The sequence below is a fragment of the Pseudomonas sp. GL-B-19 genome (assembly GCF_019956415.1).
In the GTDB taxonomy this organism is placed as follows: Bacteria; Pseudomonadota; Gammaproteobacteria; order Pseudomonadales; family Pseudomonadaceae; genus Aquipseudomonas.
Window position 1 is genome coordinate 1 of the sequence record NZ_JAHBDK010000030.1, and the last position, 57,671, is coordinate 57,671.

General features: G+C 57.7%; 48 protein-coding genes, 4 tRNA genes and 1 riboswitch (1 of these 53 running past the window's edge). Of the genes, 37 read left to right on the forward strand and 15 right to left on the reverse strand.

The annotated features are described in order from the left end of the window. Positions 1-278: 278 nt before the first annotated feature. Complete coding sequence (locus tag KGB06_RS12520) at positions 279-1,529, reverse strand: ribonucleotide-diphosphate reductase subunit beta (RefSeq protein ID WP_007943877.1); 1,251 nt, start codon at positions 1,527-1,529, stop codon at positions 279-281. 533 nt (positions 1,530-2,062) lie between these two features. Next, entirely contained in the window at positions 2,063-2,326 is a 264-nt protein-coding gene (locus KGB06_RS12525) for a DUF2790 domain-containing protein (RefSeq protein ID WP_223516130.1), read from the reverse strand. Between the two features lie 473 nt (positions 2,327-2,799). Between KGB06_RS12525 and acs the strand changes: the two genes are divergently transcribed. From acs to argR, 7 genes are all read left to right on the forward strand, one after another. Further along, on the forward strand, positions 2,800-4,755 hold the full coding sequence (acs, locus tag KGB06_RS12530) for an acetate--CoA ligase (RefSeq protein ID WP_223516132.1): 1,956 nt from the start codon (positions 2,800-2,802) through the stop codon (positions 4,753-4,755). Positions 4,756-5,453: 698 nt separating this feature from the next. Continuing rightward, positions 5,454-6,230, forward strand: coding sequence for an ABC transporter substrate-binding protein (locus KGB06_RS12535; protein WP_223516134.1), 777 nt, complete (start codon positions 5,454-5,456; stop codon positions 6,228-6,230). A gap of 92 nt (positions 6,231-6,322) precedes the next feature. Continuing rightward, positions 6,323-7,012, forward strand: coding sequence for an ABC transporter permease (locus tag KGB06_RS12540; RefSeq protein ID WP_007943881.1), 690 nt, complete (start codon positions 6,323-6,325; stop codon positions 7,010-7,012). After that, entirely contained in the window at positions 7,009-7,707 is a 699-nt protein-coding gene (locus KGB06_RS12545; protein ID WP_223516136.1) for an ABC transporter permease, read from the forward strand. Before KGB06_RS12540 ends, KGB06_RS12545 begins: the two co-directional genes overlap by 4 nt. A 1-nt stretch (position 7,708) precedes the next feature. Next, positions 7,709-8,821 carry a M14 family metallopeptidase gene (locus tag KGB06_RS12550; RefSeq protein ID WP_223516138.1) on the forward strand — a complete coding sequence of 371 codons (1,113 nt, stop codon included), beginning with the start codon at positions 7,709-7,711 and terminating at the stop codon, positions 8,819-8,821. A 27-nt stretch (positions 8,822-8,848) separates the two neighbouring features. After that, a complete protein-coding gene (locus KGB06_RS12555) occupies positions 8,849-9,613 on the forward strand; it encodes an ABC transporter ATP-binding protein (RefSeq protein ID WP_007943885.1) in 765 nt (254 codons plus the stop codon). Positions 9,614-9,726: 113 nt separating this feature from the next. Further along, entirely contained in the window at positions 9,727-10,707 is a 981-nt protein-coding gene (gene argR / locus KGB06_RS12560) for a transcriptional regulator ArgR (protein ID WP_223516140.1), read from the forward strand. 1 nt (position 10,708) lies between these two features. On the opposite strand, the gene KGB06_RS12565 is transcribed toward argR, so the two are convergent. Next, the gene (locus KGB06_RS12565; RefSeq protein WP_223516142.1) at positions 10,709-15,553 is read right to left on the reverse strand and encodes a dermonecrotic toxin domain-containing protein; all 4,845 of its coding nucleotides are present in this window, start codon (positions 15,551-15,553) and stop codon (positions 10,709-10,711) included. 287 nt (positions 15,554-15,840) lie between these two features. Between KGB06_RS12565 and KGB06_RS12570 the strand changes: the two genes are divergently transcribed. From KGB06_RS12570 to astE, 7 genes are all read left to right on the forward strand, one after another. Beyond that, entirely contained in the window at positions 15,841-17,061 is a 1,221-nt protein-coding gene (locus tag KGB06_RS12570; protein ID WP_223516143.1) for an aspartate aminotransferase family protein, read from the forward strand. A 240-nt stretch (positions 17,062-17,301) separates the two neighbouring features. Then, positions 17,302-18,321: an arginine/ornithine succinyltransferase subunit alpha gene (gene aruF, locus KGB06_RS12575; protein ID WP_150779065.1), complete on the forward strand. Its 1,020-nt coding sequence runs from the start codon at positions 17,302-17,304 to the stop codon at positions 18,319-18,321. Between the two features lie 84 nt (positions 18,322-18,405). Next, a complete protein-coding gene (gene astA / locus KGB06_RS12580) occupies positions 18,406-19,431 on the forward strand; it encodes an arginine N-succinyltransferase (RefSeq protein WP_223516145.1) in 1,026 nt (341 codons plus the stop codon). Next, positions 19,428-20,897: a succinylglutamate-semialdehyde dehydrogenase gene (gene astD / locus KGB06_RS12585; protein ID WP_223516259.1), complete on the forward strand. Its 1,470-nt coding sequence runs from the start codon at positions 19,428-19,430 to the stop codon at positions 20,895-20,897. Before astA ends, astD begins: the two co-directional genes overlap by 4 nt. A 162-nt stretch (positions 20,898-21,059) precedes the next feature. Continuing rightward, positions 21,060-22,406 carry an N-succinylarginine dihydrolase gene (gene astB / locus KGB06_RS12590; protein WP_223516147.1) on the forward strand — a complete coding sequence of 449 codons (1,347 nt, stop codon included), beginning with the start codon at positions 21,060-21,062 and terminating at the stop codon, positions 22,404-22,406. A 26-nt stretch (positions 22,407-22,432) separates the two neighbouring features. Beyond that, positions 22,433-22,720 (forward strand): topoisomerase II, encoded by a 288-nt coding sequence (locus tag KGB06_RS12595; RefSeq protein ID WP_223516149.1) that lies wholly within the window; start codon positions 22,433-22,435, stop codon positions 22,718-22,720. A 12-nt stretch (positions 22,721-22,732) separates the two neighbouring features. Beyond that, entirely contained in the window at positions 22,733-23,743 is a 1,011-nt protein-coding gene (gene astE / locus KGB06_RS12600; RefSeq protein ID WP_223516151.1) for a succinylglutamate desuccinylase, read from the forward strand. 109 nt (positions 23,744-23,852) lie between these two features. Here astE and KGB06_RS12605 read toward each other — a convergent pair whose 3' ends face one another. Beyond that, positions 23,853-24,362, reverse strand: a complete 510-nt coding sequence (locus KGB06_RS12605; protein WP_007943897.1) for a 6,7-dimethyl-8-ribityllumazine synthase — start codon at positions 24,360-24,362, stop codon at positions 23,853-23,855. Between the two features lie 102 nt (positions 24,363-24,464). Further along, positions 24,465-24,637, reverse strand: a riboswitch (FMN riboswitch). A gap of 195 nt (positions 24,638-24,832) precedes the next feature. Between KGB06_RS12605 and ltaE the strand changes: the two genes are divergently transcribed. From ltaE to KGB06_RS12640, 7 genes are all read left to right on the forward strand, one after another. Continuing rightward, positions 24,833-25,837 carry a low-specificity L-threonine aldolase gene (gene ltaE / locus KGB06_RS12610; protein ID WP_223516153.1) on the forward strand — a complete coding sequence of 335 codons (1,005 nt, stop codon included), beginning with the start codon at positions 24,833-24,835 and terminating at the stop codon, positions 25,835-25,837. A gap of 146 nt (positions 25,838-25,983) precedes the next feature. Then, entirely contained in the window at positions 25,984-28,608 is a 2,625-nt protein-coding gene (gene alaS / locus KGB06_RS12615) for an alanine--tRNA ligase (protein WP_223516155.1), read from the forward strand. An 89-nt stretch (positions 28,609-28,697) separates the two neighbouring features. After that, positions 28,698-29,939 carry an aspartate kinase gene (locus KGB06_RS12620; protein WP_007943901.1) on the forward strand — a complete coding sequence of 414 codons (1,242 nt, stop codon included), beginning with the start codon at positions 28,698-28,700 and terminating at the stop codon, positions 29,937-29,939. A 187-nt stretch (positions 29,940-30,126) separates the two neighbouring features. After that, a complete protein-coding gene (csrA, locus tag KGB06_RS12625; RefSeq protein ID WP_002554426.1) occupies positions 30,127-30,315 on the forward strand; it encodes a carbon storage regulator CsrA in 189 nt (62 codons plus the stop codon). A gap of 62 nt (positions 30,316-30,377) precedes the next feature. Continuing rightward, positions 30,378-30,468 (forward strand) — tRNA-Ser (locus KGB06_RS12630). Between the two features lie 107 nt (positions 30,469-30,575). Beyond that, positions 30,576-30,652 (forward strand) — tRNA-Arg (locus tag KGB06_RS12635). Between the two features lie 72 nt (positions 30,653-30,724). Then, a tRNA-Arg gene (locus KGB06_RS12640) sits at positions 30,725-30,801 on the forward strand. A gap of 19 nt (positions 30,802-30,820) precedes the next feature. Here KGB06_RS12640 and KGB06_RS12645 read toward each other — a convergent pair. Beyond that, the gene (locus tag KGB06_RS12645) at positions 30,821-31,339 is read right to left on the reverse strand and encodes a cell envelope protein SmpA (protein ID WP_223516157.1); all 519 of its coding nucleotides are present in this window, start codon (positions 31,337-31,339) and stop codon (positions 30,821-30,823) included. Positions 31,340-31,658: 319 nt separating this feature from the next. Here KGB06_RS12645 and mgtE point away from each other — a divergent pair, with 319 nt between their 5' ends. Further along, positions 31,659-33,101, forward strand: a complete 1,443-nt coding sequence (gene mgtE / locus KGB06_RS12650) for a magnesium transporter (protein ID WP_223516159.1) — start codon at positions 31,659-31,661, stop codon at positions 33,099-33,101. 100 nt (positions 33,102-33,201) lie between these two features. On the opposite strand, the gene KGB06_RS12655 is transcribed toward mgtE, so the two are convergent. Next, a complete protein-coding gene (locus KGB06_RS12655) occupies positions 33,202-33,528 on the reverse strand; it encodes an Arc family DNA-binding protein (protein ID WP_007943904.1) in 327 nt (108 codons plus the stop codon). A 385-nt stretch (positions 33,529-33,913) separates the two neighbouring features. Between KGB06_RS12655 and phnN the strand changes: the two genes are divergently transcribed. Continuing rightward, positions 33,914-34,486, forward strand: coding sequence for a phosphonate metabolism protein/1,5-bisphosphokinase (PRPP-forming) PhnN (gene phnN, locus KGB06_RS12660; RefSeq protein WP_223516161.1), 573 nt, complete (start codon positions 33,914-33,916; stop codon positions 34,484-34,486). Here the strand turns inward: phnN and KGB06_RS12665 are convergent. Both KGB06_RS12665 and KGB06_RS12670 read right to left on the reverse strand, forming a co-directional pair. Then, complete coding sequence (locus KGB06_RS12665) at positions 34,461-34,640, reverse strand: PA3371 family protein (protein WP_223516163.1); 180 nt, start codon at positions 34,638-34,640, stop codon at positions 34,461-34,463. The two genes, phnN and KGB06_RS12665, sit on opposite strands and share 26 nt — an antisense overlap. A gap of 24 nt (positions 34,641-34,664) precedes the next feature. After that, on the reverse strand, positions 34,665-34,895 hold the full coding sequence (locus tag KGB06_RS12670; RefSeq protein WP_223516165.1) for a hypothetical protein: 231 nt from the start codon (positions 34,893-34,895) through the stop codon (positions 34,665-34,667). A gap of 284 nt (positions 34,896-35,179) precedes the next feature. On the opposite strand from KGB06_RS12670, the gene KGB06_RS12675 reads away from it, so the two are divergent. The 6 genes from KGB06_RS12675 (at position 35,180) to KGB06_RS12700 (ending at position 42,062) form a co-directional block, all read left to right on the forward strand. Next, positions 35,180-35,256 (forward strand) — tRNA-Arg (locus KGB06_RS12675). A 145-nt stretch (positions 35,257-35,401) separates the two neighbouring features. Next, complete coding sequence (chrA, locus tag KGB06_RS12680) at positions 35,402-36,739, forward strand: chromate efflux transporter (protein ID WP_223516167.1); 1,338 nt, start codon at positions 35,402-35,404, stop codon at positions 36,737-36,739. A gap of 151 nt (positions 36,740-36,890) precedes the next feature. Continuing rightward, entirely contained in the window at positions 36,891-38,495 is a 1,605-nt protein-coding gene (locus tag KGB06_RS12685) for a tetratricopeptide repeat-containing response regulator (RefSeq protein WP_223516169.1), read from the forward strand. Beyond that, complete coding sequence (locus KGB06_RS12690) at positions 38,492-39,184, forward strand: sensor histidine kinase (protein ID WP_223516171.1); 693 nt, start codon at positions 38,492-38,494, stop codon at positions 39,182-39,184. The genes KGB06_RS12685 and KGB06_RS12690 overlap by 4 nt, the downstream gene beginning before the upstream one ends. 199 nt (positions 39,185-39,383) lie before the next feature. Next, positions 39,384-40,625 carry a glutamine synthetase family protein gene (locus KGB06_RS12695; protein WP_223516261.1) on the forward strand — a complete coding sequence of 414 codons (1,242 nt, stop codon included), beginning with the start codon at positions 39,384-39,386 and terminating at the stop codon, positions 40,623-40,625. Positions 40,626-40,694: 69 nt separating this feature from the next. Continuing rightward, on the forward strand, positions 40,695-42,062 hold the full coding sequence (locus KGB06_RS12700; RefSeq protein ID WP_223516173.1) for an MFS transporter: 1,368 nt from the start codon (positions 40,695-40,697) through the stop codon (positions 42,060-42,062). Positions 42,063-42,127: 65 nt separating this feature from the next. Here KGB06_RS12700 and KGB06_RS12705 read toward each other — a convergent pair whose 3' ends face one another. The 4 genes from KGB06_RS12705 to flgA form a co-directional block, all read right to left on the reverse strand. After that, entirely contained in the window at positions 42,128-42,874 is a 747-nt protein-coding gene (locus tag KGB06_RS12705; protein ID WP_223516174.1) for a flagellar brake protein, read from the reverse strand. A gap of 92 nt (positions 42,875-42,966) precedes the next feature. Next, positions 42,967-43,434, reverse strand: a complete 468-nt coding sequence (locus tag KGB06_RS12710; protein WP_223516176.1) for a flagella synthesis protein FlgN — start codon at positions 43,432-43,434, stop codon at positions 42,967-42,969. 48 nt (positions 43,435-43,482) lie between these two features. Next, positions 43,483-43,809 carry a flagellar biosynthesis anti-sigma factor FlgM gene (flgM, locus tag KGB06_RS12715; protein WP_027923951.1) on the reverse strand — a complete coding sequence of 109 codons (327 nt, stop codon included), beginning with the start codon at positions 43,807-43,809 and terminating at the stop codon, positions 43,483-43,485. 166 nt (positions 43,810-43,975) lie between these two features. Next, the gene (gene flgA / locus KGB06_RS12720; protein ID WP_223516178.1) at positions 43,976-44,737 is read right to left on the reverse strand and encodes a flagellar basal body P-ring formation chaperone FlgA; all 762 of its coding nucleotides are present in this window, start codon (positions 44,735-44,737) and stop codon (positions 43,976-43,978) included. An 81-nt stretch (positions 44,738-44,818) separates the two neighbouring features. Between flgA and KGB06_RS12725 the strand changes: the two genes are divergently transcribed. After that, positions 44,819-45,751, forward strand: coding sequence for a chemotaxis protein CheV (locus KGB06_RS12725; RefSeq protein WP_223516180.1), 933 nt, complete (start codon positions 44,819-44,821; stop codon positions 45,749-45,751). 46 nt (positions 45,752-45,797) lie between these two features. Further along, on the forward strand, positions 45,798-46,625 hold the full coding sequence (gene cheR, locus KGB06_RS12730) for a protein-glutamate O-methyltransferase CheR (protein WP_223516182.1): 828 nt from the start codon (positions 45,798-45,800) through the stop codon (positions 46,623-46,625). A 228-nt stretch (positions 46,626-46,853) separates the two neighbouring features. Here cheR and KGB06_RS12735 read toward each other — a convergent pair whose 3' ends face one another. Both KGB06_RS12735 and KGB06_RS12740 read right to left on the reverse strand, forming a co-directional pair. Continuing rightward, entirely contained in the window at positions 46,854-47,126 is a 273-nt protein-coding gene (locus tag KGB06_RS12735; RefSeq protein ID WP_223516184.1) for a hypothetical protein, read from the reverse strand. Further along, a complete protein-coding gene (locus KGB06_RS12740) occupies positions 47,123-48,835 on the reverse strand; it encodes an S-type pyocin domain-containing protein (RefSeq protein WP_223516186.1) in 1,713 nt (570 codons plus the stop codon). Before KGB06_RS12740 ends, KGB06_RS12735 begins: the two co-directional genes overlap by 4 nt. Before the next feature lie 508 nt (positions 48,836-49,343). Here KGB06_RS12740 and flgB point away from each other — a divergent pair. The 4 genes from flgB to flgE are packed head-to-tail and all read left to right on the forward strand — an operon-like array spanning position 49,344 to position 52,299. Further along, entirely contained in the window at positions 49,344-49,751 is a 408-nt protein-coding gene (gene flgB, locus KGB06_RS12745; protein ID WP_223516188.1) for a flagellar basal body rod protein FlgB, read from the forward strand. A gap of 3 nt (positions 49,752-49,754) precedes the next feature. Beyond that, positions 49,755-50,198 (forward strand): flagellar basal body rod protein FlgC, encoded by a 444-nt coding sequence (gene flgC / locus KGB06_RS12750; RefSeq protein ID WP_123432836.1) that lies wholly within the window; start codon positions 49,755-49,757, stop codon positions 50,196-50,198. Positions 50,199-50,213: 15 nt separating this feature from the next. Continuing rightward, the gene (flgD, locus tag KGB06_RS12755; RefSeq protein WP_223516190.1) at positions 50,214-50,939 is read left to right on the forward strand and encodes a flagellar hook assembly protein FlgD; all 726 of its coding nucleotides are present in this window, start codon (positions 50,214-50,216) and stop codon (positions 50,937-50,939) included. A 31-nt stretch (positions 50,940-50,970) separates the two neighbouring features. After that, on the forward strand, positions 50,971-52,299 hold the full coding sequence (gene flgE / locus KGB06_RS12760; protein WP_223516192.1) for a flagellar hook protein FlgE: 1,329 nt from the start codon (positions 50,971-50,973) through the stop codon (positions 52,297-52,299). Positions 52,300-52,557: 258 nt separating this feature from the next. Here the strand turns inward: flgE and KGB06_RS12765 are convergent, their stop codons facing one another. Beyond that, positions 52,558-53,463, reverse strand: a complete 906-nt coding sequence (locus KGB06_RS12765) for a DMT family transporter (protein ID WP_223516194.1) — start codon at positions 53,461-53,463, stop codon at positions 52,558-52,560. 158 nt (positions 53,464-53,621) lie between these two features. Between KGB06_RS12765 and aceK the strand changes: the two genes are divergently transcribed. Further along, complete coding sequence (aceK, locus tag KGB06_RS12770) at positions 53,622-55,340, forward strand: bifunctional isocitrate dehydrogenase kinase/phosphatase (protein ID WP_223516196.1); 1,719 nt, start codon at positions 53,622-53,624, stop codon at positions 55,338-55,340. A 190-nt stretch (positions 55,341-55,530) separates the two neighbouring features. Beyond that, on the forward strand, positions 55,531-57,671 hold the 5' portion of the coding sequence (gene hrpA, locus KGB06_RS12775) for an ATP-dependent RNA helicase HrpA (protein ID WP_223516199.1). The gene runs 1,771 nt beyond the window's last position; 2,141 of the gene's 3,912 nt are visible here — the first part of the coding sequence; it begins with the start codon at positions 55,531-55,533; its stop codon lies beyond the right edge, outside the window.

The following is a 57,671-nucleotide window of genomic DNA, read 5'->3' on the forward strand; positions in this document are numbered from 1 at the left end:
ACCGATATGTGGCGCGCTACAACAATGTAAGGCGCCACAGCTACAACGGTTACCACTCGCCGGTAGCGGCAGAAAAGATGGCGGCGTGAGAACCGAAAACAATGTCCAAAATTACTGGACCAGATCACTGTAAGTGCTGTAGGAGATTTAGCGTTGTCGCGTAGGGATGGAAAAGGACTACTCATCGTCCAACAAAAAAGCCCCGATCAGATCGGGGCTTTTGCTTTTTCGACTCAACGACTCAGACTGCAATCGTCAAATTGCGGCGAGCTCGGAAATCAATCCCAGCTCAATGCCCCACCAGTCTGATACTCAATAACTCTCGTCTCAAAGAAATTCTTCTCTTTCTTCAAGTCCATAATCTCGCTCATCCAAGGGAACGGGTTCGTAGTCCCCGGATACTCTTCCTTCAACCCAATCTGCGACAAACGACGGTTAGCGATGAACTTCAGATAGTCCTCCATCATCGCCGCATTCATGCCCAACACGCCGCGAGGCATGGTGTCCCGAGCGTATTCAATCTCAAGTTGAGTCCCCTGCAGAATCATCTGCGAAGCCTCTTCCTTCATCTCAGCATCCCACAAGTGCGGGTTTTCGATTTTGATCTGGTTGATCACGTCGATGCCGAAGTTCAGGTGCATGGATTCGTCGCGCAGGATGTACTGGAACTGCTCGGCGACGCCGGTCATTTTGTTGCGGCGGCCCATGGAGAGGATTTGGGTGAAACCGCAGTAGAAGAAGATGCCTTCCAGAACGCAGTAGTAGGCGATCAGGTTGCGCAGCAACTCTTTGTCGGTTTCGACGGTGCCGGTTTCGAACTTCGGATCGGAGATCGAACGGGTGTATTTGAGGCCCCAGGTGGCTTTTTTCGCGACCGATGGGATCTCGTGGTACATGTTGAAGATCTCGCCTTCATCCATGGCCAGCGATTCGATGCAGTACTGGTAGGCGTGGGTGTGGATCGCCTCTTCGAAGGCCTGGCGCAGGATGTACTGGCGGCATTCCGGGTTGGTGATCAGGCGGTACACGGCCAGGACCAGGTTGTTGGCAACCAGGGAGTCGGCGGTGGAGAAGAAGCCGAGGTTGCGCATGACGATGCGGCGCTCGTCGTCGGTCAGGCCTTCCGGGTCTTTCCAGAGGGCGATGTCGGCGGTCATGTTGACTTCTTGCGGCATCCAGTGGTTTGCGCAACCGTCCAGATACTTCTGCCAGGCCCAGTCGTACTTGAACGGCACGAGTTGGTTGAGGTCGGCGCGGCAGTTGATCATGCGCTTTTCGTCGACAGCGACACGGGCGGAGGCGCCTTCGAGTTCGGCGAGGCCTTCGGCGACGTCGAGGGTGTCCAGGGCAGCTTTGGCACGGGCGATTGCGGCAGAGTCGTTCGCGGTAACGGCGCGAGCTTCTTGAGCGGCGACACCACCAGCGGTGTCGAGTCGGTCCATGTTGGCTTCGGTCGCGTGGCCGGCGTTAGCGCCTTTTACCACGGCTTCGCCGCTGTCTTCTTTGTCGAATTCGTCCCAGCTCAGCATGACGTGTCGTCTCCTGCGTGAGGGCCAGATGCCCGTGTGATGGTTGTTCACACGGTCGCTCTGACCGCGTTGGATCTAAAGGAATCGTTTTTTGCAGCCGAGGCAGGCAATAAAACAGAATTTTGTACGGGGTTCCGAGAGCCACTGATGGGCGCAACCAGCGTTAAACGCTACTGCGGGGCTTCAGACTGGCGTTCCATCCCTGTAAGGGAATATTGCAGGCCCGTTAAGGCGGCATTATAGGGAAATTTTCACCGGCGTGGTGCGGCGAATCGGCTCATGGAATGGCCGGAAGGGCGGGTTTTTCGGGCAAACCGAGGGAATACAGGGCTTTGGCCGGTGTAGATTTTTTTTCGTAAATTTTGACGCTGGATTGTTTCTGCTCAAAAAATAGCCAAAAAGGCTGTTTTTCACTACATGTTGTGTTTCGTAGCGGTTTTCGCCGTCTGCAAACACAACTGAGCCCGACCGGAGCCGGGCTGGAATAGACCTTCAACGATCAGCTGAAATGATCCGATTCGGTACAGTCGAGATCAGCCGTTAGAGCAGCCGTTACCCATCACGCTGTAGTTAAGAATATGGCGTTGGCCCTTGGAGTCTTCGTATTCCATTTTCATCGGGACAACTTCACACACGTTCGGTACTTCGCTCATGGAAACAACTTTGGCGATGTCCAGGTGAGTGGCGTAAGTGTATTGCTCAACGGCCGGTTGTTGCTGTGCGACATCAGTCGGGGCCTCGTCTGCCATGGCGGTTGCGCACAAGCTGCTGAGGGCCAGAACTAATAAAGCTTTCATTTCAGATTTACCTTTTAGAGGTCGAATGGGGTCACGCAACCTTTGTGGGGTTGCGTGTGGAGCTTGGGTGTCGGGGTATTTGATTAACTGCCTTCGTGGGGGCTGCAACTCGGTTAATCAGGTTGCCTTGTTGGCGGGGCAGATTTTAGGCGTGGAGTTTTCATTCATATAGGCGTGGTTTTGATAAACACCTTTGACGGAATTCGTAACAATCTTCGATTAACGTTGTAAGAGGCGGTTGGCTGGCGATCTTGGTGATGGAGTTACTTCAGGTGGACCGCGTTATCGTTCTTCGCGGGCAAGCCTCGCTCCTACAGGGGGGCGGTGTGTTTGGGACGTGTGTTCCAAGCTTGTTTTGGGCTTTTCAGGGCATTTTGTAGGGGCTTGTTACTACCATCGTCGAATGGTTCTATAGGGCCGGCCCGGCTAAAACGGTGTCATACAAAAACAACTATTCCACCGAGGTAAGAAAGATGAGTGCGGCTTCTCTGTATCCCGTTCGTCCCGAGGTCCTGGCTAACACGCTGACTGACGAGGCGACCTACAAGGCCATGTACCAGCAGTCGGTCGTCAACCCGGACGGCTTCTGGCGCGAGCAAGCCAAGCGCCTCGACTGGATCAAGCCTTTCACCACGGTGAAACAGACGTCTTTCGACGATCACCATGTCGACATCAAATGGTTCGCCGACGGCACGCTGAACGTTTCCTACAACTGCCTCGACCGTCATCTGGCCGAGCGCGGCGATCAAATCGCGATCATTTGGGAAGGGGATGATCCTTCCGAAAGCCGCAACATCACCTACCGTGAGCTGCACGAGCAAGTCTGCAAGTTCGCCAACGCCTTGCGCGGCCAGGATGTGCACCGCGGCGACGTGGTGACTATCTATATGCCGATGATCCCCGAAGCCGTGGTCGCCATGCTGGCGTGCACCCGGATCGGCGCGATTCACTCGGTGGTGTTCGGTGGTTTCTCGCCGGAAGCCCTGGCCGGTCGCATCATCGACTGCAAATCCAAAGTGGTGATCACCGCGGACGAAGGTATTCGTGCCGGCAAGAAGATTCCGCTCAAGGCCAACGTCGACGACGCGCTGACCAACCCGGAAACCAGCAGCATTCAGAAAGTCATCGTGTGCCAACGCACCGGTGGCGAGATCAAGTGGAACCAGCATCGCGACATCTGGTACGAAGACCTGATGAAAGTGGCCGGCACTGTCTGCGCGCCGAAAGAGATGGGCGCCGAAGAAGCGCTGTTCATCCTTTACACCTCCGGTTCGACCGGCAAGCCGAAGGGCGTGCAGCACACCACCGGCGGTTACCTGCTGTATGCGGCCATGACCCATGAGCGCGTGTTCGACTACCGCCCGGGCGAAATCTACTGGTGCACCGCCGACGTCGGTTGGGTCACCGGCCACACTTATATCGTCTACGGCCCGTTGGCCAATGGCGCGACCACGCTGCTGTTCGAAGGCGTACCGAACTATCCGGACATCACCCGGGTGGCGAAGATCGTCGACAAGCACAAGGTCAACATCCTCTACACCGCTCCGACCGCGATCCGCGCGATGATGGCATCGGGCACCGCTGCCGTTGAGGGCGCGGATGGCAGCAGCCTGCGTCTGTTGGGTTCGGTTGGTGAGCCGATCAACCCGGAAGCGTGGGATTGGTACTACAAGAACGTCGGCCAATCCCGTTGCCCGATTGTCGATACCTGGTGGCAGACTGAAACCGGCGCAACCTTGATGAGCCCGTTGCCGGGGGCTCATGGCCTCAAGCCGGGTTCGGCGGCGCGTCCGTTCTTCGGCGTGGTGCCGGCCTTGGTCGACAACCTGGGCAACATCATCGAAGGCGTTGCCGAGGGCAACCTGGTGATTCTCGATTCGTGGCCAGGTCAGGCGCGCACGCTGTACGGTGACCATGACCGCTTCGTCGATACCTATTTCAAGACGTTCCGCGGCATGTATTTCACCGGTGACGGTGCGCGTCGTGATGCGGATGGCTACTACTGGATCACCGGTCGCGTGGATGACGTGCTCAACGTGTCCGGCCACCGCATGGGCACCGCCGAAATTGAAAGCGCGATGGTCGCTCACCCGAAAGTCGCCGAAGCGGCCGTGGTTGGTGTACCGCACGACATCAAGGGGCAGGGCATTTATGTCTACGTCACCCTGAGCGGCGGCGAAGAGCCGAGCGAGCAACTGCGCCTGGAACTGAAAAACTGGGTGCGTAAGGAGATTGGTCCGATTGCGTCGCCGGATGTGATCCAGTGGGCGCCGGGGCTGCCGAAAACCCGTTCGGGCAAGATCATGCGGCGGATTCTGCGCAAGATTGCGACGGCTGAGTACGATGGGTTGGGGGATATCTCCACCCTGGCCGATCCGGGTGTGGTGCAGCATTTGATTGATACGCACAAGACCATGAACGTTGCTTAAGTAGCGGTTCTTGAGTCATCGAAACCCTGCCAGGTGTTGAGCCTGGTGGGGTTTTTTTGTGCTCTGGGTTTTTGTGTGGGCAGTTCGGGCCTCTTCGCGGGCAAGCCTTGCTCCTACAGGATTTGGGTAGATCGCCACATTTGCGGATGACCTCGATCCGTAGGAGCAAGGCTTGCCCGCGATGACAATCTGTCAGACACCTCATAAACAACGGCCAATAAATATCGACTCTGTTCGTAGTCCGCTTCCCACTGTTACCCATCACCCTTCAAGTAACTAAATGTGTAACCGCCCGCGCCGATCCGGGGCATTGGGAAACGCCAAACCCCATTACCGGGCCTACTCAGTCCCCCTGAAAAATAAGACATAACGCCAAGCTTGCCGGATTAGAAGGGTTTGCCAATAATAGGCCCGCAATTTGCAATATAGATCGGTTCACTGTCTTTTGCTCCTGCATGAATTTGCAGGGCTGTCAACGCGCTCAGGCGGCTTTCTCGGTGCTTCTGTAATTAGTTGTCGCATTGAAGAAATATCGGCTTCGGGCCTGTCGTTAGAATGCCGATCACTCGCTCGTTGTGGCTCGCGTTGAAAAAAGCGCGCGATTCCTACAGCGCAGCATCGCTTTGTGGTTCTACTCACTCGCATATTGGGCTGTCGCTCACTCTGCCGTTTTTGCCCTTTACCGATGGAGTCCCAAGATGAAGAAACTCGTGCTGCTTGGCGCCCTGGCACTGTCCGTGCTGTCCTTGCCAACCTTCGCCGATGAAAAGCCTCTGAAAATTGGCATCGAAGCGGCTTACCCTCCGTTCGCTTCGAAAGCGCCGGACGGCAGCATCGTGGGTTTCGACTATGACATCGGCAACGCCCTGTGCGAGCAGATGCAGGTCAAGTGCGTGTGGGTCGAGCAAGAGTTCGACGGTCTGATCCCGGCACTGAAAGTGCGCAAGATCGACGCGATCCTGTCGTCGATGTCGATCACTGAAGATCGCAAGAAGTCGGTCGACTTCACCAACAAGTACTACAACACTCCGGCGCGCCTGGTCATGAAGGCTGGCACTCAAGTCAGCGAAGGCCTGACTGAATTGAAGGGCAAGAACATCGGCGTGCAACGTGGTTCGATCCACGAGCGTTTCGCCCGCGAAGTCCTGGCCCCGCTGGGTGCCGAGGTCAAGCCTTACGGTTCGCAGAACGAAATTTACCTCGATGTGGCCGCTGGCCGCCTCGATGGCACCGTGGCAGACGCTACGCTGTTGAATGACGGCTTCTTGAAAACCGACGCAGGTAAAGGCTTCGCGTTCGTGGGCCCGGCCTTCACCGACATCAAATACTTCGGTGACGGCGTAGGTATTGCTGTTCGCAAAGGTGACAAGGCTGATCTGGACAAGCTCAACGCCGCCATCGCCGCCATTCGTGAGAACGGCAAGTACAAGCAAATCCAGGACAAGTACTTCGACTTCGACATTTACGGCAAGTAAATACGTCGCAACGAAAAGTCCGAAATGGCGCAAGCAACAGGATCACTGAGGTTTGCGCCATTTTTTCATCCCAACTTTCGAGGACCTGAATCATGTTGAAAGGCTACGGGGCTGTCATCCTCGATGGCGCATGGCTGACGCTTCAGCTCGCCTTGTCGTCCATGGTCCTGGCCATCGTTCTGGGGCTGATCGGCGTGGCGCTGCGTCTGTCGCCGATTCGCTGGCTGGCCTGGCTGGGCGATCTGTATTCCACGGTGATCCGCGGTATTCCCGATCTGGTGCTGATCCTGCTGATTTTCTACGGCGGCCAGGACCTGCTCAACCGCGTCGCACCGCTGCTCGGTTTTGACGACTACATCGACCTGAACCCGTTGGCCGCCGGTATCGGCACCCTGGGTTTTATCTTCGGTGCGTACCTGTCGGAAACTTTCCGTGGCGCCTTTATGGCGATTCCGAAAGGGCAGGCAGAGGCCGGCATGGCGTACGGCATGAGCAGCTTTCAGGTGTTCTTCCGGGTATTGGTGCCTCAGATGATTCGCTTGGCGATTCCGGGCTTTACCAACAACTGGCTGGTGTTGACCAAAGCTACTGCGCTGATTTCGGTAGTGGGGCTGCAAGACATGATGTTCAAGGCCAAGCAGGCGGCAGATGCCACCCGCGAGCCTTTCACCTTCTTCCTCGCGGTGGCGGCAATGTACCTGGTGATCACCAGTGTCTCGTTGCTGGCATTGCGTCACCTTGAGAAGCGCTACTCGGTAGGCGTAAGGGCGGCTGATCTATGATCTTCGACTACAACGTCATTTGGGAGGCCTTGCCGCTGTACCTCGGCGGCTTGGTGACTACCCTCAAATTGCTCGCGCTGTCGCTGTTTTTCGGCCTGCTGTGCGCGTTGCCACTGGGCCTGATGCGTGTCTCGAAGAACGCGGCCGTAAACATGTCCGCCTGGCTCTACACCTACGTGATCCGCGGCACGCCGATGCTGGTGCAGCTGTTTTTGATCTACTACGGGTTGGCGCAATTCGAAGCGGTGCGTGAAAGCTTCCTCTGGCCGTGGCTGTCCAGCGCAACGTTCTGTGCATGCCTGGCCTTTGCGATCAACACCAGCGCCTACACCGCCGAGATCATCGCCGGCAGCCTGCGTGCCACGCCGAACGGCGAGATCGAAGCCGCCAAGGCGATGGGCATGTCGCGCTACAAATTGTACAAGCGCATCCTGCTGCCATCGGCCCTGCGCCGGGCGCTGCCGCAGTACAGCAACGAAGTGATCATGATGCTGCAAACCACCAGTCTGGCGTCCATCGTGACCCTGATCGACATCACCGGTGCCGCGCGCACGGTCAACGCCCAGTTCTACCTGCCGTTCGAGGCCTACATCACCGCCGGCGTGTTCTATCTGTGCCTGACCTTCATTCTGGTGAAGCTGTTCAAAATGGCCGAGCGTCGCTGGCTGGGCTATCTGGCCCCGCGGAAGCACTGAAATGGAACGCATCGATCATGCATTGCCGTGGAGCCACCTGGGCAGCGAACGCCAGATTTCGGTGTTCCGCTTCGGTAGTGGCGAGCGCAAGGCCTACATTCAGGCCAGCCTGCACGCCGATGAGCTGCCGGGGATGCGCACGGCTTGGGAGCTGAAAAAGCGCCTGGCCGAGCTCGAAGCCCAAGGCTTGCTCAACGGTGTGATCGAGTTGGTGCCGGTGGCCAACCCGATGGGCCTCGGTCAACTGCTTCAAGGCAATCATCAAGGGCGTTTCGAGGCGGGCAGCGGCAAGAATTTCAATCGCGATTTCGTCGAGCTGAGCGCGCCGGTTGCGGCTGCGTTGGCAGAAAGCCTGGGTGACGATCCGCACGCCAATATTCGCCTGATCCGTCAGGCAATGGCTGATCATCTGGCCGCATTGCCAGAGGCGAGTAGCCAGTTGCAAGGCATGCAGCGCATCTTGCTCAGCCACGCCTGCACCGCCGATGTTGTGCTGGATTTGCACTGCGATGCTGAAGCGGCGCTGCACATGTACGCCTTGCCGCAACACTGGCCGCAGTGGCGTTCATTGGCGGCGCACTTGAATGTGCGGGTCGGCCTGCTGGCGGAAGATTCCGGCGGCAGTTCTTTTGACGAAGCCTGCTCGCTGCCATGGCTGCGTCTGTCGCGCCTGTTCCCTGATGCACAGATTCCGCTGGCCTGTCTGGCGACTACCATTGAATTAGGTGGTCAGGCCGATACCGGTCGTCTTGAGTCTGAGGCTCACGCCGAAGGCATTCTGGCGTTCCTCGCCGAGCAAGGCTTGATCAGCGGCGAATGGCCCAAACCTGCGCAAGAAGCGTGCGAAGGCCTGCCGTTCGACGGCACCGAATTGCTGTTTGCACCGCACCCTGGTGTGGTGAGTTTTCTGCGTAAACCCGGTGAGTGGATCGAAGCCGGTGACGAGATTTTTGAAGTGATCGATCCGTTGTCGGATCGGGTCAGCACGGTGTGTGCTGGTACGTCCGGGGTGCTGTTTGCCATTGAACGGCTGCGTTATGCCCAACCCGGTTTCTGGCTGGCCAAGGTGGCGGGGCGCGAAGCGCTGCGTCACGGGCGCTTGCTCAACGACTGACTGACTGTTTTTGTGAGAACCGACCGCATGTACAAACTTGAAGTCCAAGACCTGCATAAACGCTATGGCAGTCACGAAGTGCTCAAGGGCGTGTCCCTGAAAGCGGCGGCTGGCGATGTGATCAGCATCATCGGCTCCAGTGGCTCCGGCAAAAGTACCTTCCTGCGTTGCATCAACCTGCTGGAGCAGCCGCACGCGGGCAAGATTCTGCTCAACAACGAAGAGCTGAAACTGGTCGCCAACAAGGACGGCGCGCTGAAGGCGGCCGACCCGAAACAGCTGCAACGCATGCGTTCGCGCCTGTCGATGGTGTTCCAGCATTTCAACCTGTGGTCGCACATGACCGCGCTGGAAAACATCATGGAAGCACCGGTTCACGTACTGGGCATGTCCAAGGCCGAAGCCCGCGAAAAAGCCGAGCACTACCTGAATAAAGTAGGCGTGGGCCACCGTAAAGACGCCTACCCTGGCCACATGTCCGGCGGCGAGCAGCAGCGTGTGGCCATTGCCCGTGCGCTGGCGATGGAACCCGAGGTAATGCTGTTTGACGAACCGACGTCGGCACTCGACCCGGAACTGGTCGGCGACGTGCTGAAAGTCATGCAGGCCCTGGCCCAGGAAGGCCGGACCATGGTGGTGGTGACGCACGAAATGGGCTTTGCTCGTGAAGTGTCGAACCAGTTGGTATTCCTGCACAAAGGTGTCGTTGAAGAAAGTGGCAACCCGCGTGAAGTGCTGGTTAATCCGCAGTCTGAACGTTTGCAACAATTCCTCTCGGGCAGCCTCAAGTAATAGCTCCCGTTACGCACCAAATTAGGTCATGCTGCGCACCGCGCGCCAGATGGTCTAATTTGGTTGCAGCCGCTTTCGGCTTCTAACACTGTTCTCGTTTCGGATTGCCCGCCATGACTGCCCATCGAATTGGTTTCCTGATTTGGCCCAGCACTAAAGCCCTGACGCTTGCGCTGGCTGAGGAGGCCTTGCGTGTTGCCCAGCGTGTGCATCCGGATGTGGTTTACGAACTGTCGTTTTTGCAGGCCGAACCGCCGACCGAAGGCGCCTGGCAATTGCCGGGTGAACCGTGGGTCGGCAAGCTCGAAAACTTCCAGAAACTGTTTCTGCTCGCCGATGAGCCGCCGACCGCACTCGCGCCGGCGCTCAGCAGTGCGTTGAAACAATTGGTCCGGGCCGGTTGTGTGATTGGCGGTTTGTCGGCCGGTGTGTACCCGCTGGCGCAATTGGGTTTGCTCGACGGGTATCGCGCTGCCGTGCATTGGCGCTGGCAGGACGATTTCGCCGAACGCTTCCCGAAAGTCATCGCCACTAGTCACCTGTTCGATTGGGATCGCGATCGACTGACCGCGTGTGGCGGCCTGTCGGTACTCGATTTGCTGTTGGCAGTATTGGCCCGTGATCACGGCGCAGAACTGGCCGGTGCCGTGTCCGAAGAACTGGTGGTCGAACGTATCCGCGAGGGCGGCGAGCGTCAACGTATCCCGCTGCAAAACCGTCTCGGTTCCAGCCATCCGAAGCTCACCCAAGCGGTGTTGCTGATGGAAGCCAACATCGAAGAGCCGCTGACCACCGACGAAATCGCCCAGCATGTGTGCGTGTCCCGTCGGCAGTTGGAGCGGATCTTCAAGCAATACCTCAATCGTGTGCCGAGCCAGTACTACCTGGAATTACGCCTGAACAAGGCCCGGCAAATGTTGATGCAAACCAGCAAGTCGATCATCCAGATCGGCTTGTCGTGTGGCTTCTCTTCGGGGCCGCATTTCTCCAGCGCCTACCGCAATTTCTTCGGTGCCACACCGCGGGAAGATCGCAACCAGCGGCGCAGCAGCAGTCCGTTCGAGTTGTCGTCGGTGCCGTCCGAGCGCGGCTGAGTTACTCGTCGACCTCGGAGCCTTCAGAGGTGGACATTTGCACTTCACCTCGATCGATGACTTCGTCCACGCCGAAATCTGCTCCCGTGCGTTCGTAGTAACTGATCAGCCGTAACAGGCTTTCCTCCGACAACGGGTTGCCTCGCAACGTAATGTTCTCTGCCGTTTCCACTGGCAGTTCCATCAAGTCGCTGGGCAGTTCGGTGATCGCATTGGCGCTCAGGTCTACCCAGTCCAGATCGGTCAGATGAAGCAGGCCGTTTGGTATTTCGGTGATGCCAGTGTTGTCGAGCAGGAGGGTCGACAGGTCCGGCATCTGGCTGAGATCAACGGTTTGTCCCAGTGGGTTGGAGCCTAGGTCTAGGTAATCGAGCTGTTCCATTCCGGCCAATGCGTTCGCTGACTCTACTGACAGTCTGACGCGGCAAGCGGGAAGTGAAAGGGATCGCAATTGGCCCATGTTGAACACGGCTTCTGGAATGTTGCCCAGCGTGCAGTCGCGCAGCCGCAGGCTTTTGAGGCTGGGGAAGGACTCCAGGAAGCGACCGATATATGTCACGCCACTGGCACTCTGAATCTCCAGCGCTGAAACATGGCTGAAGTCTGCATTCAGTGTAGGTAATTGTCCGTTGATGACCGAGCGGACAGTAAGTTCGTAGGTGGGCGTTATACCGTCGTTGAAATCATCCAGTTCGGATTCATGCTGCCAGCATTGCTCCAGCGCCTGCTTGAGCTCGTCACGGTTGGCTTGTTCGACAAAGAGTTCGGCGGCGGTGAAAGGCTGACCCGTCAGCGGGTGTCGAGCGGGAAGGTCGGCGGTCCAGGTAGACAGATCAGTTCTCAAACGAGTCAGCTCCGCTTCCAGGCGCGTCAGTTCTGCCCGACCATCCTCCAGCGTGCCCGGCAACTCGTAGACAAACTCGCTCGCTTGCTCGACCTCCATGCCTGGGTACAGCGTTTTAACGCGATCAATGTCCGCCTCGGGTGCATAGACGCCCATGTCGTAGTCACTGTCGAAGTGATGTTGTTTGACGAGTTCCCGTGAACGGTTGGAAATCGGGTTGTGCGTAAGGTGCACACCGCGCTTGTCGTACAGTGAGCTCTCGAATAACTCGACAGGTAATTCACTGATCTTGTTGTTCATCAGCAGGAGTGTGTCGAGCTTTGGATGTTGCAGGGCTCCGGTCGGAATATCGGTCAGATTGGTGTCGCTTAGATCAAGGTGAACCAGCTCATTCATCGAGTCGATGCGAGGTACGATTTCGAACGGGTTTTTGTACAGGTCCAGCATGACCAGTTTGTCTAATGCAGTCACTTTCGACCACGTGGCTGTGTTCATCCTGATACCGCAATTACTTAACACCAGCGCATCGAGGTTCGGCATTCGGGTGATGGCCTCGGGGAGGGTGGTCAAGGCGAAACGGCGCAGCTCCAGGCGACGAAGCCCACTAAATCTGTCCAGGAACTCCGATACACCCTGCGCAGCATGATTGCCTTCCAGAGAAAGCAGCGACACATGACTGAAGCCAGCGGTCAGCGACGGCAAGTCGCCCAGGATCGGTTCTGCAAACCTCAGTACATACTGCTCGCTGCCATCGGGCGCATCGAAATCGCGCTCGGATTGGCGGCGCCAGCTGCGCTGGATTTCCTGGGCAAGCTGGGTGCGATTGCGACGCGCGATCTCGCGGTCCAGGTCGCTCAATGCAAGTCGGGTTTGCGGGTGGACGGTCGGGGCGTCGTTTATCCAGCGCCCCAGATCCTGGTGCAGACGGGCCAACTCGTTTGCCAGCCGTGAAAGTTCTACACGGGCGCCACTGGGATGACGCTGCAGCATGAGGACCATGGACTGGATTTCGTCCTCGGAGAGGCTTGGGTAAACCTCGCGCACCCTTTCGTTGAGCGTTGGAGTTGCGGGACCAATGTGCGGGTAACCTTCCGTACCTCCGGGCAGGCGCATGGTCGTTGGGTCATAAAAGGGTTTTCGATGGGGGTTTTTCGCAAAGAGTGCACGTAGCTTTGGGTGGTCCAGAGCCTGCTCGGCAATGCGTTGTTTGAGCATTTGTCCTTCCCCGATGGAAAAGCCCAATGTGGTGCGCTCGGTATCCGGCAGTGCTTGAAGGATGGCCTGATAAAAAACGCCCGAGAACTGCTGAGTTTGCTTGTCATCAAGTACTTGATAAGCGCCGTCTTCACTGCGCACCAGCGTTTTTCGGATCGATGCGTCGACTGGGCCAATGCTGTTGCGCACGGTCCCGTCATGGGCAAAGTCCCTCACCTCGATGCGCACGTTGGCAGGCCATCCGGGTAGCAAATCCAGGCTGTGCAAGGCGAGCGTGTGGGTGTCTGCGGTCACCAGGGCGTCAGAAAAGAGGCCTTCATAAGCTCGGGATGCGCGCACAGCCTCCAGGGCTTTCCTTGCGACGTCTTTCAGGCGTTGAGGTGTGGCCCCGTTGTGCAATTGCCTCAGTTCGTTGCCCGACGCATTGCTCACTAGCTCTTGAGCGATATCGGTGGGTAATCCCTCAAAGTCGGCAAGCAGCTGTTGGGTAGCTGGATCGGCAGTCATTTCCTGTTCGCGATAGCGAAGCTCGAACAGCGACTTGCGGTTGTTTCGGGCGATATCCGCGGTCTGCTTTCGCAAGGCTTGTGTCTGGGCTCTCGGCTCCGGCAAGGCGGTATCGACAGGCCATGAGTCGAATCGGGTCAGCAACTGATGCTGCATGAGCGGATCAGCCTTGCTGTATTGCTCAGGCTGGTCGCTGCCAATCTGTTCGATAAACGTCTGAATATCCCGGTCGATCCTGAAACGCTTGATCGTGTCGGTCAGCAGCGATGGCGGGCGATGGTTTTCGACATGGGTTTCTCGCAGCACGTTGTCGTGAAAACCACTGATTCGCAGAATCTGTTCACGCTCGGCGCTGGAAAACGATTCGACACTGTGCCCTAGACGCCGCATGACGGTTTCCCGGTCCCAATGCAGGGGTTGCTCCAGTTCTGTTTGCCAGGCGCCATGACCGTTGTGCTGCAATGACGGCTTATAGCTGTCGACGCGGCTTGGGTGTTCAATCTGAAACTGACCGGTATCGCGAGTTGGCCGTACGGCATACAGCTTTCCTTCAAGGGGCAGAAGCGTTTTGCCCTCGTGGCGGTACAGGCCCAGGAGATCGGGGTTTTTCTCTGCCGGCAGTTCGATGGTTTGTTCGTACGGCGCCAGATCCGGCTTCCAGTATTTGGTTTTGCCCTCTGGTGTGGGTACGGGTTTTAGCGGCGCGATCAGTGCCGCCGTTTCGCGGGATAGGAGGCGACTGAAGGTGCCGGCGGCGATGGCGCCGCCCACCGCGAAGGTTCCCACTTGCACCGCCGTTTCGACGATGCCGATCAAGTGCTCGAACGCTTGTTTTTTCAGCCCTTGCGCCCAGTCAATGATCCCTTCAAAGGTCTCGTCGAGGAGCTGGTAGGCCATATAGGCCAGCATCAACTCGCCCAGAAACGGCACAAAGGGCAGGGCAACAAACGTCGCTACTTCAAGGATCGTGGAGGCAATTTTGCTGAACGCGTCCCACAGCGCCCATCGCGCAGTTTGATCGGCACGAGCGGTGGAGACGGCGAGTGTGCTCGCGTCATTGATGATTTTGTTTAGTTGTCGCTGGTACAGGTGATTCCACAGGCCCGCTCTGAACGGCGTCATCGAAAATTGCAGGTTAGGCTTGTCGATGGGCGTTTCGCGCCAGCTTGGCAGTGGATCGCCGTGAGTGTGTTGATGCCATGTCACTGTTCGCAAGCGACTGTTGAGGTCGGCAAAAAAATGCCCTCGTTCCGCGTGATCGACGAAGCGGCTGAAGAAGGTTTGATAAGCGGCCGAACGCAGCTTGCGGGTCAGTTCGGTCATGAACGCCACGGTGTCGGCGTACAGCTTGAGCGGATGCTGCGGGTCATCCGGAATGTAGGCAATGATGCGGGTAGCCTTGGTTGCCCGGCTCGATTTTGCACCAAAAATCACAATGCCGGTCAGCGATGAGGACATCATCGTCAGGTCGTGACAATGCAGGGGGTGGCCATCCCAAAGCATCGCCGAGCGTCCTTCCAGTACGCGGTAGATCGCGTTAAAGGCGTCGCTATCAATGTCCTGGCGCGTGTGGGCCAGGTGCAACGCCGAGCGCAGTGCCGCTTTGTTCGCGCTCATGACATTCGGTTTCAAGACGGCCCCGGCCACCGGGTTGGTCAACCCCAGGTTTTCTTTAAGGTAGGCGTTGTACTGGCCGCCGATGTCCAGCTCCCGGCACAACCGGATAAAACCCTGAATCGTGATTTTCCGGGTGACCTGCGGCAGGGTATCGAACTGCCCTGTAGGCGACGGTTCGGTGATCAAGGTCGACGCCGGCTCGTAGGCATCCGCTTCAGTCTCTGACGCCTGGAAGTTGTGTAGCGCGGCATCAAGCAGCGATACCGTCCATGTGCGGGCGGCGCCGGTCTTGATCGCGAAAAAGGGCGTGGCCTGAGGGATGTACAGACGCAGGAAGGTGGTTTTTACGTCTATGTCCAGGTCGAAACGGGCTTTCAGGGCCGGACCCAGTATCGATTCGGCAAAATCCCGGGCGTTTTGCAGTTTTGCCAGCATCGAGCCCAGTCGGTTTCGCTGGGCCAAGTGAGTCTGGCCTGAGGCTTTCAGCACCTGATGTTGCAGTCGAGTCGCGGTGCGGTGCCAGTGTGGCACCTCAAGGTTGGCGTTCTTCAGGGCGCTGCGGGTTTCGACTGAAGACTCCAATACCCACGAGGGCAGGTTTCGGTAAGCGTGATGAAAGTGGGTGTCCGGTTGTGTGCCGAACTCAAAATCGTCTTGGTTCATGCGCTATTCCCTTAGCGTTTGGTTTGAGCCCAAGCAAAACAGACGACGATGCACAGCGTGCGGTACATATTTACCGCACCGTTCATCAAGCCTGCCTATAACCTGTGCCGGCGGTTTAAACTGCGCCTTTGCGACGCTATATGTCGCATTGCCGTAAACCCGGCTGAAACCGGGGTTTGCGCTATAAGAAGTTGTCGCTTGGCGGCAAGGCCGGGCTGAAAACTGTCCTTACAATCCCCCCATCGCTCGCCAGTTTCAGGCGAGTGTTTTCTCTTCAGGAGACTCCGATGTCCGTTGAGCACGCTGCGGTACAACGCGCCGATTTCGATCAGGTAATGGTTCCCAACTACGCGCCTGCCGCATTCATCCCTGTGCGCGGTGCCGGTTCCCGCGTTTGGGACCAGTCTGGCCGCGAGCTGATCGACTTCGCCGGCGGGATTGCCGTTAACGTATTGGGCCACGCACACCCTGCGCTGGTCGGTGCCTTGACCGAGCAGGCGAACAAGCTGTGGCACGTGTCCAACGTGTTCACCAATGAGCCGGCCTTGCGCCTGGCGCATAAGCTGATCGACGCCACCTTTGCCGACCGCGCCTTCTTCTGTAACTCTGGCGCCGAAGCCAACGAGGCCGCCTTCAAGTTGGCCCGTCGTGTCGGTTTCGACCGTTTCGGCAGCGAGAAGTACGAAATCATCGCCGCGCTCAACAGCTTCCACGGCCGTACCCTGTTCACCGTCAACGTCGGTGGCCAGTCGAAGTACTCCGACGGCTTCGGTCCGAAAATCACCGGTATCACCCACGTGCCGTACAACGATCTGGCCGCGCTGAAAGCCGCCATTTCCGACAAGACTTGCGCAGTGGTGCTGGAGCCGATTCAGGGCGAAAGCGGTGTGATCCCGGCCGAACTCGAATACCTGCAAGGCGCCCGCGAACTTTGCACCGCGCACAACGCGCTGCTGATCTTCGACGAAGTGCAAACCGGCATGGGCCGTACCGGCCATCTGTTTGCCTACCAGCATTACGGCGTGATCCCGGACATCCTGACCAGCGCCAAGAGCCTGGGCGGCGGTTTCCCGATCGCGGCGATGCTGACCACCGAAGATCTGGCCAAACACCTGGTCGTCGGTACCCACGGCACCACCTACGGCGGCAACCCGCTGGCGTGTGCGGTCGCGGAAGCGGTGATCGACGTGGTCAACACTCCTGAAGTGCTGGCTGGCGTCAACGCCAAGCACGACAAGTTCAAGGCGCGCCTTGAGCAGATCGGCGAGAAGTACGGCCTGTTCACCAAGGTCCGTGGCATGGGCCTGTTGATCGGCTGCGTGCTGAGCGATGCCTGGAAAGGCAAGGCCAAGGACATTTTCAACGCCGCCGAACGTGAAGGCCTGATGATTCTGCAAGCCGGCCCGGACGTGGTGCGTTTTGCGCCTAGCCTGGTGGTTGAAGATGCGGACATCGATGCCGGCCTGGACCGCTTCGAACGTGCTGCTGCAAAACTGACGCAAGCCTGATAGGCCCTTCGGCGCCTGAGTTTCAGGCGTCGAACCCAATTTTTATGCTGGGCCTGCCTGAAGCGTTTACCCATTGTAGGAGCTGGCTTGCCAGCGAAGAGGCCCGAAAGCCTTGCGGCGATCAACCGGCCGTCTTCGCTGGCAAGCCAGCTCCTACAGGGACACGATGCCTTGCAATCCCGGTATTTTTTTCCTGTCGATCATTCGGGTCGACCTGTTTCTTGATTAAGGAGTGACACCATGCTGGTGATGCGCCCCGCGCAAATGGCTGATCTGGGCGAGGTACAGCGTCTGGCTGCGGATAGCCCGATTGGTGTCACTTCCTTGCCGGATGACGTTGAACGCCTGAGCGACAAGATCGCCGCAAGCGAAGCCTCGTTTGCTGCCGAAGTCAGCTTCAATGGTGAAGAGAGCTATTTCTTCGTCCTCGAAGACACGACCACCGGCAAACTGGCCGGTTGCTCGGCCATCGTGGCCTCGGCGGGTTATTCCGAGCCGTTCTACAGCTTCCGTAATGAAACCTTCGTGCACGCTTCTCGCGAGCTGAAGATTCATAACAAGATCCACGTGCTCTCCCAGTGCCACGACCTGACCGGCAACAGTTTGCTGACCAGTTTCTACGTACAGCGCGAGTTGGTGGGGTCGCCTTGGGCCGAGCTCAATTCCCGTGGTCGCTTGCTGTTCGTGGCCAGCCATCCGGAGCGCTTTGCCGATTCCGTGGTGACCGAGATCGTGGGCTACAGCGATGAAAACGGTGACTCGCCATTCTGGGATGCCATCGGCCGCAACTTTTTCGACCTCAACTACGCTGAAGCCGAACGTCTGTGCGGTCTGAAGAGCCGCACGTTCCTGGCCGAACTGATGCCGCATTACCCGATTTATGTGCCGCTGCTGCCGGACTCTGCTCAAGAGGCGATGGGCCAGGTGCACCCACGGGCGCAGATCACTTTCGACATCCTGATGCGCGAAGGTTTTGAAACCGATCACTACATCGACATTTTCGATGGCGGCCCGACCTTGCACGCACGTGTGACGGGGATCCGTTCGATCGCCCAGAGCCGCGTTGTGCCGGTGAAAATCGGTGAGCCGGTCAAAGGTGCCGGTCGTCAGTACCTGGTGGCCAATGCCCAGTTGCAGGATTACCGCGCCGTGTTGCTTGAGCTCGATTATGCGCCAGGCAAACCAGTGACCCTGGATCTGGAAGCGGCCGAAGCCTTGGGCGTCGGTGAAGGTGCCAGCGTGCGCCTGGTGGCGGTTTAACGCCGGCTTCGATTTCCAGAAAGAAATGCCTGGAAAGCAGCGAAATTTCACGGGTGGCGCAAGCGACCCGTTTGAGGAGATAGCATGATCGTTCGTCCCGTACGCAGCAGCGATTTACCCGCTCTGATCGACCTGGCCCGCAGCACTGGCACCGGCCTGACCACATTGCCGGCCAACGAAGAACGTCTGGCCCATCGGGTCGGCTGGGCCGAGAAGACCTTTCGCGGCGAAGCCGGGCGCGCTGATGCGGACTACCTGTTCGTACTCGAAGACGACACGGGTCGTGTGGTGGGCATTTCCGCCATCGCCGGTGCGGTCGGCCTGCGCGAGCCCTGGTACAACTTCCGGGTCGGCCTGACGGTCAGCGCTTCGCAAGAGCTGAACATCTACCGCGAGATCCCGACGCTGTTCCTGGCCAATGACCTGACCGGTAACTCGGAATTGTGCTCGTTGTTCCTGCACGCCGATTACCGCACCGGCCTTAATGGACGCATGCTGGCCAAGGCGCGGATGCTGTTCATTGCCGAGTTCCCGCAACTATTCGGCAACAAGATCATCGCCGAGATGCGCGGTGTGTCCGACGAAGCCGGGCGCTCGCCGTTCTGGGAAAGCCTGGGCCGTCACTTCTTCAAGATGGAATTCAGCCAGGCCGATTACCTGACCGGCGTGGGCAACAAGGCGTTCATCGCCGAACTGATGCCGAAGTTTCCGCTGTACACCTGCTTCCTGTCGCCAGACGCGCGCAACGTCATCGGCCAGGTGCACCCGGACACCGAGCCGGCGCTGGCCATGCTCAAGAGCGAAGGTTTCAGCTACCAGGGTTACGTCGACATCTTCGACGCCGGCCCGGCCGTCGAGTGCGAAACCAGCAAGATCCGCGCGGTACGTGACAGCGAGGCGCTGGTGTTGGCCATCGGCACGCCAGGTGACGACGCGACGCCTTTCCTGATTCACAACCGCAAGCGCGAAGACTGCCGGATGACTGCCGCGCCAGCACGCCTCGCCGCCGGCACGCTTGTGGTTGATCCGCTGACCGCTAAACGCCTTCAACTCAACGCTGGTGATCAAGTGCGCGCCGTTCCGTTGTCCGCTGCTCGGGAGTCGAAATAATGAATTCGCTATACATCGCAGGTGAATGGCTGGCCGGCCAGGGTGAATCCTTCCAGTCGCTGAACCCGGTGACCCAGCAAGTGCTATGGTCCGGCGAAGGCGCTACGGCTGCTCAGGTTGAATCCGCCGTGCAAGCCGCGCGTCAGGCATTCCCCGGCTGGGCCCGTCGTACGCTGGACGAGCGCATTGCCGTGCTTGAGGCCTTTGCTGCGGCACTGAAAAGCAAGGCTGACGAGCTGGCGCACTGCATCGGTGAGGAAACCGGCAAACCACTGTGGGAGTCGGCGACTGAAGTGACCAGCATGGTCAACAAGATCGCGATTTCGGTGCAGAGCTACCGCGAACGTACCGGCGAGAAGAGCGGCCCTCTGGGCGACGCCACTGCGGTACTGCGTCACAAGCCTCATGGCGTAGTGGCGGTGTTTGGTCCTTACAATTTCCCTGGCCACTTGCCAAACGGTCACATCGTGCCAGCGCTGCTGGCCGGTAATAGTGTGTTGTTCAAGCCGAGCGAACTGACTCCGAAAGTCGCCGAGCTGACGGTTAAATGCTGGATCGAAGCCGGTCTGCCAGCAGGTGTATTGAACCTGCTGCAAGGCGCTCGCGAAACCGGTATCGCCCTGGCGGCGAACCCGGGCATCGACGGCCTGTTTTTCACCGGTTCCAGCCGCACGGGCAACCATTTGCATCAGCAATTCGCTGGTCGTCCAGACAAGATCCTTGCGCTGGAAATGGGCGGCAACAACCCGCTGGTGGTCGACGAAGTGGCGGACCTCGATGCCGCCGTTTACACCATCATTCAGTCGGCTTTCATTTCTGCCGGTCAGCGTTGCACCTGTGCTCGCCGTCTGCTGGTGCCGCAGGGTGCCTGGGGCGACACGCTGCTGGCGCGTCTGGTGGCGGTCTGCGCGACGATCGAAGTCGGTGCATTTGATCAACAACCGGCACCGTTCATGGGTTCGGTCATCTCCCTCGGTGCTGCGAAAGCGCTGATGGATGGGCAAGAACACTTGCTGGCCAATGGCGCAGTGGCCTTGCTGGAAATGACCCAGCCGCAGGCGCAAGCCGCGTTGCTGACCCCAGGTATTCTGGACGTGACAGCCGTGGCTGATCGTCCTGACGAAGAGTTGTTCGGCCCGTTGCTGCAAGTGATCCGCTACGCTGATTTTGAAGCCGCGATCGCCGAAGCCAACGACACCGACTATGGCCTGGCGGCAGGTCTGCTGTCGGATTCCGAAGCGCGTTATCAGCAGTTCTGGCTGGAAAGCCGTGCCGGTATCGTCAACTGGAACAAGCAACTGACCGGTGCGGCAAGCAGCGCGCCATTCGGCGGTGTCGGCGCCTCGGGCAACCATCGCGCAAGCGCCTACTACGCAGCAGATTACTGCGCGTATCCGGTGGCGTCGCTGGAAACCCCGAGCCTGGTGTTGCCTGCGGCCCTGACACCAGGCGTGAAGATGGCGTGATGCCCATCGCCAGCAGGCTGGCTCCCACAGGTTCGGTGGTGTTCACACACTTTGTGTACGGCTCAATCACTGTGGGAGCCAGCCTGCTGGCGATGGCCGCGCCTCGGTCTAAAAGAACAGTTACTTGAAGCCTATAACAACAGATTCTCGTGGAGCCTCGCTATGAAATCCTATGAAGTCAATTTTGACGGTCTAGTGGGGCCGACCCATAACTACGGCGGTTTGTCCTACGGTAACGTCGCGTCCCAGAGCAACAGCCAGCAGTCCTCGAACCCGAAGGAAGCCGCGCTGCAAGGCCTGGCGAAGATGAAAGCGTTGATGGAAATGGGCTTTCAGCAGGGCGTGCTGGCGCCGCAAGAGCGCCCGGACGTAGCCGCACTGCGCCGTTTGGGTTTCAGCGGTACCGATGCTCAAGTGATCGAGCAAGCAGCTAAAGACGCTATGCCGTTGCTGGTCGCCAGTTGCTCGGCGTCGAGCATGTGGGTGGCTAACGCCGCCACAGTCAGCCCAAGTGCCGACACGGCGGATGGCCGCGTGCATTTCACCGCTGCCAACCTCAACTGCAAATACCACCGCAGCATCGAACACCCGACCACCAGTCGCGTGCTGGGCGCCATGTTCGCCGATCAGAAGCACTTTGCTCACCACGCCGCGCTGCCGGCCGTGGCGCAGTTCGGTGACGAAGGCGCCGCCAACCACACCCGTTTCTGCCGTGAATACGGTGAAGCGGGCGTCGAGTTCTTCGTTTTCGGTCGCAGCGCCTTCGACACCCGTTACCCCGCACCGCAGAAATACCCGGCGCGCCAGACACTGGAAGCGTCCCAGGCCGTTGTCCGCCTGCACGGTTTGAGCGAAGACGGCGTGGTCTACGCGCAGCAAAATCCGTCGGTGATCGATCAGGGCGTATTCCACAACGACGTGATCGCAGTGGGTAACGGTGAGGTGTTGTTCTATCACGAGGACGCCTTCCTCGACACCGAACAGATGCTCGCCGAACTGCAAAGCAAACTTGCCAAAGTCGGCGGGAAATTTCAGTCGGTCTGCGTACCGCGTTCCGCAGTAACCGTGGAAGACGCCGTTCGTTCCTACTTGTTCAATAGCCAACTACTGTCGCGTCCTGACGGCTCGATGCTGTTGATCGTGCCGGAAGAGTGCCGTGGCAATGAGCGTGTCTGGCAATACCTGCAAGGTTTGACCAGCTCCGGCGGCCTGATCCGCGAAGTGAAAGTGTTCGATCTGAAACAAAGTATGCAGAACGGTGGTGGCCCGGCTTGCCTGCGGCTGCGCGTCGCACTGAATGAAACCGAACTGGCAGCCGTCAATCCAGGGGTTATCATGACGGCACCGTTGTACGGCACGTTGACCGAATGGGTCGACAAGCACTACCGCGACCGCATGACTGAAAACGATCTTGCGGACCCGCAATTGCTGCTTGAGTGCCGGACGGCACTGGATGAACTGACGCAAATCCTTAAACTGGGCGCGGTTTATCCATTCCAGATCAATTGAAAGTCTCAAACGAGAGCGTAAAAAACATGAGCGATACCCTGCAGCTGATCCTTGAAGACACCGACGGCACGCAACTGGAAACTTCCTGCACCCGCGTCGCGGTCATGTGGCAAGGCAAAGAGCTGTGGATCCAGCACGATGGCCGCGGCCAACTGCTAATCGGTGTGGACGTTGAAGAAGGCGATGCTGAATACGCTAACCTGCTGCTGCGCCCATTGGCGACTAATCTGGTAAGTCTGCAACTGGAAATGGAACCGGCTGAAGTCGGTGACGAAGACCACGAGCACGGCCCGGATTGCGCACACGACCACTAAGGAAACCGCTCTATGCTCGCCCTCGGCAAACTGCTTGAACTGACCCTCGCCGGCCGCGAACCGGCGGAGAAGACTCAACTGACTGTCGAAGGCGTGCGGATGCGCTGGTTGAGCGAAGGTGCGCTGGAAGTCCGGCCACCTGAAGCTCGCGACAATGGCCTGGACCTGCTGCTGTCGGCCGGTATCCACGGCAACGAAACAGCGCCGATCGAGTTGCTTGATCGCCTGTTGCATGACATCGCTCGTGGCGACTTGAAGCCACGCGCACGAATTCTGTTTCTGTTCGGTAACCCCGACGCGATCCGTAAAGGCGAGCGCTTCATCGAACAGGACGTCAATCGGCTGTTCAATGGCCGGCACGAACAGAGCAGCGGCTCAGAAGCCTTGCGCGCTTGTGAGCTGGAGCGGCTGGCGGCGGTTTTCTTCAGCCTGCCGGATCGCCAGCGTCTGCACTACGACCTGCACACCGCGATTCGCGGCTCGAAAATCGAGCAGTTCGCCTTGTACCCCTGGAAGGAAGGTCGCCAGCATTCGCGTCAGGAACTGGCGCGCCTGCGTGCTGCCGGCATGGAGGCGGTGCTGTTGCAGAACAAGCCATCCATCGTCTTCAGTTCCTACACCTACGACAAGCTGGGCGCCGAGTCCTTCACCCTCGAACTGGGCAAGGCGCGGCCGTTCGGGCAAAACGCCGGGGTCAATGTTTCCCTGCTGGAAACCCGCCTGAAACAGATCATCGAAGGCACCGAACCGGAACTGACCGAATCGGCGCTGGACGGTTTGCAGCTGTACAGCGTGGCGCGGGAAATCATCAAGCACAGCGATAGCTTCCGCTTGAACCTTCCGGCGGACATCGAGAACTTTTCTGAGTTGGACGTGGGTTACCTGCTGGCGGAAGACATCGCCAATACCCGATGGATCATCGAAGAAGAGGGCGCCCGGATCATCTTCCCGAACCCCAAGGTGAAGAATGGCTTGCGCGCCGGCATCCTGGTCGTGCCAGCCACCGACGAAAACCTGGCCTGACAAACAATCTCTGTAGGAGCCGGCTTGCCGGCGAAGGCGGAGTGTCAGTCACATCAATGCTGGATGTTCCGCCGTCTTCGCTGGCAAGCCAGCTCCTACAGGGTTTGCGTTAAACGGCCACTGCGCGCGGCTCACTACGACGCAACGCCCGCATCTTGTGCAGCGTATCCGCGCACGTTTTCGCCGCTTCCTGACCTTTATGCACAAAATGCTCGAAGAAGAATTTCTGATGTTCTTCGCCGGCATGGAAGTGGTGCGGGGTCAAAACCACCGAGAACACTGGCACTTCGGTTTCCAGCTGGACCTGCATCAGGCCGCTGATCACCGACTGCGCCACGAATTCGTGACGGTAGATCCCGCCATCGACCACCAGGCCTGCGGCGACGATACCGGCGTAACGACCGGACTTGGCCAGCAGCTTGGCGTGCAACGGGATTTCAAAGGCGCCGCCGACTTCGAAGAAATCGATTTCCGATTCCTGATAACCCTGAGCAATCATTTCGGCCACGAAGCCTTTGCGGCTCTGGTCGACGATTTCTTTGTGCCAGCAGGCCTGGATGAACGCAACGCGCTCGCCCTGATGGTTTTTGCTTTTGCTATCGATTGCGGTGGGTTGCATGTTCTGACTCCTGTTTATGTATAAAACAGGGCATATGAATCGAATGGGATTTCAGGGTGCGCACGCTTGCACGAATGCTTGCGTACGGCCCTTTGGCGTCAATCCCGTTCTCTCTTCATCCGGACTATGACCGTCGGCCCCGGGATCACACCGGGTCTGCTGACCTTGTCGTCATACACAGCCATTTGCCGTGCCTGTCGCCAAGCGCTCGCGGGCTATGCGCGTTGCGCGCAATTACCGCCGGTGGGGAGTTGCACCCCGCCCTGAGAACGTTTTGCCGTCAGAATGTCTGGCAGCGCAGCGTTTTTAACACATATTTCAGAGCCGCGCATCGCTGCTATCCGATGATTGCAATCGACTTTTTCGCTGGCTTGAGAGGCCTTTTCCCGCTCAAGGGTTGATTATTCGTTGCCATGCCCGCAGTAATTCCTACCTGGAAGGGATATCCCCTGCTTACCGAGGCCAGATTCATGAGTGTTATCGATCTTCGCAGCGACACCGTCACCCAACCCTCTGTCGGGATGCTCGACGCGATGGCCAAAGCGGCCACCGGTGATGACGTTTATGGTGAGGACCCAACGGTCAACGGTCTGGAAGCCGAACTGGCAAAACGCCTTGGTTTCGCCGCAGTGCTGTTCGTACCGACGGGAACCATGAGCAACTTGCTGGGTTTGATGGCGCATTGCGAACGCGGTGATGAATATATTGTTGGCCAGCAGGCTCACACCTATAAGTACGAAGGCGGTGGGGCGGCGGTGCTTGGTTCGATCCAGCCGCAGCCGCTGGAAGTGCAGGCCGACGGCTCGCTGGACTTGGCTCATGTTGCCGCCGCGATTAAACCGGACGATTTCCACTTTGCCCGTACCCGTTTGCTGGCGCTGGAAAACACCATGCAAGGCAAAGTGCTGCCGCTTGAGTATCTGGCGCGGGCCCGAAGCTTTACCCGTGAACATGGGTTGCAGCTGCACCTGGACGGCGCGCGGCTATACAACGCAGCCGTCAAACTGGGGGTTGATGCCAGGGAAATCACACAGCACTTCGATTCCGTTTCGGTCTGCCTGTCCAAAGGCCTGGGCGCGCCAGTCGGTTCAGTGTTGTGCGGCTCTGCCGAGTTGATCGGCAAGGCGCGCCGTTTGCGCAAAATGGTCGGGGGCGGCATGCGACAAGCCGGGCTTCTGGCCGCAGCGGGTTTGTATGCCCTGAACAACAACGTCCAGCGTCTGGCTGACGACCACGCCAATGCACAATTCCTGGCCGAAGGCTTGCGTGCGGCGGGTTACGACGTCGAGCCGGTGCAGACCAACATGGTTTACGTGCAGATGGGCGAAAAGGCTGAAGCAATCAAGACGTTCGCCGCCGAGCGCGGGATCAAGTTGAGCGCGGCAGGGCGCCTGCGTATGGTCACGCACATGAACGTCAGTCGTGAGCAAATCGAGCAGGTCGTCGCGGCATTCGTCGACTTTTCGCGCAAGTGATAGCGTTAGCGCTCCAATTGACTGTTTCTATCGTATAAACACGCTGTACCCCGCGCGCAGGGCCGATATAATGCGGCCCTTTGCCGTCGCTTCGTCTGTTGACGTTTCGAACAGGCCTTTGGCCGCAGCCTCCGTGGAAGAACCTAATGAAAAGCGCAGAAATCCGTGAAGCCTTCCTTCGCTTCTTCGAAGAGCAAGGCCACACCCGTGTAGCCTCCAGCTCTTTGATTCCGGGCAACGACCCAACCCTGCTGTTCACTAACGCGGGGATGAACCAGTTCAAGGACTGCTTCCTGGGCCAGGAAAAACGCGCGTACACCCGCGCGGTCAGCAGCCAGAAATGCGTGCGCGCCGGCGGCAAGCACAACGACCTGGAAAACGTCGGTTATACCGCCCGTCACCACACCTTCTTCGAAATGCTGGGCAACTTCAGCTTCGGTGATTATTTCAAGCGTGACGCCATCACCTACGCCTGGAACTTCTTGACGTCCGACCAGTGGCTGAACCTGCCAAAGGAAAAGCTCTGGGTCACTGTCTACGCCAGCGATGACGAGGCGTACGACATCTGGACCAAGGAAATCGGTGTGCCAGCCGAGCGCATGGTTCGTATCGGCGACAACAAAGGCGCGCCGTACGCGTCCGACAACTTCTGGACCATGGGCGATACCGGCCCGTGCGGCCCTTGCACCGAGATTTTCTACGATCACGGCGCCGACATCTGGGGCGGCCCACCGGGTTCGCCGGAAGAAGACGGTGACCGTTACATCGAAATCTGGAACAACGTGTTCATGCAGTTCAACCGCACCGCCGATGGCGTGTTGCACCCGCTGCCAGCACCGTCGGTCGACACCGGCATGGGCCTGGAGCGGATCAGTGCAGTGCTGCAGCACGTTCACTCGAACTATGAAATCGACCTGTTCCAGAGCCTGCTGATCGCTTCGGCCAAGGCCATTGGTTGCACCAACGACGCTCAGGCTTCCCTGAAAGTCGTGGCGGACCACATCCGCTCCTGCGGCTTCCTGATTGCCGACGGTGTGCTGCCGTCCAACGAAGGTCGCGGCTATGTACTGCGCCGGATCATTCGTCGCGCTTGCCGTCACGGCAACAAGCTGGGGGCCAAGGGCAGCTTCTTCTACCAGATCGTTGCGGCCCTGGTCGCCGAGATGGGCGAAGCCTTCCCGGAACTGAAATCCCAGCAGGCGCATATCGAACGCGTTCTGAAAGCCGAAGAAGAGCAGTTCGCCAAAACCCTGGAGCAGGGCCTGAAAATCCTCGAGCAGGATCTGGCTGATCTCAAAGGCGACGTGGTGCCGGGCGACGTAGTGTTCAAACTCTACGACACCTACGGCTTTCCGATGGACCTGACCGGCGACATCGCTCGCGAGCGCAGCCTGACCATCGACGAAGAAGGTTTTGAACGTGAAATGGAAGCCCAGCGCGTCCGTGCCCGTTCTGCCAGCTCCTTCGGCATGGACTACAACAGCCTGGTCAAGGTTGATGTGGCCACTGAATTTACCGGTTACAAAGCGACCAGCGGTTCGGCGAAAGTGGTTGGTCTGTATAAAGATGGTCAAGCGGTCGACGTATTGAGTGAAGGTGAAGAGGGCGTGATCGTCCTGAACCAGACACCTTTCTACGCTGAGTCGGGTGGTCAGGTCGGTGACTGCGGTTACTTGCAGGCCGGCGCTTCGCGTTTCGACGTGCGTGACACCACCAAGACCGGTGGCGCGTTCCTGCACCACGGCGTGCTGGCTTCGGGCAGCTTGTTGATCGGCGCTCCAGTGGAAGCTCACGTTGAAGCCGACGTGCGGCACGCGACTTCGCTGAACCACTCGGCGACTCACTTGCTGCACGCTGCATTGCGTCAGGTGCTGGGCGATCACGTTCAGCAGAAAGGCTCGTTGGTCGACAGTCAGCGCCTGCGCTTTGACTTCAGCCACTTCGAAGCCATCAAGCCTGAGCAGTTGAAGGCGCTGGAAGACATCGTCAACGCCGAGATTCGCAAGAACTCGGTTGTTGAAACCGAAGAAACCGACATCGAGACCGCCAAGAAAAAAGGCGCCATGGCGCTGTTCGGCGAGAAGTACGGCGACAGCGTGCGCGTGCTGAGCATGGGCGGTGATTTCTCGGTTGAGCTGTGTGGTGGTATCCACGTCAACCGTACCGGCGACATCGGCCTGCTGAAAATCATCAGCGAAGGCGGTGTGGCGTCGGGCGTACGTCGTATTGAGGCAGTCACCGGTGCGCAAGCGCTGGCCTACTTGAACGCTGCTGAAGAACAACTCAAGGAAGCGGCCAACCTGGTAAAAGGTAGCCGCGACAACCTGATCGACAAGCTGTCGGCTGTGCTGGAGCGCAACCGTCTGCTGGAGAAGCAACTCGAGCAGTTGCAAGCCAAGGCTGCCAGTGCGGCGGGCGACGATTTGTCGGCCTCTGCGCTGGACGTCAAAGGCGTGAAAGTGCTGGCCGTGCGTCTGGACGGTCAGGATGGCAAGGCGCTGCTGGCGCTGGTCGATCAACTGAAAAACAAACTCGGCCGCGCAGTGATCCTGCTCGGCAGTGTCCATGAGGAAAAGGTCGTGCTGGTTGCAGGCGTGACCAAAGACCTGACTGGCCAACTCAAAGCCGGTGATTTGATGAAGCAAGCCGCTGCGGCAGTGGGCGGGAAGGGCGGTGGTCGTCCAGACATGGCGCAGGGCGGCGGTACAGACGCCGGCGCTCTGGATGCAGCATTGGCCCTGACCGTTCCATTTGTAGAGCAGGGTTTATAAGGCAGCATCTGGCTCGCGGTCTAGTCGCGGGCCAGAACGCTGTTTGAGTGATAATTTGGGCGCCCTTCATGGGCAGAGGCGGCTTTGAAATGGCTTTGATCGTACAGAAATTTGGAGGCACCTCGGTCGGCACTGTCGAGAGAATCGAGCAGGTCGCCGACAAGGTTAAGAAATTCCGCGATGCCGGCGATGACCTGGTGGTTGTGCTGTCTGCAATGAGCGGCGAAACCAACCGTCTGATCGATCTGGCCAAGCAAATCAGTGGCGGCGATCAGCCGGTTCCTCGCGAGCTGGATGTGATCGTCTCCACCGGTGAGCAGGTGACGATTGCGCTGTTGGCCATGGCGCTGATCAAGCGCGGCGTGCCAGCGGTGTCCTACACCGGTAATCAGGTACGGATTCTGACGGACAGCGCGCACAATAAAGCGCGTATCTTGCAGATTGATGACCAGAAGATTCGTGGTGATCTGAAAGCTGGTCGCGTGGTGGTTGTCGCCGGTTTCCAGGGCGTCGACGAGCACGGCAACATTACCACCCTCGGTCGTGGTGGTTCCGATACTACCGGCGTGGCGCTGGCAGCAGCCTTGAAGGCTGATGAATGCCAGATCTACACCGACGTCGATGGTGTCTACACCACCGACCCGCGTGTGGTGTCCGTGGCTCAGCGCCTGGACAAGATTACCTTTGAAGAGATGCTGGAAATGGCCAGCCTCGGTTCCAAGGTATTGCAGATCCGTGCGGTCGAGTTCGCCGGCAAGTACAACGTTCCGCTGCGCGTACTGCACAGCTTCAAGGAGGGTCCGGGCACCCTCATTACTATTGATGAAGAGGAAACCATGGAACAGCCGATCATTTCCGGTATCGCTTTCAACCGCGATGAAGCCAAGCTGACCATCCGTGGCGTGCCAGACATCCCGGGCGTTGCCTTCAAGATTCTCGGCCCGATCAGTGCCGCGAACATCGAAGTCGACATGATCGTGCAGAACGTTGCGCACGATAACACCACCGACTTCACCTTCACCGTGCACCGCAACGACTACCAGGCGGCGCAAACCGTGCTGGAAAAAACCGCTGGCGAGCTGGGTGCCCGTGAAGTCATCGGCGACACCAAGATCGCCAAGGTATCGATTGTCGGCGTTGGTATGCGCTCCCACGCAGGCGTCGCCAGCCGCATGTTCGAAGCACTGGCCAAGGAAACCATCAACATCCAGATGATCTCGACGTCGGAAATCAAAGTCTCCGTCGTGATCGAAGAGAAGTACCTGGAACTGGCTGTGCGCGCTCTGCACACGGCTTTCGAACTGGACGCGCCGGCCCGACAGGGCGAGTGATGCGTTTGCCGAAGGGCGCGGTCTGACCGCGCCTTTTGTTTTTTTGAATAGCGCGACCCAAGACTGTTCTTTTGCTCGCGCTGGTCAATACTCAGGCATGTAGGGCTGCGATCATTCTGGTTGTGGGTCGAGTGCCCTTTTTTTTGCAGACTGTTGTCCCTGAAATGAAATGCGTTAGGAGAAAGGTATGCTGATTCTGACCCGGCGGTGCGCTGAAAGCCTGATTATTGGTGATGGCGAAATCACCGTGACCGTGCTCGGCGTCAAAGGAAATCAAGTGCGTATCGGTGTCAACGCCCCGAAAGAGGTTGCTGTGCACCGTGAAGAAATTTACCTGCGTATAAAGAAAGAGAAGGACGAAGAACCAAGCCATTAATTTTTATCGTTTTTTATGTTTGCAAACGGGGAAAAGGTTGGTTAAGATACGCCCCGTGTTGCGGAGAGCTGGCCGAGTGGCCGAAGGCGCTCCCCTGCTAAGGGAGTACACCTCAAAAGGGTGTCGGGGGTTCGAATCCCCCGTTCTCCGCCATTATTTGCGTAGTACGTTGTAATCTGGCTTCTTCGGTAAGTTGTTGAAATTACTAGAAAAAGTGTTTGACATAGAGATTAGACGGCCTATAATGCGCGGCAACAAATGCACTCGTAGCTCAGCTGGATAGAGTACTCGGCTACGAACCGAGCGGTCACAGGTTCGAATCCTGTCGAGTGCACCATTTAAGAGTTGTTTGCAGTGATGCGAGCAACTTTGCTTCAGCCAGTTGTGGTCTGGTTTAAAAACACAAAATGCACTCGTAGCTCAGCTGGATAGAGTACTCGGCTACGAACCGAGCGGTCACAGGTTCGAATCCTGTCGAGTGCACCAAACACCAAAAAGCCCGCGTTTAACGCGGGCTTTTTGCCGTCTGGGATTTGGCTTTTCCTTTCGTGCATCCTTTCTCATCGAACTCGACGTGTGCGCTACGACCTCGCTTGGTGTCGTAGCGGTAGGTCGTTGATGAATTCCTGATACTGATCTTGTCTGGCTTGCCGAGAGCGCTCTCGACGTCCTGCTGGCTCATGCCGGCGACGACACGTTGATTGATGATCGCTGTGCGTCGCTCCTTGGCGTTGATCAGATTCCCGCATTTGTCCTCGGCCTGACCCACGATGGTCGGCGCTCTCCTTTGGTTTTTTATACCTGATGTTTCGCCAATGTTGGCTTCTGGCATGAGCGCCATCGTGCTGCCGGGTGTGAACGTGTGCACATCCTGCAAAGACAGGCGCTCTCCGGCCGTGCAGCTCAAGGTGGTGAAGGTGACCTGTCCGTTGGGGGCTTCGCATCGGTGAACAGTCCCTGCCTGCAGTCGAGGCGGCAGGCAGAGCAGGGCGGTCAGCAAAAAATAGCGCGCAATCGATGGCATTTGACGTCCTCCATGACGGTCGATATCAAGGGTAGCTGCTACATTTTTTGAGGGTGGTGTGTTTTCTTTTCAGAATGAGTCGTCGCAATTGGATAGATAGGGTGGCGCTCAGGTTTGTCTTGCAAGCGCTTGTTTCAGCCACGATTTTTTAACGTTTAAAACCGTTGGGCGGTGTATCATTGCGCCCGTCAGCCCCGCCGGGGCTTGTGGAATACCTCCATGGACTTACCCAGTAGTTACTCAGTACCCCGTTTTACCAATCATGAATTGACTGATTGATCCTTCCGGCGTGCCCCGCTGCTGGGAGTGGAGTTCGCCTATGTCTGAAGTTGAAGTAAAGAAAACGCAAGAAAGCCTGCAGGACCGCCTCGCTCAAGTTGTTGAGCTGTTGCAGCGTCAGCGGGTCATCGAAGACCTGACTCATCGCCAGGAAGGTCCGCATCACGACCGGGTCGAGAACCTGGTTCACCGGCAAAATCTCGTCGAGCTGCAACGCAAGCTCGATGATCTGCACTCCGCCGACGTCGCTTACATACTTGAAGCGCTGCCGCTGCACGATCGTCTGACGCTTTGGCAGTTGGTCAAGGCGGATCGCGACGGCGACATCCTGCTTGAAGTATCCGATTCGGTCCGCGAAACCCTGATCGCCGACATGGACGATCATGAGCTCCTGGCTGCGGCCAAGGACATGGACGCTGACGAACTGGCTGACCTGGCTTCCGAGCTGCCGCGAGACGTCGTCCACGAGCTGATGGAAACCCTCGATGGTCAACAGCGTGAGCGCGTTCGCTCTGCGTTGTCCTATGACGAGGAGCAGGTCGGTGCGCTGATGGACTTCGAGATGGTGACCATCCGTGAGGATGTCAGTCTCGAAGTGGTTCTGCGTTACCTGCGTCGCCTCAAGGAGTTGCCGAGCCATACCGACAAATTGTTTGTGGTCGACTATGACGGCGTGCTCAAGGGTGTGCTGCCGATCAAGCGCCTGCTGGTCAACGATCCGGAAAAACAGGTTTCGGAGGTCATGGCCAGTGATCCGGTGAGTTTTCACCCGGACGAGGACGCCTATGACGCTGCTCAGGCGTTCGAACGTTACGACTTGATCTCGGCGCCCGTGGTCGACAAAAACGGCAAGCTGATCGGTCGTCTGACCATCGATGAAATGGTCGACCTGATTCGTGAAGAGAGCGAAAACGAAGTTCTCAACATGGCAGGTCTGCGCGAAGAGGAAGATATTTTTGCGTCAGTCTGGAAATCCCTGCGCAACCGTTGGGCCTGGCTGGCGGTAAACCTGATTACCGCGTTTATTGCCTCCCGAGTGATCGGCCTGTTTGAAGGCTCCATCGAAAAACTGGTCGCACTGGCGGCGTTGATGCCGATCGTGGCCGGTATCGGTGGCAACTCCGGTAACCAGACCATCACCATGATTGTTCGAGCCATGGCGCTGGATCAGGTGAGTACCGGTAATACTTCGCGACTGATGCGCAAAGAGTTGGCGGTCGGTTTGATCAATGGTCTGGTCTGGGGTGGGGTGATTGGGGCGGTGGCCTACATGCTGTACGGCAGTTGGTCCCTTGGCGTGGTCATGACTGCCGCCATGACGCTCAACCTGTTGCTGGCGGCATTGATGGGTGTGTTGATTCCGATGACCCTGGCGCGGCTTGGACGCGATCCGGCGATGGGCGCGAGTGTGATGATCACCGCCATGACCGACAGCGGCGGCTTCTTCATCTTCCTCGGGCTGGCGACGATTTTCCTGCTCTGAATTGCCCGCTGTTAGAAACCCGCCATCGGCGGGTTTTTTTTCGCCAAATTTCAGGCAAAAAAAAGCCAGCGATTATGCTGGCTTGAGCTTTCGGGGTGAATCAGGAAGCGTCTGCGGTCAATTCAGCGTCATGGGCGATCAGCGAAACAAGTGCGTTTTGCTGACGGTGGGAGAGTTGACGGAAACGTTGCAGTAATTCGCGTTCGTGCAATGACAGCTCCGGGCTGTCCAGGCGCATGCTCAGCTCTTCGCCCAGAGCGCCTTCCTGAATAAGGCTCTGCTCAAGGCGCGCAATGATTTCGGAGTTCATGCTGCGATGATGATTGCGAGCCACTTCGGCAATGCGTTCACGCATTCCGTCTGGCAGACGTACGACGAACTTGTCAGCCGTACGGCTGGAATAAATTGCCTGTTTCAATGGGCGCATATATTTAACCGGGTTAGTTCAGGGGAGCGGTTCTCGGGATTGGCCGCAGGATGTCTGTTAGGACAAGCGCTCTGGCCAAATGTTCAACCTGAATTGAAGAGGCGCGCATCATGCCTCAAAGCAGCCAGATCATTGGCGTCAATTCTGTGACAAATATTGAACCGGGTAACGGCGTTATGCCAGCACCTGTATTCAGAAATGCGGACTGGTTGGAAAAGTTTGTCCATTGCCGTATCTATGACCGCGCCGTCTGCCCAGCAGGTGATGTCTCAAGTCGCCCGAAGGTGCATGCTATGCGGATTCGATCTTTGATCCTTGTCTGATACAGGATAGTGGCAAATGGCCGATTTACTAGGGGCGGACACGCAGTGGGGGATGATTCAAGATGGATGGCAGGCTGATTTATTTGATGGGGCCTTCCGGATCCGGTAAAGACAGCCTCATCGAAGCGGCTCGAGAACCTTTACGTTCCATGAACGGTGAAGTGGTGCGGCGAGTCATCACGCGCTCCGCAGAAAGTGTGGGCGAGGATGCCATCGGTGTATCCCGCGAAGATTTCCAGCGTCGCAAAGAAGAGGGTGAATTCGCATTGTCCTGGCATGCTAATGGTCTGGATTATGGTATTCCGATTCAAATTGATCAGTGGCTCAAGGACGGCCGACCTGTATTGATCAACGGTTCTCGCGGTCATCTTGCCGAGGCCCTGCATCGCTACCCGGCGCTTTTGCCGGTACTGTTGACCGTCAAGGATGAAGTGTTGCGTGAACGCTTGGTGCGGCGGGGCCGTGAGAGTCTTGCGGAGATTGAAGCGCGACTGAGTCGCAATAGGCAATTCACCGCGGGCGATTTGCCTGGTGATAGGCAGATCCAGCGACTCGATAACTCCGGCGAGCTCGCCGTAACCGTTGCCCATCTACTCAATCTGCTGAAACTTAACGCAGAACCGGATCAAACTTGATTTTTCGCCCGGCAATCAGCGCAAACACAAAAAACACGCCAAAAACGCCGCAAGCAATCAGGGGCAGGGTGATAACTGCCTCCTGCACCAACGCCACATGAAGAATGCCGCTCAGTAAGGCAAGGATCAAAAATCCTGCAGCTGATTTGGACATGCTGTGCTCCTGATAGGGGGTAATTCAAAATACCAAGCGTTCTGAAGACTGCGACTCCGGTCTTGCTTCCTGGCTGACATCCTGGCGAATCAAGCCGCGCTGATCGTTCATGACCGCCAATTGCGGGGCTTTTTGCAGTTGAAGGTAATGCGGTATGCGTTGAGCGACCTGCACCGCGCTGCTCTCGGGGGCAAAATGAAAACCCGCCAGGACTGCAAGGGCGATCGCATTCGAGAGTAAAAAGGCGCGGTTCATGAGGCTCACCTCAGTTGTTCTGAGAACAGCTGAAGCAGCCCGCGCGCCAAGAGTTTAACGGCTATTAATTCCTTTAAAAACAACGAATTACCTTATATTTGGCAAAGCTCTATCTTGCAAACTGCAATGCTGGCATTTTGAGAGGATGCAATTTGCACGGTAAACAAAGCCACGGTCATACGGGGCGCCTGCCTACATTTAAAAAGCCCTACGGACGACATGACAAACGCAGGGCCGCCCGTTAACATGCTCGCCGTCTACTGCATCTCGTGCGGGCGACTTGTGTCCCAGTAGCTCAATTGGATAGAGCATCCCCCTCCTAAGGGGAAGGTTGGCAGTTCGAACCTGCCCTGGGACACCATCTATTTCATGGCGCCTTGCGCAACGTAGCGTTTGAAACCTGAATGGGTTTGCGCTCCGTCAAAAGAATCAGAATGCCTTTCTGTTAGTACCTGGTACCCGCTCGCACACTACCTGCTGATTCGTTTCCAGAGGCTTTGACACCCATGGATGAAGAAGAGCTGTCGAGGCCGCAAGCGATCAGTTTTCGTGAGGCGTTCTGGTTCTGGTTGAAGCTCGGCTTCATCAGCTTCGGTGGGCCGGCGGGGCAGATCTCGATCATGCATCAGGAACTGGTGGAGCGGCGGCGCTGGATATCCGAGCGTAGATTCCTGCATGCCCTCAACTACTGCATGTTGCTCCCAGGGCCAGAGGCTCAGCAGTTGGCAACCTATATCGGCTGGCTGATGCATCGAACCTGGGGCGGGGTGGTTGCTGGCGTGCTGTTTGTGCTGCCCTCATTGTTCATCCTGATCGCTTTGTCGTGGATGTACATCGCCTTCGGCGAAGTGCCTGTGGTGGCTGGGCTTTTCTATGGCATCAAGCCTGCCGTAACCGCCATCGTCGTGCAGGCGGCCCATCGAATCGGCTCTCGGGCATTGAAAAACAATTGGCTATGGGCGATAGCGGCCGCTTCATTCATCGCAATCTTCGCGTTCAATCTTCCCTTCCCGTTGATCGTTCTGGGCGCCGCGCTGATCGGCTATGTCGGCGGCCGCCTGGCGCCCGAGAAGTTCAGGGTCGGTGGTCATGGCGCCGCCAAAAAGTCCTTCGGCCCGGCCTTGATCGATGACGACACCCCGACCCCGGAACATGCCCGATTCAGCTGGTTGAAACTGGTATCGCTCGCACTGATTGGCGCCGCACTGTGGGCATTGCCGATGGGGGTTTTGACCGCATTGTATGGCTGGGAAGGCACCCTGACCCAGATGGGCTGGTTCTTTACCAAGGCGGCGCTGCTGACATTTGGCGGTGCGTATGCCGTACTTCCCTATGTCTATCAAGGTGCAGTCGGCCATTATGGCTGGCTGACACCGACACAAATGATCGATGGCCTGGCGCTAGGTGAAACCACACCCGGACCGTTGATCATGGTCGTGGCGTTCGTCAGCTTTGTCGGGGCGTATGTCGCACAGGTGTTCGGTAGCGATCACGTTTTTCTGGCAGGAGCTGTCGCAGCCTCCCTGGTGACCTGGTTTACCTTCTTGCCCTCGTTCCTGTTCATCCTGGCGGGCGGCCCTTTGGTGGAATCGACCCACAACGAGCTCAAGTTCACCGCACCTCTCACTGCCATTACGGCAGCAGTCGTCGGTGTGATTCTCAATCTGGCGTGTTTCTTCGGCTATCACGTGCTTTGGCCGAAGGGTTTTAGCGGCAGCCTCGATTGGCCCTCTGCACTGATCGCGATTGCAGCGGCAATTGCGTTGTTCCGCTTCAAACGGGGTGTGATTCAGGTGCTGATGGCCTGTGCGGTCGTCGGCTTGGCCGTGCATTTGCTGCGCTAAATGAAGTGAGAGTCTGATAACAGTCTGTGGCGGGCGTCGGGCCCGCCAGATCGCCCGGTAGATGAGCCCTCTCAGTCTAAAGGTAACGGTACTGTTGGCCGATAACCCGTACGGTCATGCTCTTCTTCTTAACATTGCCTGGAAATCTTCGATGCTGTCGTATCACCAAAAGAGTTTTCTGATCGTCGATGATTTCTCGGATTTCCGCAGTTCCGTCAGGTCCATGCTGCGTGAGCTGGGCGTCAAGGACGTGGATACCGCGGACACGGGCGAACAGGCGCTACGTATGTGTTCGCAGAAGTCCTACGATTTCATCCTGCAGGATTTCCATCTCGGCGACGGTAAAAAGAACGGTCAACAGGTCCTCGAAGACTTGATGATCGAGAAGCTGATCAGCCATGAAAGTGTGTTTGTCATGGTCACTGCCGAAACCAGCCAGGCCATGGTGCTCAGTGCGCTGGAGCACGAACCGGACGCCTACCTGACCAAGCCGTTCAACCGTTCTGGCCTGGCTCAGCGCCTGGAGCGTCTGGAGCAGCGCAAGAATTTGCTCAAGCCGATCCTGCAAGCACTCGACCGTGGCAAGCCGCTTGAAGTGCTCAATGCTTGTATCGAGCTGTGCAAGAAGGACATCCGTTATTCGCCGCTGTGCCTGCGCTACCGCGCGGATGCATTGCGCGACTTGAATCAGAACGAAGCGCTGGAGCGCCTCTACGACAGCATCATTGCTGATCGGCCGTTGCCGTGGGCGTTTGCCGGGTTGGGCCAGTTGCTGTTCAAGCGTGGCCAGGTCAGCCAGGCCAAGGGCATCTACGAAAAAGCCCTGAAAGTGTTTCCGATGATGCCGGCGCTGTATGACGGCATGGCCGACGTGCTGGTGGTCGAAGGCGACACCCGAGGCGCACAGAGAGTATTGGAAGAGGCCATTCGCCTGTCGCCACTGGCGGTGCGTCGGCAAGCGCTGTTGGGCAAACTGGCGATGACCAACGAAGATTTCGACACTGCCTCCCGGGCTTATCGCCAGGCGGTGTCCCAAGGCGCTCAGTCGCGCTTCAAGGATGCGGAAAGCAATCTGGGGTTGGCCCACGCCTTGATCTGCAAAGGCAGCGAGAAAGGGTTGGATACCCGCACCCGCCTGGAAATCAACACGACGCTCAGCCTGGTGGCCAAGGAGAATCCGAGCGACCCTGGCCTGCAGATTCGTGCGCGTCTGATGAAAGCCACCAGCCTGTTACTCAACGATGCCGAAACTGCCGAGAAGCTCACCGAACAAGCAATGATGCGCCTCGACGGTATGGAGCAATTCATGAGTGCCGAGGCGGCGCTGCTGGTAGCCAAGCAGTTGCAAATGCTTGGTCAGGCGGGTGCCGGTGCGTCGATGTTGAAAAACTGCGCGGAAATCTACGGTGACGATCCGGTGGTGATGAAGGGCATCGCCAAACTGACCGATGACCCGACGATCCTCAGTTCGAGCAGCGCGGCCGCCGACCTGAACCGTCAGGGCGTACGGGTGTACAAGACCGGCAACCTGGTGGAGGCCCGTGCGGTATTTCGCAAAGCGCTGGCGATGCAGCCGAAAAACATCAGTATTGCCCTGAACATGGCGCAGTCGCTGCTGCACGGTACTGATACCAGTGTGCCGTCGGCCGAAATCGAAGAATGTCGGGTCTGCCTGAAAATGGTCGGATTGATGCCCGATACCGACGCGCGTTATCCGCGCTATCAGAAACTGAAAATCAAGGCGTTCGGCGGATGAGCCAAGACAACCCGGCACTGGATTTCTCGACGGTGATTGCTTCCACCGTGCACGACATGAAGAACTCGTTGGCCTTGCTGATTCAGGCTCACAGCCAGTGGCTGGCCCGCTTGCCCGATCCGGCGCAGCACAGCCCGGAGCAGGGCGTCATCGAGTATGAGTTCGCGCACCTCAATGGCATGCTGGTGCAGTTGTTGGGCCTGTACAAGCTAGGCGTCAATCAGCTGCCGGTGCAACCGGCCTACCATGATCTGGATGACTTTCTCGAAGCGCAACTGGCGAGCCATCAAGAGGTGTTCGCCAGTCGCGGCATTCTCGCGACCTATGAAGTCGACCCGTTGTGCCCGCTGGGTTTCTTCGACCGCGAGCTGGTCGCCTCGGTGCTGGCCAACATCATCAACAACGCCATTCGTTACGCGCGCGAGTCACTGCTGATCAGCGTCAGTGACGAGGGCGGCCAGTTGGTGCTGACCATCAACGACGATGGCGACGGTTATCCAGCCGAGATGATCGAGTTTCAGGCTGACTATGTGCCGGGCATCAATTACAGCAGCAGTAGCACCGGTCTGGGCCTGTACTTTGCCGGGCGGATCGCCGCGCTGCATCAGCGCAATGGTGTCGGCGGAAGCACCCGGCTCAGCAATGGCGGCCCGTTGGGCGGCGGTGTGTTCAGCCTTTACCTGCCCTGACGGTTCTTTATTGTGTGGCGCTGCTTGATATTCTGAACAGGTGGAGCCTATTTTGTACGGGTCGCCGTTTGCGGCTCGCACAACGAAGGATTGCGTCATGACTACCGATGGACATCGTTCACTCGCCCAGCGATTGGCGGGCATTGATGAGATTGAATGTGTCACGCCGGACTTGAATGGCGTGCCTCGGGGCAAAGTCATGACGGCCAAGGGCTTCCTTGAAGGACGTCGGTTGCAGTTGGCGCGGGGTGTGCTGCTGCAATGCATCATGGGTGGCTATCCACCTGTACGTTTTTACGGCAGCGATGATGGCGACCTGGCGTTGGTGCCTGACCCTGCGCACATCTATCGCTTGCCCTGGAGCCAGCAGCCTCGGGCGTTGGCCATTTGCGATGCGGATGAATTGAGCGGTGAAAGCTCGAGTCTGTCGACCCGCGGCCAACTCAAGTCAGTGATCGCGCGCTACGCAGCTCGCGGTCTGGCGCCGGTGGTGGCGACCGAGCTGGAGTTCTTCGTGTTCGCGCCCAATCCCGACCCGACTCAACCGTTCCAGCCGCCACTGGGCCTGGACGGTCGTCGTGAGGTCGGTCAGTCGGCGTTCAGTGTCAGCTCCAATAACGGCTTGCGGCCGTTCTTCAGGGAAGTCTACGCATCCATGGCGGCGCTGGGCTTGCCGCGCGATACCTTTATGCACGAAATGGGTGTGAGCCAGTTCGAGATCAACCTGCTGCACGGCGATCCGCTGCTGATGGCCGACCAGACGTTTCTGTTCAAGCACCTGCTCAAGGAAGTCGCGCTCAAGCATGGCTTGAACGTGGTGTGCATGGCCAAGCCGCTGGCGCACACGCCGGGTAGTTCGATGCATATTCACCAAAGCATTGTCGACATCGCCACCGGGCGTAACGTGTTCAGCGACGAGGCCGGTCAGCCGACTGCCATCTTCCGTCACTTCATCGGCGGTCTGCAGGCCAGCATGGCCGACTTCACGGCGCTGTTCGCACCGAACGTGAACTCTTATCAGCGCTTGTGCCATCCGTATGCGTCACCGAACAATGCCTGCTGGTCCCACGACAATCGTGCCGCAGGGTTGCGCATTCCGGCCAGTTCACCGGTCGCTCGTCGGGTCGAGAACCGTTTGCCGGGGGCCGACGCCAATCCGTACCTGGCCATCGCGGCCTGCCTTGCCGCCGGGTTGTACGGCATTGAAAACCAGCTGGAGCCCAGCGAGGCGGTCCAGGGTGAGTTTGAAGTGCCAGATAATCTTTCGTTGCCGTGTACCTTGCATGCGGCTCTTGAGCGTCTGAAACGTAGCCAATTGGCGAAGGAACTGTTTGGCAATGAGTTCATCGAAGGCTACATCGCTTCGAAGTCCATGGAGCTGACCAGCTACTTTGATGAAATTACCCCCTGGGAACGGCGTGTTTTAGCAACCCAGGCCTGACGCTTCGTCGTCTTCAGTCTATTGTTTCGGTAGTCTGATCCCCACTGCAAGGAGCCGCTCGGAACGCCGATGCGCCAAATCTGGAAATCCTTTCGAGCGCTGTATTTCGCCTCGCTGATGATGTTGATCGGCTCGGGCCTGTTAAGCACTTACCTGGCCTTGCGCCTGGCAGCCGATCACGTCGACAGCTTGTGGGTCGGTGCGTTGATGGCGGCCAACTACTTCGGCCTGGTGCTGGGCGGCAAGATCGGTCACCGACTGATTGCCAGGGTCGGGCATATTCGTGCGTATGCCGCGTGCGCCGGGATCGTCGGCGCGGCGGTATTGGGCCATGGGTTGACTGACTGGCTGCCGGCCTGGCTGTTCCTGCGGGTGATTGTCGGCCTGGGCATGATGTGCCAGTACATGGTCATCGAGAGTTGGCTCAACGAACAAGCCGATGCCCACATGCGCGGCAAGGTATTTAGCGGCTACATGATCGCGTCTTATCTGGGGTTGGTACTGGGTCAGCTGATACTGGTCATGCACCCCGGCCTGGGCCTGGAACTGCTGATGCTGGTCGCCTTGTGCTTCGCCCTGTGCTTGGTGCCGGTGGCACTCACTCGACGAATTCACCCGGCGGCGTTGCACCCGGCCCCAATGGAGCCGCGATTCTTCATCAAGCGCGTGCCGCAGTCATTGAGTACGGTGTTGGGGGCAGGGTTGATCGTAGGGTCGTTCTACGGTCTGGCGCCGTTGTATGCGTCCCAGCAGGGGTTGTCCAACGAACAGGTCGGCCTGTTCATGGGTAGCTGCATTTTTGCCGGTCTTTTGGTGCAGTGGCCGTTAGGGTGGCTGTCTGACCGCTATGACCGGGCGCTGTTGATTCGCTGTTTTGCCTTCAGCCTGGCTTTGGCCGCGTTGCCGCTGGCGATCTTGCAGACCGTGCCGATTGAGGTGTTGTTCATCTCCGGGTTCCTGTGTTCGCTGGTGCAGTTCTGCCTGTATCCGTTGGCGGTAGCATTCTCCAATGACCACGTCGAAGGAGATCGCCGGGTCTCGCTGACGGCGATGCTGCTGGTGACTTACGGTGTCGGCGCCAGCATCGGGCCACTGGTCGCCGGGGTGCTGATGAAGCTGTTCGGCAGCCACATGCTCTATGCATTTTTCAGTTTCTTCGCGCTGGTGCTGGTGTGGCGGATCCGCCCGAAAGCGGTCACCAATCTGCATCAGGTCGACGATGCGCCGTTGCATCACGTGGCCATGCCGGACAGCATGTCGAGTTCGCCGCTGGTGGCGTGTCTTGACCCGCGTGTCGATGAGCAGGTCGTGCAGGAGCAGATGCACAGCCCGCCCCATCCGGAGTCGGATTCAGAGCCGGAACCGGAAGCAGATCCGACGCCACGGGAAGACCCGGACTCAGGACGCGAACAAAGTTTTACTGAAGCCAGACCCTGACTTTTGATGCATAAAAAACGGGCAGTCACCGCAAGGGACTGCCCGTTTTTTGTTGACGCGTCGTATCAGAAGTCGTCTTTGTCGAAGCGCCGTGCTTCACGCTGAAGCTGGTACACGAACCGCTCGACCTGACGCTGCACCATCCCGCTCATGTTGTGAAAGCGGATACCGGCAAAGGTGGTGGAGATCTTTTCTTCGAAGTGCAGGTAACGCAATTCCGCTGGTGTGGTCATGCTGCCGAAGGGCAGGGCGGCAACGAAGCGGTCGTAGACCTGACCCAATTGCAGTTTGCCAGTGATGTCACCGTCAAAGCGCAGCTTGCAGCCGGTGGCGGAAATATCCAGCAGCTTGCCGCTGATCGGCGATTTGAGCTTTTCACCGCCCAGTTCGACCTCGACCAGTTGCGCCAGCTTCAATGCCGCCCGGAAGGCGTTGCGGCGCTGGTGGTAAACCACTTGGTCGGGGAGTTTGCCGCGATAGCAGCGCGTGTTGTCGGATTCGTCAATGCTCAGTGGACCGTTGCTTTCCCAGGCGATGCGCACGCCCTCATGGAAGCCTTCGACCCGAAACGATTCGCCCGCCAGCAGATAGCGTTCGCCATCGCGGGGCACCATTTCGTCCAGGGCGATCATGTCGGCGTCACGATCGACATCTACCAGATAGCTCTGGAAACGCTGGTTGCGTTCATGGAACGTAATAATCAGCGGGTCATGACTCTCTTGTAGTTGCCGAAGGTTGCCAGCGATCTCCATTGGTGTGGAAAGCACCTTGGGTGGCTGTGGAGCATCTTCCGCGTTTAAGGCATTGGACACGGTTCATCATTCTCCGGACAAAATATGTTTGCGCATTGCCAGTATATTGCCAGCATGTGGCGCGCCTAGATAGAGCGAACTCATCGACAGGTTCAAGCCTGGCTGAGCGGGCGTGGCTTTGCTAACTTGGAGGTTGATCCGCGGGCATCGTAAAGCGCAGGTGGTTCGCCGCCGGTGAGGATTTTCAGCTGATTGGCCGTGGCGGCCTGCTGAATCAGGATCGACTGGCCATTATTGACATTGATTGTCTGGCACTGAGTCAGCAGGGCTGTCAGCGCGTCACTCTGCTCCAGCAGCTGCTCACCGACACTTGATTGGCTGGCGAGTTGCTCCAGGCCCTGGCGATTGGTGGGCAGGTTGAGGCTGGCGAGGATTTCGCTGCGTTTGCGGCCATGCTGTTCGAGCAGAATGATCATTGCTTGTTTGCGCGCCAGAATGTCTTCGAGCAGTGGCATGTCGCGACCATGCAAGGCCAGGGACTCGGTTTGCAGCAATTCCAGCAAGTGTTGCGCTGGAGCAAAGTCGTCGATGATCAGTTGCAGTAAATTAGTGTCGTGCATGGCTGGCCTTGGGTTTTAAGCGTCCAAAAGCCTGGCGCAGGCCGTGGCCTAGCGCTGGGCTTCGAAGTTGAGCAGTTTGCTGGCTACACGGTTGCTGTCGACTTTATAGCTGCCATCGGCAATCGCTGCTTTCAACTCGGCCACGCGGGCGTTATCGACGGCAGGCTGATCGCGCAGCTTGTCAGTGACCTTCTGCAACTGCTGAGCCTCATTGCTGAGGTGTACCGATTCCCCGCTTTTGGCGGTACTGGCCTGTTCGGCCGGGGTATTCAGCGGCGCGGATTTGCCGGCTTCGGCAGTGTCCTTGTTGGCGCTGGTACGCGTACTGCCGGTAAGTGACGAGGAACTGTTCAAACGGCTGAAATCGATGACCATGATAAAAAACCTCTGGGAATTTGGACGCTTGCCATGTTTTCGGCTCTCCCTGCAAAAACTTTAGGCCCATTTATCAATGAGCGTGCATGCGCCGGCGCATTTCCTGCGTGCGGCACAGTTTAGGGAACAGCCACGGTCAGCGCCATGTTTTCACCCACAGAGATCTCTACATGGCCACTTCCACCTGGCCCGGCGCGATGACCTGCGCCTTGATGACCCGTTGGGAGTTGAGGTTTTTCACCCGAATCTGTTCACGCAAGCCTCCATTCGACAGGGCTTCGCCCGGCATGCGCACGCTGAGCGTACCACTGCGGGCGGTAATCACCACCTGGTCGCCCTTGGTGATGACTTCGGCCTGTTCGAGATGAACCTGCGTCAGGACCTGATCGGTGACCGTTGGTCGGGTCAGTTTCTGTCCGATCGCCTGATCCGTGGAGGTGAAGTAACCCTGGCTGATCAGGCTGATGTCTCGTTCGCGCAGCACCACGTCACCCTGCTCGATAAAGCCGGCTCGCTTGAGCGGCCGAGTGGTGGTGACGACGTCGCGAAACAGGCGGACTTGAGCGGGTACGAAGACAGTCCAGGGGGTGGTGCTGTCGCAACGGACCTTGACCGTGACCCGGCCAATCGGGGTCGCCGGGCTCTCTAAAGTGGCTGTCAATTCCTTGTCGCACAATGGCATGCGCAGACGCGGATCGAGCTGATTGACCTGAATCTCATAGCGACCTTCGGTTTGGCTGGTCGCCAAATAGTCTTCGACTGTGAACTCAAGAAAGCCCTGAGTGACGCCGATAAGCATGTCAGGCAAGGTAACTGCGTCAGCAAGGGCAGGGCTGCCAGCGTTGAACAGGCAGACGGCCGATATCGCACAAAGCCATTGGCGAGCGATTGATGTCAGGCGTCGAAAAAATGTCGGTTCTGTGTTCATAAGCGTTAAAAAGCAAGCGCCGTGCCGTTTTGTGATGACAGCGCGTCGCAACACACTCAAGCGTTGTGTAGGAGTCGGTGCATGGCTGGTGTAATGGATGCGGTAAACCAGCGCACGCAACTGGTAGGGCAGAATCGCCTTGAGCTGTTGTTGTTCCGTCTCGACGGCCAGCAGCTTTATGGGATCAACGTGTTCAAGGTTCGGGAAGTGCTGCAATGCCCCAAACTCACGCTGATGCCCAAATCCAGTCCTGTCGTGTGCGGTGTCGCAAGTATCCGGGGGGCGACCATTCCGATTCTTGATCTGGCGATGGCGACCGGCTCCGGCGCGTTGAAAGATCAAAGCAGTCCGTTCGTGATCATCACGGAGTACAACACCAAGACCCAGGGTTTCCTGGTGCGCTCGGTGGAGCGCATCGTCAACATGAACTGGGAGGAGATTCATCCGCCACCCAAGGGCACGGGGCGCGATCATTACCTGACGGCTGTGACACGGGTCGACAACCAGCTGGTCGAAATCATCGACGTCGAAAAAGTGCTGGCGGAAGTAGCGCCGACACCGGAAGCGATTTCGGTCGGTGTGGTCGATGTCGAAACCCAGCACAAGGCCTTGTCCTTGAAGGTCTTGACGGTCGATGACTCGTCGGTGGCGCGCAAACAGGTGTCTCGTTGCCTGCAAACCGTCGGCGTTGAAGTGGTGGCGTTGAACGACGGCAAGCAAGCACTGGATTACCTGCGCAAGCTGGTCGACGAAGGGAAAAAGCCGGAAGAAGAGTTCCTGATGATGATTTCCGACATCGAGATGCCGGAGATGGACGGGTACACGCTGACGGCCGAGATCCGCAACGACCCTCGCATGCAAAAGCTTCATATCATCCTGCATACTTCGTTGTCGGGGGTTTTCAATCAGGCGATGGTCAAGAAAGTCGGTGCCGATGACTTCCTTGCCAAGTTCCGTCCTGATGACCTGGCATCCCGGGTAGTCGACCGGATCAGAGCAGCAGACATCAGCTAGGGGCCTTCTGCCCCCGGTGGTTCACACGATTTAAGAGGCGGCATCTTTGTCTACGGGTAATTTGGATTTCGAACAGTTCCGGGTCTTCCTGGAAAAAGCCTGTGGCATTTTGCTCGGTGAAAACAAGCAGTACCTGGTCTCGAGCCGTCTCAACAAACTGATGGAACAGCAGGGCATCAAATCGCTGGGTGAGCTGGTCCAGCGTATTCAGACCCAGCCACGCAGCGGTTTGCGCGAGATGGTGGTGGATGCCATGACCACCAACGAAACGTTGTGGTTTCGTGACACCTATCCCTTCGAAGTGTTGAAGAACAAGGTGTTGCCGGAAGCGATCAAAGCCGCACCCGGTCAGCGCTTGCGGATCTGGTCGGCGGCCTGTTCGTCGGGTCAGGAGCCCTACTCGCTGTCGATGTCCATCGATGAGTTCGAACGCGTCAACCTGGGCCAATTGAAGATGGGCGCGCAGATTGTGGCCACCGATCTGTCCGGCACCATGCTGGCCAACTGCAAGACCGGCGAGTACGACAGCCTGGCGATTGGCCGTGGTCTGTCGCCCGAGCGCCTTCAGCGTTACTTCGACCCGAAAGGGCCAGGGCGCTGGGCGATCAAGGCGCCGATCAAGAGCCGGGTGGAGTTTCGCTCGTTCAACTTGCTGGACAGCTACGCAGCTCTGGGCAAATTCGACATCGTGTTCTGCCGCAACGTGCTGATCTACTTCTCCGCCGAGGTGAAGAAAGACATCCTGTTGCGCATTCACAGCACGCTCAAGCCAGGTGGCTATTTGTTCCTCGGCGCTTCCGAAGCGCTGAACGGTTTGCCGGATCATTACCAGATGGTCCAGTGCAGCCCGGGGATCATTTACCAGGCGAAGTGATTGTTCACCGGCAATACAAAAAAACGGGAGTCCTCAGGGGCTAATGCCGATCAGTTAAGCCCTTTCGCTTGACCTTTGGCCGCAAGAAATCAAAATCCGATGCCTGTATCGGCATCGGATTTTTTTCATGTGCAGTTCAAGCCCGTCATCAGATCAGGGGTCCGGACATCCTTGAACAATAGATATTGCTTGTCGCCCTCCCATGAAGATGACAGGCGCTTGGCAATATCAATCAAAAGTATATTTCCCCTCTACCATGAATATCGGTTCTCTCCAGTTAGGGCCCCTCCTAATCCCGGTTCCATCCATTTTTACAAATCCAGCGTCACGCATTTTCCAAACAAGATGCAATAATCCCATGTTGTCTCCCACATGCGCCCAACTAGCCCGATTATAAAGCCCGTCAAGCCGAGGAAGATCGATACCTAGTTCATTTTTGGTAAGAAATAGAATTACCTCTTCAGGTTTCTCGTTGAGCACGATGGTTGTTATGACACTCATTGCTTTGCCCCTCCCAACTGTTTGTATTCTCTCTCTGTCTGCTTGTTATCTGCTTCTATAGCTTCAGGCGTGTAGAGCAACTCAAACTCACCCTTTAGTTTGTAGTCTTCTAGTGTTGCGGCGTGAGTATTATTCCAAATGACACCGCCATCATTCGGCTTTACACCATCCGCCACACCTAATGCTCTGAAACGTTCAAGCTCTCTCAGCTCATGAGTATAGAAACGTTTGTCGATAGCCGTAGTTATCAATTCACCTCGCAGATTTTTTTCCAATCGGTCAACCATGATGGCATTGGCGTCCGAAGGGTCGAAGCGGCCCGTATGCAATTTGACAAGGTCAATACCCGCTTTCGTCACGGTAGCATTGGTCCAATCCAAATCCAGAATTGGGCCTCCAGCTTTGGCAGGATTGAAAAATCGACCGCTGTACTTCCCTCTCGTGGTAGCCCCTTCATAAGGACTATTGAAAACAATGTAAATCGGCGGCAAGCCGCTGTTGACCGGAAAGCAGTAAATACAATCCCTGAAGTCGGGTAACTCGAACGCAGGCAATGGTTCGGGCCGCACGAGTAGTGGCAACAGTTCAACGCCACTGTAATGCGGTACTTCCACTGGTCTAGCAGGTGAAGTTGTCGAACTGCTTTCCCAGTGGATAATTGGAAAACCGAGGGTGATGGGCGGTGTGTCGGCGGAGGTGAAACTGTAGCTGTTAGTCTTCTGGTCGAACTCCAGCGCCCGAACTGGCACCGCTGATGAAATGCTCCCTCCCGCCGGTGTTGCAACGAGGGTGTATTGGCCAAGGTCACCATAAATCCGGTAGGGAAGATCGATGGTTCCTTCGGTAGCGGCGATTTCATTCAGGTTAGACGGTGCATCTGGCAAGACTGTACTGCCAGATAGTTTGAGAGCCGTTTGAGGATAACGCTCGCCGTTACCCAGAGCGGGTGAATAGAGCAAAGCCCCGATCCCAATCGCCGTCGCTCGACTGAGAAGTACGTCCCCCAGCCCTGTCAACAACAAAATGCTTTTACGGATGGCTGCCTCGAAGGTCCAACCGTCCGCGTTTTGGAGAGTAGCGGCACCCGCCACAGTGACCACCTGCGCGGATTGACTAAGGGTTAAATTGAAACTGTAGGCAGTTTCACCTCTAGCCAAGGCAGAATGGATCGCAGCATCTATAGCTGGAGAAGCGTCCTCTAAAATGGAAACAGCCTCGACAAGGATTCGTTTAATGTAGGCGGCTGTCAGAGATTTCAGAAAGTTTTCGTAATAGGCTCGGCGCTCCTCCTCGTGTTCTACTGTATCCAAATAAGCCGCGAATAACTCGGCACTTTCCATACTGTCCAATGACAATGCATCTATGCCAAAAAAACTATCTGCTTCATACCAGCTGCTACTCATTCTAATTTGTTGCAGGAGCTTGACAATAATGGCTTTCTTTTTTAAGGCGTCCTCCAGTTTATTGAATGGGTGGGTATCAGTAGACGAGCCTATGCGCCCCTCTATTTCATTTCGCACGCCCGACGTGCCATTCGAAAAAACACTTCCTATCTGATCTTGCACCGAATGTGCTATGGCTACCAACTGTGCATATGCGTCGCGCTCTTGGTTGATGGTTTCAATTTTGTGAGCCACAGTAATCGTCGGAATAGCTCCATTCCAATTCAGAGCGCTGTCAAAATTTGATATATCGATAGATTTTTGCATGCGGCATTCCTTGCCATGATTTGAATTCCAATTAGCAGAAGCGCCTAGTTATGCCGCAACAAGGGCGCCACATCAACAGTAGAATATTTACTGTTGATGTCGTGATTGAAGATTGGGTAATTACAATGTGAGCGATACCTGTAGTAAAACTTCTTACATTAAATAATCCGATTTCAGGCAGAATTTTTGATGCATTCTGTAGAGAAAATATCGGATTAAAACTTAGCTGATAGGACTATTGCCTATCAGTTAAGCCCCGAAACAACAGGTAGCGGCTGGCGAAGGCTGTATTTGGCTGCGTAGCAGTCATCGCCAGCTCCTACAACGACCGGCGCACGATTCGAGAAAGCGGCAGAAAAGCGGCAGATGGCGGAGACCGGTTGCCGCTTTTCTGGCATTGCCGCCTTGCCACTCCCCGCAAAGCCCCGGTTTATGGGCTTTTTTTATTTGGCACGCCGCTTGCTATGTCTCTGTTACGAAAAATCAGGTCACCCGAAGGTTTCCCGACATGAGCATCAGCTTCGATAAAGCGCTCGGTATCCACGAACAAGCCCTGGGCTTCCGCGCTCAGCGTGCCGAAGTCCTGGCCAACAACATCGCCAACGCCGACACCCCGAACTACAAGGCTCGGGATCTGGACTTCTCGAAAGTGCTCGCCGCACAAAACGAGAAAACCAAGAGCGGTACTTTTGCCTTGAACATGACCAACAGCCGTCACATCGAAGCTGAAGGCCTGGGCAATGGCGACGAGTCGCTGCTGTATCGCACGCCGATGCAACCGTCGATCGACCAGAACACCGTGGACGCCCAGCTGGAACAGTCGAACTACGCGGAAAACGCCGTCGGCTTCCAGGCCAGCTTCACCCTGCTCAACAGCAAATTCAAAGGGCTGGTATCAGCCCTGCGCGGAGAGTAAGTCATGTCCCTATCCAGTGTTTTCAACATTGCCGGTAGCGGCATGAGTGCTCAAACCACTCGCTTGAATACCGTGGCCTCGAACATCGCCAACGCCGAAACCGTTTCGTCGAGCATCGACCAGACCTATCGCGCCCGTCACCCGGTGTTCGCCACCATGTTCCAGGGCGGCCAGAACGGCGGTAGCGATTCGCTGTTCCAGAGCCAGGACGCTGCCGGTCAAGGCGTGCAAGTACTGGGCGTGGTCGAAGACCAGAGCAACCTTGAAGCGCGCTACGAGCCGAACCATCCGGCTGCTGATGCCAAGGGCTACGTCTACTACCCGAACGTCAACGTCGTCGAAGAAATGGCCGACATGATTTCCGCGAGCCGTTCGTTCCAGACCAACGCCGAAATGATGAACACCGCCAAAACCATGATGCAGAAGGTCCTGACTCTCGGTCAGTGATAAGGGGCGACTCTGATGAGTGTTATCGATACGACCAGTGGCTTGAGCCTCAATGATGTTTTGGCCAATTCTTCGGTCAAGACCAACAATACCAGCAGTGATGGTCTGGCTTCAGCGACCCAAAGTGCCGCTGGTAAAAAAGAGTTGGGCAAAGACGCGTTCCTGCAATTGCTGGTGACCCAGCTGAAAAACCAGAACCCGCTTGAACCGCAGGACAACGGCGCGTTCGTCGCTCAGTTGGCGCAGTTCAGCAGTCTGGAAGGCATCACCACGCTGAACGATACGGTCAGCGGCATTGCCGGCAATTACAACTCCTCGCAAGCGTTGCAAGCCTCTTCGCTGGTAGGCCGCTCGGTTATCGCCCAGACCGACACCGCAGTGGTTGATACCTCCAAGAGTTTCAACGGTACGGCAGTCGTGCCGGCATCGACGGACCCGGTGACGGTCAAGATCACCGATGCCGATGGCAAAGTCGTTCGCACCATCGACCTGGGCAGCCAGCCAGCCGGCAACGCCAGTTTTATCTGGGACGGCAAGAACGATGCGGGCGAAGTGGCCGCGGCTGGAACGTACAAGTTCGCCGCCACCGCGACTTACGACAGCCAGGCGACCTCGCTGGTGACTTACCTGCCGGCAACCGTTAACAGCGTGACCATCAGCCAGACCGGCGGTGAGTTGATGCTGAACCTGGCCGGCCTGGGCAGTATTGCCCTGTCCAAAGTACAAACCATCGGTATATAGAGCCGGCTAACACGGCACAAAGGAGTGGAGTATGTCTTTCAATATCGGCCTTAGCGGTCTCTATGCCGCCAACAAACAACTGGACGTAACCGGCAACAACATCGCCAACGTCGCGACCACCGGTTTCAAATCCTCCCGTGCAGAATTCGAAGACGTGTACTCGGCCACCCGCCTGGGCACTGGCAGCAAGACCATCGGCAACGGCGTGCGCCTGGCCAACGTTTCCCAGCAGTTCAGCCAGGGCGACGTGAGCAACACCGGCAACGTGTTGGACATGGGTATCCAGGGCAACGGTTTCTTCATCCTCAGCGACAACGGTTCGATGAGCTACACCCGTGCCGGCACGTTCAAGACTGACGCCGAAAATTACGTGGTCGATAACAACGGCAACCGTTTGCAGGGTTATGGCGTAGACGCCAACGGCAAGATCATCAACGGCGTGCTGACCGACTTGAAAATCGATACGTCGAATCTGACACCGCATGCGACCACTCGTGTCGATCAGACGATGAACCTGAACTCCTCGGACGCACTTCCAACCGTGACGCCGTTCAACGTCAAAGACACCAACAGCTACAACAAAACCATTTCGACCCCGGTGTACGACACGCAGGGTAACAAGCACTCGATGGACCAGTACTACGTAAAAAATCCGGGGGCCAACTCCTGGACTGTTTACACCTACATGGACGGCCGCAGCCCAAGCGACCCGACGCAAAACCCACCGGAGCCGATGATAGCGGACATCACCTTCAATCCGGATGGCAGCATCAATACGCTGACGACCCCTCCACCTCCAGCCACGGGATGGACGCTGACCGGTACCACGCTGACCATGACAGGCTGGAAGCCGGGCGTGGTGGTTGACGCCAACGCCAACCCGCCAACCTGGGCCCTGAACGGCTCGGACGCCGCTGCTGGCGGTGTTGCGTTCGACATGGGTAAAACCACTTCGTACGCTTCACCGACCGCACGTACTGCGCAGTACCAGGACGGCTATGCCACTGGCCAGATTTCCAGTCTGACCATCGACGAAAGCGGTGTCATGACCGCCAATTTCAGCAACGGGCAAACCAAGGCCGTCGGCCAGGTAGCCGTGGCCAGCTTCGCCAACGAACAAGGCTTGCAGCCAATTGGTGGTACCCGCTGGAAAGAAACCTACTCTTCGGGCGTGGCCGGCGTCGATGCACCGAAAACCGGTACGCTGGGTTCAATCGTGTCCAACTCGCTGGAAGAGTCCAACGTCAATCTGACCAACGAACTGGTTGATTTGATCAAGGCGCAGAGCAACTACCAGGCGAACGCCAAGACTATCTCCACCGAAAGCACCATCATGCAGACCATCATTCAAATGGCTTGATGCCTGATAGCGCTACTTGAAGAACCCCTCGTAAGAGGGGTTTTTTTATGGGCGGGATTTGTCTCGGGTCCTGACATCCTGGTTGTCTGTATTGGCCTTATCGCGAGCCGGCTCTCAGCTTTGTAGTTGTTCGAGCTGACGCCATCGCGGGCAAGCCTTGCTCCTACAAGATTGGTGCCGTGTCCAACAAACGCGGCAGACATAAACTCTGTAGGAGCAAGGCTTGCCCGCGATGGCGTCATCGTCAGCACCACAAAACTACCTGGCAGCCACCTCAGCGACTTTCACCGAAGGCTTCAACACCAACCACAACGCCGCTGCAATCAATACCCCGCCATAGATATGCGCCATGGACAACGGCTCATCCAGCAACAATGCTCCCCACAACACCCCGAACGGCGGGATCAGGAAGGTCGTGGTCATCGACTTCACCGGCCCGACCGAGCTGAGCAAACGGAAGTAAATGATGTACGCAAGCGCGGTACACACCAGCCCCAACCCAAGCAACGACAACCAGACATTCCAGCCACCCCAGCTCGCTGGAGGATGGCTGATCACGCTGTACCCGAACAGCGGCAACAGAAACAGCGTCGCCCCCAGCATGCTGCCTACCGCAGACAAACGGCTGTCGAGTCCGCCGGCCTGATCCAGCCAGCGGCGGGCGAGGAAACCGGCAAAGCCATAACAGGTGGTGGCGAGCAGGCAGGCGAGGGCGCCCATCAGCAATTGCATGTCGAACGCGACCGGGCCCGCGCGAGTCAGCACGCCAACACCGAACAATCCGAGGAATACTCCGCCGAGCTTGGCGGCGGTGAGTCGTTCATGAAAGAACAACCCGCCGATCAGCACGCCCATCAGCGGTGTGGTGGCGTTGAAAATGGCCGAGTACCCGGCCGGCAGCACTTGGGCGGCCACGGAATAGAGCGTCGCCGGAATTCCGGAGTTGATCACCCCGAGTAGCATCACGGTCTTGAGTTTGCCTTTGAAATCCCAGCTGATGCGCATCAACCCGAGAATCACCAACAAGCCGGCAGCGGCAATCGACACGCGGAAAAACGCAGTGGGGATTGTGCCAATCACTGGGGCGATGATGCGCATGAACAGAAAGCTCGCACCCCAAATGGCCGCCAGTGACAGTAAACGGACGATATCGACGGGGTTCACGGTGCTCTCCTTCCTTGATGGGGACGAGAGTGTTGCTGAGCGCCAGATCGATGGCAACCGAAAAACGGGCAAATAATCCGAGCGAAAAATTACGCTTCTCCTGCACCCGGTTCACTGGCTAAGCTCAGGGCTCACGAATTCCCGCAGAGGTCTCACCCATGCCGCAGCAATGGCCAGCCGCCGATATCGCCCGAATGATCCTCGATGGCTTTGACGATTACCGCGAGCATTTCCGTCAGATCACCGACGGCGCACGGGCCCGTTTCGAGCAGGCCAAATGGCAGGAGACGCAAGTCGCGTCAGCTGCGCGGATCAATCTCTATGAAGAAAAAGTCAGCGAAACGGTGGAACGGCTGCGCATCGCGTTTGACGCCGACACGCTGGATGTCAGCTGCTGGCCGCTGGTCAAAAGCGCGTACATCACATTGATCGACCTGCGCTTCGACGATGAACTCTCCGAGACCTGGTACAACTCGATTTTCTGCGGTTTGTTCAGCCATGACCTGATCAGCGACGGCTGCATGTTCATCCACACCACCCGCCCGAGCCTGCGTCGGGCCCGCGCTGCACAAACCCGCACCTACAAACCTCAGGGTCAATTGTCCGGCATGCTGGCGAGCATATTTGCCGACTACCGCTTCAGCGAGGATTACGCCGACCTGGCCGGTGACTTGAGCCGCCTCGAAGCGCAACTGCGCGAGAACCTGCCGGACTGGGTGTGCAAAGACCCGGAGTTGAGCGTCGAACTGTTTTCCTCGGTGCTTTATCGCAATAAAGGGGCGTATCTGGTTGGGCGCATTTACACCCACGACGAACAGTGGCCGTTGGTGATTCCGCTGCTGCACCGCGAAGGTCGCGGGATTCAGATCGATGCGCTGATTACCGATGAAGCGGACGTGTCGATTATCTTCTCGTTCACCCGTTCGTACTTCATGGTCGACGTGCCGGTACCGGCGGAGTTCATTGGTTTCCTCAAGCGTATTCTGCCGGGCAAGCACATCGCCGAGCTGTACACCTCGATCGGTTTCTACAAACACGGCAAGTCCGAGTTCTACCGGGCGTTGATCAATCACCTGGCCAACACCGACGACCAGTTCATCATGGCCCCCGGTGTGCGCGGCATGGTCATGAGCGTGTTTACCCTGCCGGGTTTCAACACCGTGTTCAAAATCATCAAGGACCGTTTCTCGCCGTCGAAAAACGTCGACCGCGCCACAGTGATCGAGAAATACCGCTTGGTAAAAAGCGTCGACCGCGTCGGGCGCATGGCCGACACCCAGGAGTTCGCCGATTTCCGTTTCCCGTTGAGCAAATTCGACCCGGCGTGCCTGGAGGAATTGCTCGAAGTCGCCGCGTCCACGGTGTCGGTGGAAGGTGACACCGTGCTGATCCGCCACTGCTGGACCGAACGGCGGATGACGCCGTTGAACCTGTACCTGGAAAACGCCAACGAGGCGCAGGTGCACGAGGCGCTGGAAGATTACGGCCTGGCGATCAAGCAACTGGCGGCGGCGAACATCTTTCCCGGCGACATGTTGCTGAAAAACTTCGGCGTCACCCGCCACGGTCGCGTGGTGTTTTATGACTATGACGAGATTTGCTTCCTGACCGAGGCCAACTTCCGGCACATCCCGCAGCCGCGCACGCCGGAAGACGAGATGGCGTCGGAGCCCTGGTATTCGATCGGGCCGCTGGATGTGTTTCCTGAAGAGTTTCCGCCGTTTCTGTTTGCCGATTCGGGGCAGCGGCGGCTGTTTGATCAGTTGCATGGTGAGTTGTACAACGCCGATTACTGGAAAAGCCTGCAGGAGGCGATTCGCACCGGCAAAGTGATCGACGTGTTCCCGTATCGGCGCAAGGGCCTCGATAACGAATAACCTCGTTTGGGCGACCACAAACCTGTAGGAGCCCGGCTTGCCGGCGATGGCGTCCGTAAGATCGCTATCGCCGGCAAGCCGGGCTCCTACAGGGAACAGTGGCCATTCGAAAAATCGCCGCGCTCATTTGTACCGCCAAATCTGCGACAATCGCCCCCCTGCGCCACTAGACGACTGAATTGCGTACCCGATGACCGACGAATCGCCCTCCATCGACAAACTGCTGAAAAACCTCGATCACGCCATGCTTGCCGACCGCCACCGGCTGCGGCGGCAGTTGCTTGAGCTGCGCAAGAAACCTGACGAGGCCAAGCTGGCCCTGTGGGTGACGCGGATGCAGGCATCCTGTGATCAGGTGTTGGCGCGGCGGGCCAGCCTGCCGGTGATTCGGTACGACGACAGTTTGCCGATTGCCGCCAAGCGCGACGAAATCAAAGAAGCGCTGCTCAAGCATCAGGTGCTGATCATCGCCGGCGAAACCGGCTCGGGTAAAACCACCCAGTTGCCGAAGATCTGCCTGGAAATCGGTCGCGGCCAGCATGGCCTGATCGGCCACACCCAGCCCCGTCGAATCGCCGCCCGCAGCGTGGCCAGCCGCGTGGCCGAAGAACTGGCGACGCCACTGGGCGCGCTGGTCGGTTATCAGGTGCGATTCGAGGATCAGAGCGATTCCAACACCCTGATCAAACTGATGACCGACGGCATCCTGCTGGCGGAAACCCAGAACGACCGCTACCTCGAACGCTATGACACGATCATCGTCGACGAAGCCCACGAACGCAGCCTGAACATCGACTTCCTGCTCGGTTACCTGAAAACCCTGCTGCCGCGTCGCCCTGACCTGAAAGTCATCATCACCTCGGCAACCATCGACCTGGAGCGCTTCTCCAAACATTTCGATGACGCGCCGATTGTCGAAGTCTCCGGCCGCACCTTCCCGGTAGTAACCTGGTATCGCCCGCTGACCCTGGAGCAGGACGAAGAGGGCAACCGCGTCGAGGATGACTTGACCGTGGACCAGGCAATCCTCGCCACCCTGGACGAAATAGCCGCATTCGAACGCAGCGAGCGCAAGAGCCCCGGTGATGTGCTGGTGTTCCTGCCCGGCGAGCGCGAGATTCGTGACGCGGCCGACATGCTGCGCAAGGCCCAGCTCAAGCACACTGAAATCCTGCCGTTGTACGCGCGCCTGTCGCCGGCCGAGCAGCAGCGGATTTTCCAGTCGCACCCAGGCCGCCGCGTCGTCCTGGCGACCAACGTCGCGGAAACCTCGCTGACGGTGCCGGGCATTCGTTACGTGATCGACAGCGGTACCGCGCGCATCAGCCGTTACAGCTACCGCGCCAAGGTCCAGCGCCTGCCCATCGAAGCGATTTCCCAGGCCAGCGCCAACCAGCGTAAAGGTCGCTGTGGTCGGGTCGAGCCCGGTATCTGCATTCGCCTTTACGGTGAAGACGATTTCATTGGCCGTCCGGAATTTACCGACCCGGAAATCCTGCGCACCAACCTTGCCGCCGTGATCTTGCAGATGCTGCATCTGCGCCTCGGCGAGATCACCGATTTCCCGTTTATCGAACCGCCGGACGGTAAGGCGATCAGTGACGGTTTCAACCTGCTGCAAGAACTCTCGGCGGTGGACCGCAACAGCCAGCTGACCCCGCTGGGACGCAATCTGGCGCGTTTGCCGGTGGACCCGCGCATGGGCCGCATGCTGCTGGAAGCGGCGAAACTCGGCAGCTTGCAGGAAGTGCTGATCGTCGCCAGCGCCATGTCGATTCAAGACCCGCGCGAGCGTCCGCCGGAGCGTCAGCAAGCGGCGGATCAGGCCCACGCACAATGGAAAGACGTGGACTCGGACTTCGCCGGGTTGGTCAATCTGTGGCGCGGTTTTGAAGAACAACGCCAGGCACTGACGGCGAGCCCGTTGCGTAATTGGTGCCGCAAGAACTTCCTGAATTACCTGCGTCTGCGCGAATGGCGCGACTCGCACCGCCAGTTGAGCCTGATCTGCCGCGACATGCAGCTGAGCATCAACAAAGAGCCGGCGGACTACCCGAAACTGCACAAAGCCGTGCTCTCGGGCCTGCTCAGTCAGATCGGTCAGAAAACCGATGAAGGCGATTACCTGGGGGCCCGTCAGCGGCGTTTCTGGATTCACCCGTCATCCGGGCTGGGTAAAAAACGCCCGCAATGGCTGATGACTGCTGAGCTGGTGGAAACCACCAAACTCTATGCGCGCATGGTCGCCAAGATCGACGCCGACTGGATCGAGCCGCTGGCCGGGCACCTGATCAAGAAAAACCACTTCGAACCGCATTGGGAGAAGAAGCG

Bases quoted from the DNA above. Each gene is read 5' to 3' on its own strand.
- ltaE (WP_223516153.1), top strand. From the start codon at position 24,833: ATGAGTGTTATCGATCTTCGCAGCGACACCGTCACCCAACCCTCTGTC.
- KGB06_RS12535 (WP_223516134.1), top strand. From the start codon at position 5,454: ATGAAGAAACTCGTGCTGCTTGGCGCCCTGGCACTGTCCGTGCTGTCC.
- aceK (WP_223516196.1), top strand. From the start codon at position 53,622: ATGCCGCAGCAATGGCCAGCCGCCGATATCGCCCGAATGATCCTCGAT.
- argR (WP_223516140.1), top strand. From the start codon at position 9,727: ATGACTGCCCATCGAATTGGTTTCCTGATTTGGCCCAGCACTAAAGCC.
- KGB06_RS12700 (WP_223516173.1), top strand. From the start codon at position 40,695: ATGCGCCAAATCTGGAAATCCTTTCGAGCGCTGTATTTCGCCTCGCTG.
- astB (WP_223516147.1), top strand. From the start codon at position 21,060: ATGAAATCCTATGAAGTCAATTTTGACGGTCTAGTGGGGCCGACCCAT.
- KGB06_RS12525 (WP_223516130.1), bottom strand. From the start codon at position 2,326: ATGAAAGCTTTATTAGTTCTGGCCCTCAGCAGCTTGTGCGCAACCGCC.
- flgE (WP_223516192.1), top strand. From the start codon at position 50,971: ATGTCTTTCAATATCGGCCTTAGCGGTCTCTATGCCGCCAACAAACAA.
- KGB06_RS12555 (WP_007943885.1), top strand. From the start codon at position 8,849: ATGTACAAACTTGAAGTCCAAGACCTGCATAAACGCTATGGCAGTCAC.
- csrA (WP_002554426.1), top strand. From the start codon at position 30,127: ATGCTGATTCTGACCCGGCGGTGCGCTGAAAGCCTGATTATTGGTGAT.
- KGB06_RS12735 (WP_223516184.1), bottom strand. From the start codon at position 47,126: ATGAGTGTCATAACAACCATCGTGCTCAACGAGAAACCTGAAGAGGTA.
- KGB06_RS12645 (WP_223516157.1), bottom strand. From the start codon at position 31,339: ATGCCATCGATTGCGCGCTATTTTTTGCTGACCGCCCTGCTCTGCCTG.
- KGB06_RS12695 (WP_223516261.1), top strand. From the start codon at position 39,384: ATGACGGCCAAGGGCTTCCTTGAAGGACGTCGGTTGCAGTTGGCGCGG.
- KGB06_RS12740 (WP_223516186.1), bottom strand. From the start codon at position 48,835: ATGCAAAAATCTATCGATATATCAAATTTTGACAGCGCTCTGAATTGG.
- KGB06_RS12725 (WP_223516180.1), top strand. From the start codon at position 44,819: ATGGCTGGTGTAATGGATGCGGTAAACCAGCGCACGCAACTGGTAGGG.
- phnN (WP_223516161.1), top strand. From the start codon at position 33,914: ATGGATGGCAGGCTGATTTATTTGATGGGGCCTTCCGGATCCGGTAAA.
- KGB06_RS12570 (WP_223516143.1), top strand. From the start codon at position 15,841: ATGTCCGTTGAGCACGCTGCGGTACAACGCGCCGATTTCGATCAGGTA.
- KGB06_RS12685 (WP_223516169.1), top strand. From the start codon at position 36,891: ATGCTGTCGTATCACCAAAAGAGTTTTCTGATCGTCGATGATTTCTCG.
- KGB06_RS12550 (WP_223516138.1), top strand. From the start codon at position 7,709: ATGGAACGCATCGATCATGCATTGCCGTGGAGCCACCTGGGCAGCGAA.
- aruF (WP_150779065.1), top strand. From the start codon at position 17,302: ATGCTGGTGATGCGCCCCGCGCAAATGGCTGATCTGGGCGAGGTACAG.
- flgD (WP_223516190.1), top strand. From the start codon at position 50,214: ATGAGTGTTATCGATACGACCAGTGGCTTGAGCCTCAATGATGTTTTG.
- flgM (WP_027923951.1), bottom strand. From the start codon at position 43,809: ATGGTCATCGATTTCAGCCGTTTGAACAGTTCCTCGTCACTTACCGGC.
- mgtE (WP_223516159.1), top strand. From the start codon at position 31,659: ATGTCTGAAGTTGAAGTAAAGAAAACGCAAGAAAGCCTGCAGGACCGC.
- astE (WP_223516151.1), top strand. From the start codon at position 22,733: ATGCTCGCCCTCGGCAAACTGCTTGAACTGACCCTCGCCGGCCGCGAA.
- KGB06_RS12710 (WP_223516176.1), bottom strand. From the start codon at position 43,434: ATGCACGACACTAATTTACTGCAACTGATCATCGACGACTTTGCTCCA.
- acs (WP_223516132.1), top strand. From the start codon at position 2,800: ATGAGTGCGGCTTCTCTGTATCCCGTTCGTCCCGAGGTCCTGGCTAAC.
- KGB06_RS12605 (WP_007943897.1), bottom strand. From the start codon at position 24,362: ATGCAACCCACCGCAATCGATAGCAAAAGCAAAAACCATCAGGGCGAG.
- astA (WP_223516145.1), top strand. From the start codon at position 18,406: ATGATCGTTCGTCCCGTACGCAGCAGCGATTTACCCGCTCTGATCGAC.
- alaS (WP_223516155.1), top strand. From the start codon at position 25,984: ATGAAAAGCGCAGAAATCCGTGAAGCCTTCCTTCGCTTCTTCGAAGAG.
- chrA (WP_223516167.1), top strand. From the start codon at position 35,402: ATGGATGAAGAAGAGCTGTCGAGGCCGCAAGCGATCAGTTTTCGTGAG.
- KGB06_RS12545 (WP_223516136.1), top strand. From the start codon at position 7,009: ATGATCTTCGACTACAACGTCATTTGGGAGGCCTTGCCGCTGTACCTC.
- KGB06_RS12665 (WP_223516163.1), bottom strand. From the start codon at position 34,640: ATGTCCAAATCAGCTGCAGGATTTTTGATCCTTGCCTTACTGAGCGGC.
- KGB06_RS12540 (WP_007943881.1), top strand. From the start codon at position 6,323: ATGTTGAAAGGCTACGGGGCTGTCATCCTCGATGGCGCATGGCTGACG.
- KGB06_RS12690 (WP_223516171.1), top strand. From the start codon at position 38,492: ATGAGCCAAGACAACCCGGCACTGGATTTCTCGACGGTGATTGCTTCC.
- KGB06_RS12670 (WP_223516165.1), bottom strand. From the start codon at position 34,895: ATGAACCGCGCCTTTTTACTCTCGAATGCGATCGCCCTTGCAGTCCTG.
- KGB06_RS12595 (WP_223516149.1), top strand. From the start codon at position 22,433: ATGAGCGATACCCTGCAGCTGATCCTTGAAGACACCGACGGCACGCAA.
- KGB06_RS12520 (WP_007943877.1), bottom strand. From the start codon at position 1,529: ATGCTGAGCTGGGACGAATTCGACAAAGAAGACAGCGGCGAAGCCGTG.
- flgC (WP_123432836.1), top strand. From the start codon at position 49,755: ATGTCCCTATCCAGTGTTTTCAACATTGCCGGTAGCGGCATGAGTGCT.
- KGB06_RS12655 (WP_007943904.1), bottom strand. From the start codon at position 33,528: ATGCGCCCATTGAAACAGGCAATTTATTCCAGCCGTACGGCTGACAAG.
- flgA (WP_223516178.1), bottom strand. From the start codon at position 44,737: ATGAACACAGAACCGACATTTTTTCGACGCCTGACATCAATCGCTCGC.
- KGB06_RS12620 (WP_007943901.1), top strand. From the start codon at position 28,698: ATGGCTTTGATCGTACAGAAATTTGGAGGCACCTCGGTCGGCACTGTC.
- flgB (WP_223516188.1), top strand. From the start codon at position 49,344: ATGAGCATCAGCTTCGATAAAGCGCTCGGTATCCACGAACAAGCCCTG.
- KGB06_RS12565 (WP_223516142.1), bottom strand. From the start codon at position 15,553: ATGAACCAAGACGATTTTGAGTTCGGCACACAACCGGACACCCACTTT.